The 57,487-nt window shown below is 69.6% G+C and carries 52 protein-coding genes (1 of these 52 cut by a window edge); 27 read left to right on the top strand and 25 right to left on the bottom strand.

The features are described from left to right. From NBRGI_RS21565 to NBRGI_RS46520, 9 genes are all read left to right on the top strand, one after another. Positions 1-215 carry the 3' end of a TetR/AcrR family transcriptional regulator gene (locus tag NBRGI_RS21565; protein ID WP_051727933.1) on the top strand. 451 nt of this gene lie to the left of the window's left edge, so the window shows 215 of its 666 coding nt (coding positions 452-666); its start codon lies beyond the left edge, outside the window; it ends in the stop codon at positions 213-215. Between the two features lie 490 nt (positions 216-705). Then, positions 706-1,755, top strand: a complete 1,050-nt coding sequence (locus NBRGI_RS21560) for a 3-oxoacyl-ACP synthase III family protein (protein WP_029899071.1) — start codon at positions 706-708, stop codon at positions 1,753-1,755. A gap of 8 nt (positions 1,756-1,763) precedes the next feature. Then, positions 1,764-2,678, top strand: a complete 915-nt coding sequence (locus NBRGI_RS21555) for a hypothetical protein (RefSeq protein WP_029899070.1) — start codon at positions 1,764-1,766, stop codon at positions 2,676-2,678. Further along, a complete protein-coding gene (locus tag NBRGI_RS21550) occupies positions 2,675-4,348 on the top strand; it encodes a fatty acid CoA ligase family protein (RefSeq protein WP_051727932.1) in 1,674 nt (557 codons plus the stop codon). Before NBRGI_RS21555 ends, NBRGI_RS21550 begins: the two co-directional genes overlap by 4 nt. After that, the gene (locus tag NBRGI_RS21545) at positions 4,345-4,611 is read left to right on the top strand and encodes a hypothetical protein (protein WP_014986245.1); all 267 of its coding nucleotides are present in this window, start codon (positions 4,345-4,347) and stop codon (positions 4,609-4,611) included. The genes NBRGI_RS21550 and NBRGI_RS21545 overlap by 4 nt, the downstream gene beginning before the upstream one ends. Then, complete coding sequence (locus NBRGI_RS21540) at positions 4,608-5,657, top strand: NAD-dependent epimerase/dehydratase family protein (protein ID WP_029899068.1); 1,050 nt, start codon at positions 4,608-4,610, stop codon at positions 5,655-5,657. Before NBRGI_RS21545 ends, NBRGI_RS21540 begins: the two co-directional genes overlap by 4 nt. 31 nt (positions 5,658-5,688) lie before the next feature. Beyond that, entirely contained in the window at positions 5,689-6,888 is a 1,200-nt protein-coding gene (locus NBRGI_RS21535) for a hypothetical protein (RefSeq protein ID WP_029899067.1), read from the top strand. Next, a complete protein-coding gene (locus NBRGI_RS21530; protein ID WP_029899066.1) occupies positions 6,885-8,999 on the top strand; it encodes an MMPL family transporter in 2,115 nt (704 codons plus the stop codon). Before NBRGI_RS21535 ends, NBRGI_RS21530 begins: the two co-directional genes overlap by 4 nt. An 83-nt stretch (positions 9,000-9,082) precedes the next feature. Continuing rightward, positions 9,083-9,283, top strand: a complete 201-nt coding sequence (locus tag NBRGI_RS46520; RefSeq protein WP_081878179.1) for a hypothetical protein — start codon at positions 9,083-9,085, stop codon at positions 9,281-9,283. Between the two features lie 16 nt (positions 9,284-9,299). On the opposite strand, the gene NBRGI_RS21525 is transcribed toward NBRGI_RS46520, so the two are convergent. After that, a complete protein-coding gene (locus NBRGI_RS21525; RefSeq protein ID WP_235211042.1) occupies positions 9,300-10,394 on the bottom strand; it encodes an NAD(P)/FAD-dependent oxidoreductase in 1,095 nt (364 codons plus the stop codon). Positions 10,395-10,566: 172 nt separating this feature from the next. Between NBRGI_RS21525 and NBRGI_RS21520 the strand changes: the two genes are divergently transcribed. From NBRGI_RS21520 to NBRGI_RS21500, 5 genes are all read left to right on the top strand, one after another. Next, the gene (locus tag NBRGI_RS21520) at positions 10,567-11,316 is read left to right on the top strand and encodes a nucleotidyltransferase domain-containing protein (RefSeq protein WP_029899064.1); all 750 of its coding nucleotides are present in this window, start codon (positions 10,567-10,569) and stop codon (positions 11,314-11,316) included. 207 nt (positions 11,317-11,523) lie between these two features. Then, positions 11,524-12,564 (top strand): fatty acid desaturase family protein, encoded by a 1,041-nt coding sequence (locus tag NBRGI_RS21515; RefSeq protein ID WP_029899063.1) that lies wholly within the window; start codon positions 11,524-11,526, stop codon positions 12,562-12,564. Positions 12,565-12,683: 119 nt separating this feature from the next. Further along, the gene (locus NBRGI_RS21510; protein ID WP_148310896.1) at positions 12,684-13,025 is read left to right on the top strand and encodes a hypothetical protein; all 342 of its coding nucleotides are present in this window, start codon (positions 12,684-12,686) and stop codon (positions 13,023-13,025) included. After that, entirely contained in the window at positions 12,992-13,219 is a 228-nt protein-coding gene (locus NBRGI_RS21505) for a hypothetical protein (protein ID WP_148310895.1), read from the top strand. The genes NBRGI_RS21510 and NBRGI_RS21505 overlap by 34 nt, the downstream gene beginning before the upstream one ends. A gap of 136 nt (positions 13,220-13,355) precedes the next feature. Continuing rightward, the gene (locus NBRGI_RS21500; protein ID WP_029899060.1) at positions 13,356-14,378 is read left to right on the top strand and encodes an NAD-dependent epimerase/dehydratase family protein; all 1,023 of its coding nucleotides are present in this window, start codon (positions 13,356-13,358) and stop codon (positions 14,376-14,378) included. A gap of 74 nt (positions 14,379-14,452) precedes the next feature. Here NBRGI_RS21500 and NBRGI_RS21495 read toward each other — a convergent pair whose 3' ends face one another. After that, positions 14,453-15,298, bottom strand: coding sequence for a S1/P1 nuclease (locus NBRGI_RS21495; protein ID WP_051727931.1), 846 nt, complete (start codon positions 15,296-15,298; stop codon positions 14,453-14,455). A gap of 377 nt (positions 15,299-15,675) precedes the next feature. Next, positions 15,676-17,193, bottom strand: a complete 1,518-nt coding sequence (locus NBRGI_RS21490; RefSeq protein WP_029899058.1) for an MFS transporter — start codon at positions 17,191-17,193, stop codon at positions 15,676-15,678. Between the two features lie 75 nt (positions 17,194-17,268). Here NBRGI_RS21490 and NBRGI_RS21485 point away from each other — a divergent pair, with 75 nt between their 5' ends. Continuing rightward, the gene (locus tag NBRGI_RS21485; RefSeq protein WP_029899057.1) at positions 17,269-18,177 is read left to right on the top strand and encodes a LysR family transcriptional regulator; all 909 of its coding nucleotides are present in this window, start codon (positions 17,269-17,271) and stop codon (positions 18,175-18,177) included. A gap of 257 nt (positions 18,178-18,434) precedes the next feature. On the opposite strand, the gene NBRGI_RS21480 is transcribed toward NBRGI_RS21485, so the two are convergent. Further along, complete coding sequence (locus NBRGI_RS21480; protein ID WP_029899056.1) at positions 18,435-19,772, bottom strand: aminotransferase-like domain-containing protein; 1,338 nt, start codon at positions 19,770-19,772, stop codon at positions 18,435-18,437. Between the two features lie 62 nt (positions 19,773-19,834). Between NBRGI_RS21480 and NBRGI_RS21475 the strand changes: the two genes are divergently transcribed. Next, on the top strand, positions 19,835-20,473 hold the full coding sequence (locus tag NBRGI_RS21475) for a DJ-1/PfpI family protein (RefSeq protein ID WP_029899055.1): 639 nt from the start codon (positions 19,835-19,837) through the stop codon (positions 20,471-20,473). Between the two features lie 10 nt (positions 20,474-20,483). Then, positions 20,484-21,923 carry a proline--tRNA ligase gene (gene proS / locus NBRGI_RS21470; RefSeq protein ID WP_029899054.1) on the top strand — a complete coding sequence of 480 codons (1,440 nt, stop codon included), beginning with the start codon at positions 20,484-20,486 and terminating at the stop codon, positions 21,921-21,923. A 10-nt stretch (positions 21,924-21,933) separates the two neighbouring features. Here the strand turns inward: proS and NBRGI_RS21465 are convergent, their stop codons facing one another. After that, entirely contained in the window at positions 21,934-22,560 is a 627-nt protein-coding gene (locus NBRGI_RS21465; RefSeq protein ID WP_235211041.1) for a LysE family translocator, read from the bottom strand. A 126-nt stretch (positions 22,561-22,686) separates the two neighbouring features. Here NBRGI_RS21465 and NBRGI_RS21460 point away from each other — a divergent pair, with 126 nt between their 5' ends. From NBRGI_RS21460 to NBRGI_RS21450, 3 genes are all read left to right on the top strand, one after another. Beyond that, on the top strand, positions 22,687-23,109 hold the full coding sequence (locus NBRGI_RS21460; RefSeq protein ID WP_029899052.1) for an SgcJ/EcaC family oxidoreductase: 423 nt from the start codon (positions 22,687-22,689) through the stop codon (positions 23,107-23,109). A 152-nt stretch (positions 23,110-23,261) separates the two neighbouring features. Beyond that, positions 23,262-24,095: a hypothetical protein gene (locus NBRGI_RS21455; protein WP_148310894.1), complete on the top strand. Its 834-nt coding sequence runs from the start codon at positions 23,262-23,264 to the stop codon at positions 24,093-24,095. A 179-nt stretch (positions 24,096-24,274) separates the two neighbouring features. Further along, on the top strand, positions 24,275-25,843 hold the full coding sequence (locus tag NBRGI_RS21450; RefSeq protein WP_029899050.1) for an alpha/beta hydrolase: 1,569 nt from the start codon (positions 24,275-24,277) through the stop codon (positions 25,841-25,843). Position 25,844: 1 nt separating this feature from the next. On the opposite strand, the gene NBRGI_RS21445 is transcribed toward NBRGI_RS21450, so the two are convergent. Both NBRGI_RS21445 and NBRGI_RS21440 read right to left on the bottom strand, forming a co-directional pair. Continuing rightward, a complete protein-coding gene (locus NBRGI_RS21445; RefSeq protein ID WP_029899049.1) occupies positions 25,845-26,498 on the bottom strand; it encodes a response regulator in 654 nt (217 codons plus the stop codon). Beyond that, on the bottom strand, positions 26,495-27,685 hold the full coding sequence (locus tag NBRGI_RS21440; protein WP_029899048.1) for a sensor histidine kinase: 1,191 nt from the start codon (positions 27,683-27,685) through the stop codon (positions 26,495-26,497). Before NBRGI_RS21440 ends, NBRGI_RS21445 begins: the two co-directional genes overlap by 4 nt. A gap of 303 nt (positions 27,686-27,988) precedes the next feature. Between NBRGI_RS21440 and NBRGI_RS21435 the strand changes: the two genes are divergently transcribed. Continuing rightward, positions 27,989-28,876: a helix-turn-helix domain-containing protein gene (locus NBRGI_RS21435; protein WP_029899046.1), complete on the top strand. Its 888-nt coding sequence runs from the start codon at positions 27,989-27,991 to the stop codon at positions 28,874-28,876. A 4-nt stretch (positions 28,877-28,880) separates the two neighbouring features. On the opposite strand, the gene NBRGI_RS21430 is transcribed toward NBRGI_RS21435, so the two are convergent. The 4 genes from NBRGI_RS21430 to NBRGI_RS45320 all read right to left on the bottom strand — a co-directional run bounded on the left by NBRGI_RS21430 (position 28,881) and on the right by NBRGI_RS45320 (position 32,977). After that, entirely contained in the window at positions 28,881-30,026 is a 1,146-nt protein-coding gene (locus tag NBRGI_RS21430) for an alpha/beta hydrolase family protein (protein WP_029899044.1), read from the bottom strand. Positions 30,027-30,133: 107 nt separating this feature from the next. Continuing rightward, the gene (locus NBRGI_RS21425) at positions 30,134-30,448 is read right to left on the bottom strand and encodes a hypothetical protein (RefSeq protein WP_029899042.1); all 315 of its coding nucleotides are present in this window, start codon (positions 30,446-30,448) and stop codon (positions 30,134-30,136) included. Between the two features lie 30 nt (positions 30,449-30,478). Further along, positions 30,479-31,333 (bottom strand): hypothetical protein, encoded by an 855-nt coding sequence (locus tag NBRGI_RS21420; protein WP_029899041.1) that lies wholly within the window; start codon positions 31,331-31,333, stop codon positions 30,479-30,481. Between the two features lie 114 nt (positions 31,334-31,447). Beyond that, a complete protein-coding gene (locus tag NBRGI_RS45320) occupies positions 31,448-32,977 on the bottom strand; it encodes a serine/threonine-protein kinase (RefSeq protein ID WP_051727930.1) in 1,530 nt (509 codons plus the stop codon). A gap of 172 nt (positions 32,978-33,149) precedes the next feature. On the opposite strand from NBRGI_RS45320, the gene NBRGI_RS21410 reads away from it, so the two are divergent. After that, a complete protein-coding gene (locus NBRGI_RS21410; protein WP_029899039.1) occupies positions 33,150-33,968 on the top strand; it encodes an SDR family oxidoreductase in 819 nt (272 codons plus the stop codon). 3 nt (positions 33,969-33,971) lie between these two features. Here the strand turns inward: NBRGI_RS21410 and NBRGI_RS44040 are convergent, their stop codons facing one another. The 4 genes from NBRGI_RS44040 to NBRGI_RS21390 all read right to left on the bottom strand — a co-directional run bounded on the left by NBRGI_RS44040 (position 33,972) and on the right by NBRGI_RS21390 (position 37,448). Beyond that, positions 33,972-35,171 carry a sensor domain-containing diguanylate cyclase gene (locus tag NBRGI_RS44040; protein WP_029899038.1) on the bottom strand — a complete coding sequence of 400 codons (1,200 nt, stop codon included), beginning with the start codon at positions 35,169-35,171 and terminating at the stop codon, positions 33,972-33,974. A gap of 139 nt (positions 35,172-35,310) precedes the next feature. Then, entirely contained in the window at positions 35,311-35,541 is a 231-nt protein-coding gene (locus NBRGI_RS21400) for a ferredoxin (protein ID WP_029899037.1), read from the bottom strand. A 5-nt stretch (positions 35,542-35,546) separates the two neighbouring features. Next, positions 35,547-36,749 carry a cytochrome P450 gene (locus tag NBRGI_RS21395; RefSeq protein ID WP_029899036.1) on the bottom strand — a complete coding sequence of 401 codons (1,203 nt, stop codon included), beginning with the start codon at positions 36,747-36,749 and terminating at the stop codon, positions 35,547-35,549. Between the two features lie 102 nt (positions 36,750-36,851). Then, on the bottom strand, positions 36,852-37,448 hold the full coding sequence (locus NBRGI_RS21390) for a TetR/AcrR family transcriptional regulator (RefSeq protein ID WP_029899035.1): 597 nt from the start codon (positions 37,446-37,448) through the stop codon (positions 36,852-36,854). 282 nt (positions 37,449-37,730) lie between these two features. Here NBRGI_RS21390 and NBRGI_RS21385 point away from each other — a divergent pair, with 282 nt between their 5' ends. Then, positions 37,731-38,672, top strand: coding sequence for an alpha/beta hydrolase (locus tag NBRGI_RS21385; RefSeq protein ID WP_029899034.1), 942 nt, complete (start codon positions 37,731-37,733; stop codon positions 38,670-38,672). Positions 38,673-38,727: 55 nt separating this feature from the next. On the opposite strand, the gene NBRGI_RS21380 is transcribed toward NBRGI_RS21385, so the two are convergent. From NBRGI_RS21380 to NBRGI_RS21340, 9 genes are all read right to left on the bottom strand, one after another. Further along, a complete protein-coding gene (locus NBRGI_RS21380) occupies positions 38,728-39,234 on the bottom strand; it encodes a methylated-DNA--[protein]-cysteine S-methyltransferase (protein ID WP_029899033.1) in 507 nt (168 codons plus the stop codon). A 61-nt stretch (positions 39,235-39,295) separates the two neighbouring features. Further along, complete coding sequence (locus NBRGI_RS21375; RefSeq protein ID WP_029899032.1) at positions 39,296-39,559, bottom strand: Ada metal-binding domain-containing protein; 264 nt, start codon at positions 39,557-39,559, stop codon at positions 39,296-39,298. 7 nt (positions 39,560-39,566) lie between these two features. Further along, on the bottom strand, positions 39,567-40,295 hold the full coding sequence (locus NBRGI_RS21370; RefSeq protein ID WP_029899031.1) for a 2OG-Fe(II) oxygenase: 729 nt from the start codon (positions 40,293-40,295) through the stop codon (positions 39,567-39,569). A 63-nt stretch (positions 40,296-40,358) separates the two neighbouring features. Beyond that, the gene (locus tag NBRGI_RS21365; RefSeq protein WP_029899030.1) at positions 40,359-40,976 is read right to left on the bottom strand and encodes a methylated-DNA--[protein]-cysteine S-methyltransferase; all 618 of its coding nucleotides are present in this window, start codon (positions 40,974-40,976) and stop codon (positions 40,359-40,361) included. Continuing rightward, entirely contained in the window at positions 40,976-41,449 is a 474-nt protein-coding gene (locus NBRGI_RS21360; RefSeq protein WP_029899029.1) for an RNA polymerase sigma factor, read from the bottom strand. Before NBRGI_RS21360 ends, NBRGI_RS21365 begins: the two co-directional genes overlap by 1 nt. A 49-nt stretch (positions 41,450-41,498) precedes the next feature. After that, positions 41,499-43,415: an exodeoxyribonuclease V subunit alpha gene (gene recD / locus NBRGI_RS21355; RefSeq protein ID WP_029899028.1), complete on the bottom strand. Its 1,917-nt coding sequence runs from the start codon at positions 43,413-43,415 to the stop codon at positions 41,499-41,501. A gap of 67 nt (positions 43,416-43,482) precedes the next feature. Continuing rightward, on the bottom strand, positions 43,483-46,920 hold the full coding sequence (locus tag NBRGI_RS21350) for a UvrD-helicase domain-containing protein (protein WP_051727928.1): 3,438 nt from the start codon (positions 46,918-46,920) through the stop codon (positions 43,483-43,485). Positions 46,921-47,020: 100 nt separating this feature from the next. Beyond that, entirely contained in the window at positions 47,021-50,419 is a 3,399-nt protein-coding gene (gene recC, locus NBRGI_RS21345) for an exodeoxyribonuclease V subunit gamma (protein WP_029899026.1), read from the bottom strand. Positions 50,420-50,737: 318 nt separating this feature from the next. Next, positions 50,738-51,817: a GGDEF domain-containing protein gene (locus tag NBRGI_RS21340; protein ID WP_051727927.1), complete on the bottom strand. Its 1,080-nt coding sequence runs from the start codon at positions 51,815-51,817 to the stop codon at positions 50,738-50,740. Between the two features lie 441 nt (positions 51,818-52,258). Here NBRGI_RS21340 and NBRGI_RS21335 point away from each other — a divergent pair, with 441 nt between their 5' ends. Beyond that, entirely contained in the window at positions 52,259-52,411 is a 153-nt protein-coding gene (locus NBRGI_RS21335; RefSeq protein ID WP_228832178.1) for a hypothetical protein, read from the top strand. 118 nt (positions 52,412-52,529) lie between these two features. Beyond that, positions 52,530-53,420 (top strand): hypothetical protein, encoded by an 891-nt coding sequence (locus NBRGI_RS21330; protein WP_029899023.1) that lies wholly within the window; start codon positions 52,530-52,532, stop codon positions 53,418-53,420. A gap of 43 nt (positions 53,421-53,463) precedes the next feature. On the opposite strand, the gene NBRGI_RS21325 is transcribed toward NBRGI_RS21330, so the two are convergent. After that, positions 53,464-54,930 carry a cytochrome P450 gene (locus NBRGI_RS21325; protein ID WP_029899022.1) on the bottom strand — a complete coding sequence of 489 codons (1,467 nt, stop codon included), beginning with the start codon at positions 54,928-54,930 and terminating at the stop codon, positions 53,464-53,466. A gap of 257 nt (positions 54,931-55,187) precedes the next feature. On the opposite strand from NBRGI_RS21325, the gene NBRGI_RS21320 reads away from it, so the two are divergent. Further along, a complete protein-coding gene (locus NBRGI_RS21320) occupies positions 55,188-56,669 on the top strand; it encodes an NAD(P)/FAD-dependent oxidoreductase (RefSeq protein WP_051727925.1) in 1,482 nt (493 codons plus the stop codon). Between the two features lie 271 nt (positions 56,670-56,940). After that, positions 56,941-57,487, top strand: a 547-nt coding sequence (locus NBRGI_RS21315) for a hypothetical protein (RefSeq protein ID WP_029899020.1), incomplete at its 3' end; no start/stop codon positions are given.

Genomic DNA, 57,487 nt, shown 5'->3' with positions numbered 1-57,487 from the left:
CCTTGACGATCGGCGCCGGCGACTACACCGACCCTGGACCCGACGAGCACGACAGCGCCCTCAACGCCAGCGCCATCTTCGGCGCCCTGGCCTATCTCTACCGGCCTTGGCTGGACGGCGAGATCCCGGTCTCCCGAGAACGATTCGACGAGCACGCCGCGACCGTGCTGGAAAACGTTGCCCGAGTGCGCTCTTCGGCAGGCTCGGAGACCTAGGCGAATTCATCCGACGTATCCACCCGGTCCACGATCCCCGCGGTGCGCGGGTTCCCTTCGGCCGCAACACAGTTGATGACACGGCAAGTAGCACCCCCGGGCGGCCGCCGACCGAGTATCCTGCATGATTCGCAGTGAAGTCACTCACATCCAGCGCCCGTTCGTACCGCGCGAAGCGCAGCGACAACTGAGTTAGCTACAAGTTCGCCATCCTGCCATAGCGGCATGCTCACAACGATCGATCCCACCCTGGCGTGTAGCGGTCAAACCCGTTGATGAGTACCGAAAGCGACTCCCGCGCAGCACTGTCATCGCACCATAGCCAGCCGGTCACCAGTTGGTGATACCTCACGGTACAGATACTTGAAAACGCATGCGCGCCTGGACATATGGACCGAGGCGATTGTTGTTACCGTCGGGTAGTGTCCGACGCACCGAAGATCAGAGACGATCGCGGAACCGTATTTTCTCCACGATTTCAGGAGCGCGCGTGTCGCATTCTCGATTTGAATCCATCGGTGCCTATCTGCCTTCGAATGTCGTCACCACCCAGGAGCTGCTCTCCCGGCTGCAGGAACCTCCCTCTTTCGATCTCGAGAAGATCACCGGCGTCAAGGAACGCCGCGTGCACGACACCAGACCGGAGTCGTACGAAGACTCGTTCGCAATCGCGATGAAGGCGGCGCAGGACTGTCTGTCCAGGTCACGATACGAAGCCGCAGAGCTCGACGTGATCATCTCCACCTCGATCACGCGGAGCAACCACGCCACCCGCATGTACATGGAGCCGTCGTTCGCCGGGTCGATAAGCCGCCTTATCGGAGCGAAGAAGGCCATTACTTTCGACGTTTCCAACGCGTGCGCCGGAATGCTCACCGGCACCTACATTCTCGATCGGATGATCCGCTCCGGGGCCGTGCGCAACGGCATGGTGGTCAGCGGCGAGGCCATTACTCCGATCGCCGACACCGCGGTCGCGGAGATTTCCGAGAAATACGATCTGCAGTTCGCCTCGCTCTCGGTGGGCGACTCGGGCGCGGCGATCGTGCTGGACCAGGCGGTGGACGACGACGACAAGATCCACTACATCGAGTTGATGACCGCCGCGGAGTACTCGCACCTGTGTCTCGGCATGCCGAGCGACAAGAGCCAGGGTGTTGCGCTGTACACCGACAACCGCAAAATGCACAACGAAGACCGCTTCCTTTTGGGCACCAACAGCCAGATCAACTATCTGGAAGCCCAGGGCCGTACCTTCGCCGACGAGAAGTTCGACTACGTCATCCACCACCAGTTCGGCGCGGCCGCGATCCCGTGGATGAACGCCATCTGCGAGCGCGAGTTCGGCACCCCGATGCCACCCGATCTGCGGGTCATCGAGAAGTACGGAAATACCTCCACCACTTCGCATTTCATCGTTCTGCACGATCAACTCAGCGAGCAGAACATTCCGGCGGGCTCGAAGCTGCTGATGATCCCGGCCGCCTCCGGCATCGTGACCGGCTTCCTGTCCACCACCATCTCGTCTCTGAAGGTCTGAGGTCAGCCATGGGCGTTCGCATCAAATCCACCGGCGTCAGCCGCGCCGAAGACACCAACAGCAGCGTGGAGAACAGCGGCCGCGCCGCGAAGCAGAGCCTGGAGCGGGCCGGTGTCCGGCCTGATCAGGTCGGCGTGCTGATCAACGTCGGGGTGTTCCGCGACTCCAACACGGTAGAACCGGCCGTGTCCGCGCTGATCCAGAAGGCGGCGGGCATCGGCCTCGAATACGCCAAGGACGATCCGCGGACCTTTTCGTTCGACCTGATGAACGGCGCGACCGGGGTGCTCAACGCGGTCGGCGTGGCCGGCTCGATCCTGGAGACCGGCAGCGCCGAGCACGTGCTGATCGTCTCCGGTGACGCGCATCCGTCGATGACCCGCAAGGCCGCCACCGACGACTTCCCCTATGCCGCTTCGGGTGCCGCGCTGCTGCTGGAGCGCACCGACGAGCCCGACGGCTTCGGCCGGGTGCACACGGTGAACGGCGAGGGCACGCCCGCGGTCGAGGCCTACGTCGACACCGCGACGATGGGCAGCGTCGGGCGCGGCCTGATGACGGTCGAGCGGGAGCAGGACTTCGCCGCGCGACTGCTGAACGTGGCGGTCGAGGCCGCGCTGGCCGCGCTCAACGAGGCCGGCCACGACGACCTGTCGGGCACCGCCCTGATCGCCTCGACGCCGACGGCCGAGTTCCCGCTACAGCTCGCGGATGCACTCGGCATCGACGAGGACGCGGTCCGCACCCCCGACCTCACCGACGGCGACCCGCACACCGCGGCGCTGCCGCAGGCCTACCACCGCGCCGTCGTGGACGAGACGCTTCGCGAGTTCGGCCACGTGCTGTTCGTCGCCGCGGGCGCCGGCCCGTCGGCCGCGGCGGTGCTGTACCGGTTGCCCGCACTCGCCGGGGCGACTGCGTGAGTTCGGCCACCTACTGGCAGGCCATCGACCGGTTCCGCGCGTTCGCCCGCGCGGAACCGGATCGAGAAGCCGTCATCTACCCGGTCGGCAAGGATGCAACGGGCCTGCCGACCTACCGCCACGTGAGTTATCGCGAACTCGACGACTGGTCCGAGGCCATCGCCGAACGGCTCACCGCGTCCGGCGTCGGGTCCGGCACCCGCACCATCGTGCTCGTGCTGCCCAGCCCGGAGTTGTACGCGATCCTGTTCGCGCTGTTGAAGATCGGCGCCGTGCCGGTGGTGATCGACCCGGGTATGGGCTTGCGCAAGATGGTGCACTGCCTGCGTGCAGTCGAGGCGGAGGCGTTCATCGGCATCCCGCCCGCACACGCCGTGCGCGTGCTGTTCCGCCGCAGCTTCGCCAAGGTGCGCACCACGGTGACGGTGGGCAGGCGGTGGTTCTGGCGGGGCGCGAAGCTCTCGGCGTGGGGCACCACGCCCAGCGGCACCGCGGTGGACCGGGTGCCCGCCGACCCCGGCGACGTGCTCGTCATCGGATTCACCACGGGCAGTACCGGACCCGCCAAAGCGGTGGAGCTGACCCACGGCAATCTGGCGTCGATGATCGACCAGGTGCACACCGCGCGCGGCGAGATCGCGCCGGAAACCTCGTTGATCACCCTGCCGCTGGTCGGCATTCTCGATCTGCTGCTCGGATCCCGCTGCGTGTTACCGCCGCTGATCCCGAGCAAGGTCGGCTCGACCGATCCCGCCCACGTCGCGCACGCCATCGAAACCTTCGGCGTGCGAACGATGTTCGCCTCGCCCGCGCTGCTGATTCCGCTGCTGCGCCATCTGGAGCAGCAGCCGAACGAGCTGAAGACGCTGGCCAGCATCTATTCCGGTGGCGCGCCGGTGCCGGACTGGTGTATCGCGGGCCTGCGCGCGGCGCTGACCGAGGACGTGCGGATCTTCGCCGGATACGGGTCGACCGAGGCACTGCCCATGTCGCTCATCGAATCTCGCGAGCTGTTCGACGGTCTGGTCGAGCGGACGCACCGTGGCGAGGGCACCTGCATCGGACGACCCGCCGACCGGATCGACGCCAGGATCGTCGCCATCACCGATGACGCGATCCCGACCTGGGCACGGGCCGAGGAGCTGGCCGGTGACCTCGCGCAGTCGCGCGGCATCGGCGAACTCGTCGTCGCGGGGCCCAATGTCAGCACGCACTACTACTGGCCGGAGGCGGCGAATCGGCAGGGCAAGATCGTGGACGGGGACCGGATCTGGCACCGCACCGGCGATCTCGCGTGGATCGACGACGCGGGCCGCATCTGGTTCTGCGGGCGCAAGAGTCAGCGGGTGGTCACCGCCGACGGGCCGATGTTCACGGTTCAGGTGGAACAGATCTTCAATACCGTTGCGGGCGTGGCGCGCACGGCGCTGGTCGGGGTAGGCACGCCCGGCGCGCAGCGGCCGGTGCTGTGCATCGAGCTGAAGCCCGATGCCGATGGCGCCGCGGTCGGGGCGGCGCTGCGGGCACGCGGAGCCGAGTTCGACCTCAGCCGTCCGATCGCCGATTTCCTGATCCATCCCGGCTTCCCGGTCGACATCCGGCACAACGCCAAGATCGGGCGCGAGCAGCTCGCGCAGTGGGCGGGCGAGCAGTTGGGAGCGCGCGCATGAGCGTGAAAACGACGGCACTGCGGGCGATTCCGGTGCTCGGCTGGGTCTACCTGGCGGGTGGGCTCGTCGCGGCCGCGACGGACCGGGTGCCCGCGAACCGGGTGCTGCGGGCCGCGTGGTGGATCGACGCGTTCCTGAGCATCGTGGTGCACGCGGCGCAGATCCGGCCCGCGCTGCGCGCGGCCGAGGGGTCCGGCCGCTCCCCGCTCGAAACGGCCGTGCTGACGCAGATCTTCGGAATGACTTGGTGGCGAACGCAATGAGCAAAGTACTGGTCACCGGCGCGTCCGGTTTCCTCGGCGGCGCGCTGGTGCGCAGGCTGGTCCGCGACGGCGCGCACGATGTGTCGATTCTGGTGCGGCGCACCAGCAATCTGGCCGATCTCGGCCCGGATGTGGACAAGGTCCAGCTGGTCTACGGCGATCTGACCGATGCCGCGTCGCTGGTGCAGGCCACCAGCGGGGTCGACATCGTCTTCCACAGCGCGGCCAGGGTCGACGAGCGGGGCACCCGCGAGCAGTTCTGGCAGGAGAACGTCCGGGCCACCGAGTTGCTGCTGGATGCCGCGCGCCGCGGTGGCGCGTCGCGCTTCGTGTTCATCTCCAGCCCCAGCGCGCTGATGGACTACGACGGCGGCGACCAGCTCGACATCGACGAGTCGGTGCCGTACCCGCGGCGCTACCTGAACCTGTACTCCGAGACCAAGGCCGCGGCCGAGCGTGCCGTACTGGCGGCGGACACAACGGGTTTCCGGACCTGTGCACTGCGACCGCGGGCGATCTGGGGCGCGGGCGACCGATCCGGCCCGATCGTGCGGCTGCTCGGTCGCACCGGCACCGGCAAGCTGCCCGATATCTCGTTCGGGCGCAACGTGTACGCCTCGCTGTGCCACGTCGACAACATCGTCGACGCGTGCGTCAAAGCGGCGGCGAGCCCGGCGACGGTGGGCGGCAAGGCCTACTTCATCGCCGACGCCGAAAAGACCAACGTGTGGGAGTTTCTCGGTGCGGTGGCCACTCGGCTGGGGTATGAACCGCCGAGCCGCAAGCCCAACCCCAAGGTGATCAACGCGGTGGTCGGCGTCATCGAGACCATCTGGCGGATCCCGGCCGTGGCGACCCGCTGGTCTCCCCCGCTGTCGCGCTACGCCGTCGCGCTGATGACGCGCAGCGCGACCTACGACACCGGCGCCGCCGCACGCGATTTCGGCTATCAACCGGTCGTGGACCGTGAGACCGGACTCGTCAGCTTCTTGGCCTGGCTCGAAAAACAGGGTGGGGCAGTAGAACTCACCCGTACGCTGCGCTGACCCTCGGCGCAGGCCGCGATCGGAGGCATTCATGACCAACGACACCGTCTTCCGCCGGAAGATCTCGCCCACCGAGCGGCTGTACTTCTTCACCCGCGAGGTGACGCCGCCGTTCCTGATGCATCTCGCGGTGCACGGCGAGGGGATGATCGATCCCGCTGCCCTGCAGCGCGCCGTCGACGTGGCCTCGGCGGCGAACCCCGGCGCCCGGCTGGTACGGGACGGAAAGTATTGGGTGGACAGCGGGGTCGCGGCCGCGGTCCGGGTGGTGCCGGACTGGACGCTCGACTACGCCGCGCTGGAGAACGACGCGGTGCTCAACAGTCCGATCGGACCGTCCCCCGAGCGGACCACCGAGGTGCTGTTGCTGACCGGGGCCGAGACGACCATCGTCTTCCGGGTCTTCCACGGCGTGATGGACGGCATGGGCATGCGCATGTGGGCCGACGACGTGCTGCGCGCGCTGCGCGGCGTCGAGCCGATCGGCGCCCCCGACGCGATCGCGGATACCGAACTCGTCGCGCAGGTCGGCGCGCCGGGCAGGCAGACGCTGGTGCTGCCGACCTACCGGGCCGCCATCGGCACCGGTCGCCAGGATCCGGACGCGGTGCGCTGGTTGCTGCGGCACCGCACGATCGACGGCACCGGCAAGGGCATCGTCGCGCGGGTCGCGGCGATCCTCGCCGCGGAGGCAGGGGGGAAGTCCCGCTTCATGATTCCGGTCGACCTGCGCCGTCACGATCCCGCGCTGCGCTCCACCGGCAATCTGGCGCTGCCGCTGTTCCTCGACGTTCGTCCCGGCGAGGGCTGGGAGTCGGTGAGCGCTCAGATGCGCACCGGCCTGCAGGAGAAGCGCGAGCTGAACCAGCTCGACAACGGTGGCCTGTCGAAGTTCCCGCCCGCCGTCATCCGCGCGGTGCTGCGGGCGAGCAATTGGCTCGGCGCCCGGCACAACCGGAACATGGTCTCGGCCACGGTGTCCCATATGGGCAAGGTCGATCTGGACGAGCTGGCCGTGCCCGGCTGGACACCGACCACGATGCGGGTGCTGCCCCAGCACACCGGTTCGATGCCGCTGCTGTTCGGCATGGTGGAGGTGCGGGGGCGGATCGAGCTGATGGTGTCGGCGCGCAACGGCGCGGGTATCGAAGCGCGGCTGGAGGCGCTGCTCGACAAGATCGCGCTCACCCTGGAAGCCGAACTCGCACCGCAAGATTCGCCGGCCCGATGACCGCCTGGGCACGGTTCGTCAGCGCCCGGCCGCGCACGGTGCTCGCCGTCGTGGTCGGGGCGATGCTGCTGTTCGGGCTGCTCGGCATGAACACCGCCGACAAGGTGAGCGCCGCCGGATTCACCGATCCGCACAGCGAATCCGCCGCGGTCGACCGGCTGGTGCGCGCGCACTTCGGCCCGCAGACCCCGGACGCGGTCGCGCTCTACACCGCACCGGCCGGGCAGACGCTCGACGATATCGGCCCCGCGGTGCAGCGGTCGCTCGCCCGGATCGACCCTGCGCTGCTGCAAAGACCGATCGAAACCTATTGGAACAGTGTGCCGCCGCGCAAACAGTTCCTGCGCTCGGCCGACAACCGGCAGGCCCTGGCCGCGGTGTATCTGGCCGGTGACGACAACCGCCGGGTCGCCGCCTACCCGGATATCGAAGCGGCGCTGCAGGTCCCAGGCATCGACACGAAGCTGTCCGGCTACAGCGCACTGGCCACGCAGATCAACAAGCAGTCCCAGCACGACCTGGTGCGGGCCGAATCCCTTTCGCTGCCACTGACGCTGCTGATCCTGGTGCTGGTGTTCGGCGGAGTGGTCGCGGCCTCGTTCCCGGTGGCGGTCGGCGTACTCGCCGTGCTCGGCGCGATGGGCACCATCCGGGTGCTCACCGAGTTCACCGAGGTCAGCACCTTCGCGGTGAATATCGCCTCGCTGCTCGGCCTGGGCATGGCGATCGACTACGGGCTGTTCCTGGTGACCAGATTCCGTGAGGAACGGGCGAACGGGCGCGAACTCACGGCGGCGATCGAACGCACCTGCGCCACCGCCGGTCGCACCGTCGCGTTCTCTGCCCTGCTGCTGATCTGTGCGTTCGCGGGCACTTTCGTCTTTCCCCAGGCCGTGCTGCGCTCGCTCGGTTTCGGCGCGATCGCGGCGGTCGCACTGGCCGCGGGACTTTCGCTGACCGTGCTGCCCGCCATGCTCGCGCTGTTCGGCCACCGCATCGGCAAGGCCGCCGAAAAGGATCGGACCGAACGCTTCTGGGGTCGCGTGGTGGACGCCGTGCTGCGCAGGCCGGGTCTGGTCACGGTGGTGGTGGGCGTCGTGCTGGTACTGCTTGCCCTGCCGCTGACGGGTGCGAAACTCGGCGATATCGACCACCGCGCGCTGCCCGTCGGCAACGAGATGCGTAGCACCGTCGAAGAACTCACCGCCGAGTTCCCCGCCGCGAGCAGCGGTGTCACCGCCGTCCTGCAGGGGTACGACGGTCCACCGCAGTCGGCGGCGGTGGACGCGGCGCACACTGCGCTCGGCCGGGTCGAGGGCGTCGGTCAGGTGCTCCAGGTCGGCCGCGCCGACGACTTCGTGGTCTTCCACCTCTTCCTCGACGCCACCGACCGCAGCGAAAGGGCAACGGCCACGGTCGAAGACCTGCGCGCGCTGACCCCGCCGGACGGCACGGCGCTGCGCCTCGGCGGCGACACCGCCGCCACCCTGGACAGCGTGCACTCCATCGTGCGCGCCATGCCGTGGATGATCCTGGTGATGGTGGCCGCCACGGTCCTGCTGCTCGCGGCCGCGTTCGGCTCGATCGTGTTGCCGCTCAAGGCCGTCGCGATGGCTTTCCTCAGCCTCGCCGCCACCTTCGGCGTGCTCACCTGGATCTTCGGCGAGGGACACCTCGCGGGCGTGCTCGGCGTCAGCCCCGGTCCGCTGGCCGCCGGCATGCTCGTGCTGATCATCGCCGTCGTGTTCGGACTGTCCACCGACTACGAGGTATTCCTGCTGTCCCGCATGGTCGAAGCGCACGCCGCGGGCGCCGACACCGCCACCGCGGTACGCGTCGGCACGCTCAAGACGGCCCGCGTCATCACCGCCGCGGCCACCCTGCTGGTCATCGTCACCGGCGCGTTCACGCTCTCGCCGTTGACGCCCATGCGCTTTCTCGGCCTGGGCATGATCGTCGCACTGCTGATCGACGCCACGCTGGTGCGCATGCTGCTGGTGCCCGCGCTGGTGAAACTGATGGGCCCGGCCAACTGGTGGCACCCGTCGCGCCGGCCGCGCCGGGTGTCCGCCACGGTCGAACGGGTGCAGGAGTCCACTTCGATCGGCTGAATCGCGGGTATTTCCAGAAAGATCGCGCGCCACGCCGCGGCGAAGATTGCAATACATCCGATCACTCCGCAGGCTTGGCACCCATGTCCGCCGCCTGCCCCGCCTGCTCATGGCCGTCGCCGATGCTCGTCTCCCGGCATGGGGCGGTGCGCTATCTGCGCTGCGTATGCGGGAGATTCCTGGTCGCGCACGGGGGCGGGGTGAACCTGCTGAGCGGCCGAAGTGCCTGCGCCACACCGAAGGTCGCCGAGCATCTGGAGCTTATTCCGCTGCCCGAGGCCTGACGGACCTCCGAGGGGTTCACAGTCCGTGCCGGCGCTCGGCGGTCACCAGCTCTGCGACGCGCGCTTCGTTACGCGCCGAGAACGGATCCTCGACCGATCGCCGGTAGGCCGCCACCGCGGCGCGGGTGTCCGCGCCGACCAGATCGGCATTGAGCTGCGCCGCGGCGAATGCTCCTGCCGCTGCGGCAGTGCCGACCTGCGCCGCCGGATCCGTGACATTGCCCGCGGCCCAGACCCCGGCCACCTCGGTCCGTCCGGCGGCGTCGACCGGTAGATGCGCGCCGAGGCCGGACGGATGCGCCACCGCCCGCAGCCCGATCCCGTCCAGGAAACCGGCGCGCGCGACCATCGTCGGCTGCACGGCCAGCACGGCGCGCTCGACCACCGTGCCGTCGCTCAGGCGTACACCGGTGAGTCGGTCGTCGGTGACGACCAGTCCCGCCACTTCGCCTGGCACCACGTTGATTCCGCGTGCCGCGAGCTGTTCGGCGGCCTCGCCGACCGGCGGCGCCGTGGTGTGCGCGAAGAACACGACATCGCTGCTCAACTGCCGGAACAGCAACGCCTGGTGCACCGCCATCGGCCCGCTCGCCAGCACGCCGATAGCCTGGTCCCGAACCTCCCAGCCGTGGCAGTACGGACAGTGCACGAGGTCGCGGCCCCACCGCGCGGACAGGCCGGGAATCTCGGGCAGCTCGTCGACCAGCCCGGTCGTCACGAGCAGTCGGCGGGCCCGGAACGTGCGGCCATCGGTCGACGTCACCATGAATCCGTCGGCGGCGCCGGTCACCGCATCGACCTCGCCCGCCAGCACCGCGCCGCCGTAGCCGCGCACCTCCGCCCGGCCCAGCTCGAGCAGTTCGCCGGGCGGCATCCCGTCGCGCGCGAGCAACCCGTGCACGCCTTCGGCCGGCGCGTTGCGCGGGTCACCCGCGTCGATCACCAGCACCGACCGCCTGGCCCGCGCCAGCATCAGCGCGCCGTTCAACCCGGCGGCACCGCCGCCGATCACCACCACGTCGTAGCCGTCTTGCAGCTGTTCGGTCACCGTGACCACCTCCGCCGACCACCATGCGAGCAAACGCCCGGAACGCGCAACCTTTGTTGCCATATTGGCAAACTCGGACCGGCGCGAAATACGGTCGACCGCGAGCCTGCCGCTCGGTACCCTCCGATGCCATGGAGTGATGCCGAGTGCGACCGCCCGGACAGCGCTGCCGCCGTGTCGGATTCAGCGCGCGGACGGCGCTGCCCGCAGCCGGCACTCCGATCGAGGGACATCCATGACCGATCAAGAATTCCTTTCCCGCGTCGCCGCGCGCCTGGCCGCCCTGCCCGGCACCCGAGCGGTGACGCTCGGCGGCTCCCGCGCACAGGGCACCCACACGCCCGAGAGCGACTGGGATCTGGCCATCTATTACCGAGGCACGTTCGACCCTGCCGCACTCCGTGAAATCGGTTGGGACGGTGAAGTATCCGAGCTGGGCGGCTGGGGCGGCGGCGTCTTCAACGGCGGCGGCTGGTTCACCATCGAGGGTCGTGAGGTCGACGTGCACTATCGCGACCTGGACGTGGTCGAACACGAACTCGCCGAGGCCGAGCAGGGCCGATTCCATTGGGAGCCACTGATGTTCCATCTGGCGGGCATCCCGAGCTATCTGCTGGTCGCCGAACTCGCCGTCAACGAGGTGCTGCACGGCACCCTCCCCCGGCCCGGCTACCCACCGGCATTGCGTACCGCTGCCCCGCCGATCTGGCGCAACCGGGCCGAGCTGACCCTTCGATACGCCACGGACGCCTACGTTCACCGGGGCCAGGCCACCGAGGTCGCCGGCTCCATCGCCATCGCCGCGATGGCCACGGCGCACGCGATCCTCGCGGCGCGCGGGGAATGGGTCGTCAACGAGAAGCGACTGCTGGCGCGTGCGGGCCTGCGCGACATCGATGCGATCGTGGGGCAGTCGAGGGCGAACCCGGAATCGCTGGCACGGCAGATCGCAGCGGTGCGGCACGTGCTGGCCGCCGCGAGCTGACCCGTCACCTGCGACGACGCGGTTTCGTCGCCGTCGCGTCACGGAGATGTTGCGCCGCGCGGCCTACCCGTTTGCCTGATCGTGGTTCGGCACGTGCATCCTGTACCCGAACGGATTCGATTCCTTTGGCTTGCCCGACTGCCGACGAGACCAGTGTCACCGGATGCGGTTCGGCGGACCGTCCCGACGACAGTGAGAGCAGGACCGATGCGGCCTGTGGTGATGGAAGGCGTCGCGGCACGGCGCGGCAGCGAATACGCGGTGCTGCTGCGCCGCGTGCGACAGGCCGGGTTGCTCGACCGGCGGCCGCGGTACTACGCGTGGAAGAGCGCGGTGACCGCCGCGCTCTTCGTGGGCGGCTGGCTGGTGTTCGTGCTGCTCGGCGATTCGTGGTGGCAGCTGGGCGTCGCGGCGTTCCTCGGAATGGTGTTCGCCCAGTTCGCTTTTCTCGGTCACGACGCCGGGCACAAGCAGATCTTCGCGAGTAGGCGCGCCAACTATCTGTACGGGTTGCTCTTCGGCAATCTCGGGATCGGGGTGAGCATCGGCTGGTGGACCAGCAACCACAACCGCCACCACGCGCACCCGAACACCGAGGACGCCGACCCCGACATCATGGGCGTGCTGGCACACTCCGGTGCGCGCGCCCGGGCCGAACGGGGTTGGCGGCGGCTGATCTTCCGGTATCAGGCCTGGTTGTTCTTTCCGATGCTGCTGCTCGAGGGCGGCAGTCTGCATTTCGCCAGCACCCGCGCGGCATTGCGCTGGCCGATCCCGAACCGCCGTGCCGAAGGGGCATTGCTGGTGTTGCACGCGGTGGCCTATCTGGGCACGGTGTTCGTGATCCTGTCGCCGGTCAAGGCGCTGGTGTTCATCGCCGTGCAACAGGGTCTGTTCGGGCTCTACATGGGCTGTACCTTCGCGCCGAATCACAAAGGCATGGCGGTACTTTCGGCAGGCGACCGCACCGACTTCCTGCGCAAACAAGTGCTCACCTCTCGGAACGTCCGCGGCGGCGTCTTCATCGATGCGGCGCTGGGCGGCTTGAACTATCAGATCGAACACCACCTGTTCCCCTCGATGCCGCGGGCCAACCTGCGCCGGGCCCAGCCCATGGTCGCCGAGTTCTGCGCCGAGATCGGTGTGCCGTATTGCGAGACGAGCCTGCTGCGCTCCTACGCCGAGGCGCTGCGCCATCTCGACGCCGTCGGCAAGCACACCAGGGCGCCCGCGGAATCCGCTGCCTGACACCGGCTGTCGGGCGATCGACGGACATACACGGCGCCCCTGGCGCTGCGAAACTCATCGAAGAGCTGTGGCGGCGCGTGTCCCGCCGCCACGGCAACGCTGCGGTAGGTGAGGTTCCGATGGGATTCTTCGGTCGAAAGTCCGGTCTCGAGCACTTCCGTCAGCCGGATGAAAACGGTTCGGGCGCAGATTCTCTCGCCGACGAACCGACCATCACGCTGCCGCAACCCCCGCCCGAGCTGCCGATCCAGATCGGCTATCGGTTGTTGTCGACCGCGCCGCAGAGCGTCCTGGTGTACTCCGCGGCCGCGCTGACCGAGACCTTCGCCGGGGTGTACTCGGCCGCACCGGTTTTCGGCGCGACGTCGCTCGCGTTCGAGGACGGCTGGGTCGGCGCGTTGCCCGCGCCGTCGTGCAGTGGTTCGGCGTGGACGGACCCGCCGGGTCCGCTGTTGTGGTAACCGCCGCCACCAGTGCCGATTTCGCCTTCCTGAGCACCGAGGTCATGCCCCAGGTCGGCAGCCTGCCGTCGGCGTTCACCCGCGGTATCGCCGATCGGAGCGTCGTGCCGCAGTCCTTCGCCCGGCTGTTCACCAGGTCGGACCAGCGCCCGATCTGGGAGCTGCCGGGCATGCGGCATCTGCGTCAGCCCTGAACGGATCTCCTTGGCCCGGTGCGTTTCCAGTGCCCGTCTCGGGCGACTTCGGCGAACCACCGGCGTAGCGCGACCGGCGGCCGACGCGCGTCCAGTAGGGTCTGCGCGGTCAACGTACCGGACAGTGGAGGACGACATGAGTGAGCTCGTTCTGGTTACCGGCGGAACCGGCTATATCGCGGGGTGGTGCATCGTGTCACTGCTCGAACGCGGCTACGACGTACGCACCACCGTGCGCAGCCCCGACCGGGAGCCGGCGGTGAGCCGAGCCGTCGCCACGGTCATCGACCCCGCGGGCCGCTTGAGCTTCGCCACCGCCGACCTGATGTCCGACGACGGCTGGGCAGACGCGGTCCGCGACGTCGACTACGTGCTGCATGTCGCCTCACCGCTGCGCGTCGACGCCGCCGAGAACCCCGAAGCGCTGATCGCCGCCGCCCGCGACGGCGCACTGCGCGTCCTGCGCGCCGCGACCGCGGCCGGGGTCCGGCGCGTGGTCATGACCTCGGCGGCGAACGCGGCGAGCCCGTCGTCCTATGCCGGCGAAGGCATCACCGACGAGACGCTGTGGACCGATCCCGACGATCCGACGCTCATCCCCTACCGGCGCTCGAAAACCCTTGCCGAGCGGGCAGCCTGGGATTTCATGGCGGCCTACGACGGCCCCACCGAACTCACCACGGTGCTGCCCGGCGCGGTCTTCGGCCCGATCCTGAGCACCGGCACCACCGGTTCGGTCGATATCGTCGAGCGCATGGTGTCGGGCAAGATGCCCGGCGTGCCGCGCATCGGACTCGAGATCGTCGACGTGCGCGATCTCGCCGACATCCACATCAGGGCGATGACCGCGCCCGCCGCCGCGGGCGAACGTTTCCTCGCCACCGGCGAATTCACCTGGATGCGCGATATGGCCCGCACCCTGCACGACGGTCTCGGCGCGCGCGGCAAACAGGTATCCACTCGTCAGCTCCCGGATTTCGCGGTCAAGCTCGCCGCCCGCTTCAGCGACGCACCGCTCGGCGAGATCACCCCGGCCCTGGGCCGGCGCAACCGGCACAGCACCGACAAGGCCAAGCGCCTGCTCGACTGGCAACCCCGGCCCGCCGAGCAGACCGTCCTCGACTGCGCCAACAGCCTGATCGCGCACAGCGTCGCGTGAGTGCCGTTGGCCCACACCGGCGCGGCGGTGTGGGCCGAATCCGGTTCGGACTCGCTATCCCAGTGGTCCGGAACTCAGGACTGTGCGGACCCCGACCCGAGCAGGTTCGGTGCGCCGATCACCGTGTTCAGCAACTGGCCGAGCCGCTCCCCCGCCAGCCGCAACCGATTCTCGGCGATCGGCAGGAACTGCTGGGTGTACTCGTCACCGATGGTGGCCGAGGCCGGATAGAAACCGGGCGTGTTCACCACCCGGCAGCTGTCCTCGGCCCACTGCACCGGATCGCTGTCCGGCTGCGCGGGCGGCAAGGCGGGCGCGGGCAGCGCGAGCAGCCGCTGGAGTTCTTCGGCGTCGCTCGCGTGCCGGGTGTCGAGCAACCGGCTGTCCCACACCGAATGCAGGTTGGTGGCCTTGCCGAGGTAGGTGACCCGGAACTCGTTGCCGCCGCGGTCGCGGGCATACCCGGCGTGCAGCGGCTGGTGGATGTCGCCGACGAAATGCACGACGAACTTCAGCGCCTGCGCGCGCTCGGCGTCGGCGCGCGAGCGGTCGGCCAGGATCTTCGTCTGCGCGCGCAACGCGTCGACCACGTTGTCGCCGTTGTTCCCGTTCACCGCCGCGTCGTAGACGCAGCCGTTCTCGCCGATGTTCACGTAATGCCACGGCGCGGAACGTTTCCCGAGGTCCGGGTCGTCCCGGCGGACCTCGTCGGCCCAGTTCGCCACCCCGGCCAGCGTCGGATTCGCCTCCCCGGCCAGCAGCCGCGAGACCTGATCCCGGGCCGCCGGGTCGAGCCGGAGGTCGGCGATCGCGCCGACCGTGTTGTGCCCCTGCACGCCCCACGCATTCGCGGGCGGCGCAACGGCGAACAGGATGGCACCGAGCGCGCACACGCCCGCTAGAGCAGCTCTACCTCGCATCGAGAAGAATCCTTTCGACCAGCGTCCGATGGCCCCGACCGTGCACGATCCCTACCGCTCAGAGTCTCCGCGACAATTTCCATCCAGAACTGAACATCGGATAAACAGTGTGCGACAAGATCGCCGCCCGCTGTGCCCGAATTGTCGGTCCCCACTGGCACACTCGGCGTTGATGGGCGAAACGATTCGTCTGGTCGAGGTCGCCCACGCCGTCCTCGACCTGTTCTTTGGAAAACCACGGCTTCCGCCGCACCGGATCGGGCTGGGACGGCCCAGACGAATACGCCGTCCCGGTCCTCCGGGTAGTGGGCACGGCGAATCATGGTGGAGTCCAGGTCCGAAGCGGTTGCGGATGAGGCGGCGCCGGAGTGGTCGGATCACAATTCGGGGTGTGTTCGCCCACGTCGCGACACTAACGACTCCAGGACGACGAGTGCGCCGAGGACGAGTACGGCGACGCCGATCACCCGCAACCCGAGGTCGGCGCTCGAGACGAACGCGGCCACGACGTCGCCGGAGTGCTCCGGAGTGGTCACGGCCAGCGCCTGGGCCACGGTGTGCGGGTCGTGCCGGGCGCGGAGGTCCTGCGGCAGTGCGGCGACGAAGCGGGCGGTGAGCACCGTGCCGATCACGGCGACACCGAGCGCACTGCCGAATTCCCTTGTGGTGGCCTGTAGTCCGGCCCCCACCCCGGCTTGCGCATGCGGTAGCGAACCCGCGATCGCACCGGACAGCGTCGGCAGGGCCAGCGTCAGCCCGACACCCGTCACGACCAGCCATGCGGCGTAGCCGACGTACGGTGTCTGCGCGCTGCTGGTGGACAACCCGAGAAGTCCGCCTCCGACGAGCGCGAACGCGAGCGCGACGGTGGCGTCGAGGCCGATGCGCGGAACGAGGCGGCCGACATAGCGCGCCCCGAAGAGCATCGGGATGGTCAGCGGCAGGATGCCCAGTCCGGTGAGCAGCACGCTGAATCCCTTGCCGTACTGCAGGAACGAGGCGTTGACGTAGAACAGCGCGAACATGCCGAAGAAGACCGTGGCCATGCCGAGGCAGGCGCTGCGCAGGCGCGGCAGGCGGAACAGCCGCGGATCGAGCAGGGGGTGTTCGACTTTCAGCTCGACCACCGTCCACACCACGAAAAGCACTGCCGCGCACACGAATCCCGTGATGACGAGACCGCTTCCCCAGCCCGCCTCGGGTCCTTCGACGATGCCGAGCAGCAGCGCGACCGACGCGCCGACCAACAAGAGCGTGCCGAGCGGGTCGATCCGGCGTTCGTGCCGCGGCGAAACGGGTGCCACCCGGGCGGCCAGCCCGAGCAGCAGCAGGGTGACGGGCACGGCCGCGAGGAACAACCAGCGCCACGATCCACCCGAGAGAATCGCTCCGCCACCGACATTGCCGATGACACCGCCCAGGCCCGACATCGACGCCCAAGTCGCGATTGTCGCGGCTTTACGGTCGGCGGGGACGGCGTGCAACAGCACGGCGAGCGTGTTGGGCAGCACGGCGGCGGCGCCGACGCCGGTGATCGCCCGCCCGACGAGCAGGACCACCACACTGGGCGCGACGGCCGAGAGCAGCGCGCCCACCGCGAACAACCCGAGACCGGCGAGCAGTACACCCTTGCGCCCGAACCGGTCTCCGGCGGCACCACCGGGAATCACCAAGCAGGCGAAGAAGATCACGTACATGTCGACGATCCAGATGAGCGCCGAGGCGGACGGGTGCAGCTCGCTTGCGGCGAGCATGGGGACGGCGAGATTGGTCGCGGCGATCATTCCGACGACGAGCGCAACACAGGCGCACATGACGGCGAGCAAGCCGCGACGCCCGCTGGGCCGGGTTCGGGCAGCCTGGCCGCGATCGCGGAGCAGAACATTCGATGACATAGCCAGAACGCTAGATACGCAGGCAATATGCGTGCCACGCAATATCAACAACAACTACTTGCATATGATGCAACCATGCCTCAGCAGCTCGACCTCAACCTCCTGCGCGTGTTCGACGCCCTATTGCAAGACGGCAGCGTCACCGCCGCCGCCGAGCGCCTGCACCTGTCCATTCCGGCGACGAGCCGGGCGCTGGGCCGGTTGCGCCGGGCGATGCAGGACCCGATCCTGGTGCGGGCCGGGCGTGGACTGGCGCCGACCCCGTTCGCGCTGCGCACCGCGCCGCGGGTGCGTTCGCTGCTCGACGAAGCGGCCGCGCTGATCAGCGCCGACCGCGAGATCACGATCGCGGAACTGGAGCGCACCTTCACGATTCGGATCAACGACGGCGTGGCCGCGACGCTGGCGACGGCGGCGGTCGAGGCCACCTCGGCGGTGGCGCCCGGTGTGGTGCTGCGTTTCGTCGCGGAGGGTAGCGAGAGCGCCGAGGCGCTGCGCGACGGCTCGGTCGATCTGGACATCGGCGCGAGCGAAGTCGCGGCGCCCGATATCCGCTCGGCTCTGCTGTATCGCGAACGGGTGGTGGGCATCGTCCGCGCCGACAGCCCGCTCGGCCTGGACGGCGCGCCGACCTTGTCACAGCTGTGCGACTATCCGCACGTCTCCGCGTCGCGCCGGGGCCGTCAGCGCGGCCCGCTCGACGACGCGCTCGCCGCGGCCGGCCTGCAACGCCATGTCGCCGCCGTCGTGCCGACCTCCGCGGTGGCCGCGTTGCTGGTCTCGACGAGTCACTATGTCGGACTGGTCCCCCAGCGCCTCGCCGAGGAGCACGGATCCGCCCTCGGCCTGCGCTGGTTCCCGATCCCCGCCGACCTGCCGGACGTCGAGGTCCGCCTGCTGTGGCACGCCCGCCTCGACGCCGACCCGGCCCAGCGCTGGTTACGCGATACGATCCGCGCCGCCCTCCGCGACGACGCGGAGTAATCGCCTTGCGCGGCTTCGCTTCCCGGTGCAGAGATGCGGCACGGATCAACGACGACGCAGAGTAACCACCTTGCGCGCCTTCGCTTCCCGTGCGGAGATCCGGCGCGGATCATCGCCGCCCGATCGCACCACTGAGACCCGAAACAGCCCGGCCCCACACTGTGCAGGCCCCCGCACCTGGTCACCACCGAGTTCGGCGATCGCCGCGGTATCGGTCCTGCGCCCAGCTTGCTGAAACCGACTGAGCAGCAGCACTTTCACAGATATGTGTGGTCATCGACGACCTGTTTCACCGTGGTGAGCGCGGCGCGCAGGGTCGCCGGGTCGGTCGAGCCGAGGGCGAGGCGCAGGGCGTGCGGCACGTGCCGGGTGGTGGCGAACGGCTCGGCGGCCGACACCGAGATGCGTTCGCGGGCAAGGGCCGTCACGATCCGATCGGCTCGGACCTGCTCCGGCAGCGGCAGCCACAGGAAATAGGCGGACGGGTGGCCGAGCAGCGGCAGTCCCGCGAGCACATCGCGCGCGATCGCCTGCCGGGCGCGCGCGTCGGCGCGCTTGCGCGTCTCCAGCCGGGTCACGGTGCCGTCGTCGAGCCAGCGGCACGCGATCGCCGTCATGACCGCGGGCGCGTTCCAGGTGGTCGCGCGGATCGTGCGTTCGAGCGCGGACATCGCTGCGGCCGGGGCCGCGACGAAGCCGACACGCAGCCCCGTCGCGACACTCTTGGAGAATCCGGAAACGTACACGGTGCACTCCGGCGCGAGCGCCGCCACCGGAGACGGCGGCCGCACCGCGGAGAACGCATACGCCGCGTCCTCGATGACGAGAAGCCCGTGTCGACGGGCTATTTCGGCGAGCCGCTCGCGCTGCTCCAGCGGCAGCACCCAGCCCAGCGGATTGTGCACCGTCGGCATCGTGTAGACGGCGCGCACCCGTCGTGCCGCGCACAGCCGCGCCAGCGCGTCCAGATCGGTGCCGTCTTCGGTCGCCGGGATCGGCACCGATTCCAGATGCAGCGTCCGGGCAAGGACTTTGAAGCCCGGATAGGTCAGGGCGTCGACCGCGACCACGTCGCCGGGGCGCAGCAGCGCCATCGCCGTGGCGGCCAAACCCTGCTGTGCGCCATTGACGATCAGCACTTGGTCGGCGGTCACTGACACACCACGCCGCTTCAGGTGCCGCGCCACCGCGGCCCGCTCGTGCGGGCGCCCGGCGTGCGGCTGGTAGCGCAGCAGGGCTTCGATATCGCCGGATGACGCCAACTGCCGCAACGCGTTTCGCAGCAGATCCGCCTGACCGGGCAGTGCCGGATAGTTGAAGTTGAGGTCCACCACGTCGGTCGCGACGGCGCGCTGGTCGATGCCGTGGCCGGGCGGCAGCGCGAGTTCGCGGACGAACGTGCCGCGCCCCCGCTCACCGCTCACCAAGCCCATCGCTTCCAGCTCGGCATAAACCCTCGTCGCCGTCACCAGGGCCAGACTTTCCCGCGCCGCGAGTTCCCGGTGCGCCGGCAACCGGGTACCCGGCGATATCCGGCCCGCGCGGATATCGGCCGCCAACCGGTCCACCAGAGCCTTGTACCGCGAGACCGCCACGCTCGAATTGTATGCAGGACAATTCTTTGATTGTCCTGCGGCCGTCGATCTACGGTGCTGAGATGCACATCGCCATTCTCACTTTCGAGGGTTACAACGAACTCGATTCGCTCATCGCGCTCGGGGTCTTGAACCGAATCAAGAAGCCCGGTCGGCGCATATCGATCGCCTGCCCTACCGAGCGGGTCCGTTCGATGAACGGCGTGGTGATCGAATCCATGGCCACGCTCGAAGAGGCGGCTGCGGCGGACGCGGTGATCGTCGGCAGCGGGTCCCGCACCCGCGAGGTCGTCGAGGACGGGGCGCTCATGGCACGGCTACGGCTCGATCCGACCCGGCAGCTGTTGGCCGGACAGTGTTCGGGGACATTGATTCTGGCGAAACTCGGGCTACTCGACGATATTCCCGCCTGCACCGACCTGACCACCAGACCGTGGGTGCAGGCGGCCGGAGTGGACGTGCTCGAACAACCGCTCTTCGCGAAAGGCGATATCGCGACGGCCGGCGGCTGTCTCGCCTCCCACTATCTCGCAGCATGGCTGATCGCCCGGCTGGACGGCATCGAGGCGGCCGAAAGCGCCTTGCACTACGTGGCTCCTGTCGGCGAAAAGGACGAATACGTGCGACGTGCGATGGGAAATATCGCCCCCTATCTACCGGCGGAACCGGCCACCCTCGGTGCGGGTGTACGCGCCCACTAATCTCTGAGGCATGGCACGGGACGAGCGCGGGGTAACCGCCCAGAGTGAGGATTTCGCTTCCTGGTACAACGAGGTCGTTTTCAAGGCCGGCCTCGTCGATCGGGGTCCGGCCAAAGGCACCATGGTCATTCGACCGTATGGGTACCGGGTATGGGAGCAACTGCAGGCGGAACTGGACCGCCGCATCAAAGCCACCGGGCACGAGAACGCCTATTTCCCGCTCCTGATCCCGGAAAGCTACCTCAGCCGCGAAGCCGAACACGTCGAGGGTTTTTCCCCGGAGCTGGCCGTGGTCACCCACGCCGGCGGTAAAGAACTCGAAGAACCGCTGGTGGTACGGCCGACCTCGGAAACCATCATCGGCGAGATGATGTCGAAGTGGATCAGCTCGCACCGCGATCTGCCCCTGCTGCTCAACCAGTGGGCCAATGTGGTGCGCTGGGAGCTGCGGCCGCGAATGTTCCTGCGCACGACCGAATTCCTGTGGCAGGAGGGGCACACCGCGCACGCCGACGCCGAAGACGCCCGGCGCGAAACCATGCTCGCCCTCGACATCTACCACGAGGTGGCACGGGATCTGGCCGCGATACCGGTGATTCCGGGCGAGAAGACCCCCGGCGAACGTTTCGCGGGCGCGGTCACCACGTACACCATCGAGGGCATGATGCGCGACGGCCGTGCGCTCCAGTGCGGCACGTCGCATTACATGGGCACCAACTTCGCGACCGCCTTCGACATCCGCTACACCGGCGAATCGGGCCGGGAGGAGTTGTGCCACACCACTTCCTGGGGTATGACCACGCGCATGCTCGGCGCCGTCGTGATGACGCACGGCGACGACAAGGGACTGGTCTTTCCGCCGCGGCTCGCACCGCACCAGGTGGTGATCGTCCCGATCACCCGCGGCGGCAACACCGCCGTCGAGGCGGCCGCCGAGGAACTGGCGGGCCGGCTGCGGGCGGCGGGCGTGCGCACCCACGTCGACGCGCGGGCGCAGCTCACCCCGGGGTTCAAGTACAACGAGTGGGAACTGCGCGGCGTGCCGATCCGGCTCGAACTCGGGCCGCGCGACCTCGAGGCGGGCACCGCCATGATGGTGAAACGCCTCGGCGACGCGGGCAAGCAAGCGGTTCCGCTGGACTCGCTGCCCGAGACCATGCCGCGGATATTGGACGAGTTCCAAGCGTTGCTGCTCGCCAGGGCCACCGAGTTCCGGGAAAGCCACACCCGCACCGTCGACACCTGGGCGGATTTCGCCGACGCAGTCGCGAGCGGCTGGGCGCTGGCCCTGCACTGCGGCAGCACCGCCTGCGAGGAGGACATCAAGGCCGGCACCGCAGCCACGCCGAGATGTATTCCCTTGCAGGCGGACTCGGCATCCGGGAACTGTGTACGCTGCGACGCCCCCGCGACGTACGGCAAGCGGGTGATCTTCGGTCGCGCCTACTGATCGGAGCGAATCAGCTGGTCTGCAAAGCGATTCGGAGGCCGAACGCGACCAGCAGGGTGCCCATCACGGTGTCGATGGCGCGGCGCACACACTGCCGCGCCAATACCCCGCGTAGCGCGTCGACCACGTTCGCCAGCACGGTGAACCAGGTCAGCGACACCAGCGCGGCGATGACACCGAGCGAAATGCTGTCGGCGGCAGTCGGTTCGGCGGGCAGGAACTGGGGCAGCAGCGCGATGAAGAACACCGCGACCTTCGGATTGAGCAGGTTGGTCAGCAACCCCTGCCGGAACGCCGCGGCCGTGCCCGGCCGGTTCGCCAGCGCATCGGCGGCCACGTCGTAGCCGCCGCGCCGGGCGGCCAGCAGGGCGCGCACGCCGAGCACCATCAGGTACGCCGCCCCGATGAGCTTGACCACGGTGAACGCCACCGCCGACGCGGCGAGCAGCCCGGCCACACCGAGCGCGCTCACCACCGACCAGCCGAACACGCCGGCGGCGATCCCGGCCGCACAGGCCATCCCGGCCCGGCGCCCTGACAGCACCGAACTCCGGGTGACGATCACGAAATCCGGCCCCGGCGACATCGCCGCCACCAAAACCACGCCCCCCAGAGCGAGCGCCTGCGCTGTAGACATCACCTCGTCACCCTAACGATCACGCAAGCCACCACGTAGCGGGTTTCCAGAAGACCCCGCGCATATCGCCGCGCGTTCCGCGCCGACGATTGACCTCAACCATAGTTGAGATCGAACAATGGGTGCATGACCGAGATCGATGAGGTAAGGCAGCTGCTCGACCACGCCACCGAACTCTGGATTCGGCACGAGATGCGCGAGTGGGGACGGCTTTTCACCGAGGACTGTGACTTCATCACGCACCGCGGCGTGTGGTGGCGCTCGCGCGCGGACAACGTACTCGGGCACGAGGATGTACCGGAATCCGTTCTGGCACAGAAGAAGAACTATGCGCAGACGGTGCTCGACGTTCAGCTCATCGCGCCGGGCGTGGCGCTGGCGCACACCGAGTGGTCGTGGCCCGATCACATTCTGCCGGGTGCGGCCGCGGGCGAGGACCGGCGCGGCCTGGTCACCATGGTGCTGGTCCGGCGGGACGGGCGCTGGCTGATCCGGGCCGCGCACAACACGCGGCTGAACGGACTCGACGACTTCACCCCGGCCGGATAGGCCGCGCCGGATCGGGATACCCGCGACGCGCGGCGGGAGGTTTCGCCGGTGGTGGGCGGGTTCATGCCGGACAATGTGCTGAACCAGCCGGGTGTCGGGCCTCGATGCCCCAGCGAGGAGGTTCTGTGGTGCGGTCGGCGAAAAGGTACGCGATGGCGTTGGGTGCGACGCTGATCGTGGCGCTCGGCGCGTGCGGGACCGACGACGCGAGCGACCGCGCTTCGAGCAGTTCGCCGCAGGCTCCGCAGCAACAGGCGGCGAGCTCGTCCGCACCGCCGACCACCGGAACCGCACCGCCGACGCGACCTGCCGATCCGGCCGAGATCACCTCCGGCGGGTCGACCTACACGGTCCGGCGGGTCGAGGTGCCCAACGGCGTCGGCACTACCGATCAGGCAGCCTCGCTGGAGCTGTCCGGCGGCGATGCGCGGGTGAGCGAGGTGTTCAACCGCGGCGTGCGCACCTATGTCAAGGAACAGGTCGACCTGGTGAACGGCGGGGACGATGAACGCCAGCGCGCCGTCTCGACCAACGGCGAGATCTTCAGCACCGAGAGCACGGTCAGCGAAGTGGTGTCGGGTCTGCTCATCTTCAAAGACGCGGCGCATCCCACCAAGATCCTGGGCACCATCACCACCGACAGCCGCACCGCACGGCCGATCCTGATCGGCGACCTGTTCACCGACGCTGCCACCGGCCTCGCCGAATTGGCCAGGGCCACCACGGAAGCGACCCGCGCAGTGCATCCGCAGCTGGCCGACAGCAGGACCATCACCGACGCGCTGCAACCGACGGAACGGAACTACGCGAACTGGGTGCCCACCCCCACGGGCGTGCAGATCCATATCGACACCGGCGTCTACGTGTACGGCTATCCGTGCGTGCAGGTGCCCTGGTCCCGCTTGCGCCCGGTCCTCGGCCCGGTGCTGCGATCGGTGGCCGACAAAGCGCCCGACACCGCACCGGCGACCTGCCGCGCGGACTGAACCGTCACCCGGACGAGCACGGGACGTATGCCGAACGGGTGAGACCGCGCAGGCCGAATTCGGCCGTCCGGTAGACGCCGACCGTGGGCACGAAAATCTAGCGTTCAGCAGAGCGCCTGCCACTCCGGCGGGTCACGTCGCCTATGTGCGATGGAAGCTCTACTGACAGCGAGGTTTTGATGCGCGCACACGGCCGTGCCGACACGGCGGCACTGGCGTTCTCCGTGGTGATCGCCTCGATGATACCGACGGCTTGCGGCGGGGCAGACAACCCCCGTCCGACCGCGCACGCAGTGCCGAATACGTTGCGGGAACAGGTGATCCACTGGCACGACTGCCGCACCGGACCGGACGACGAGGTGGGCCTGCGCTTGGCGGCTGTCGGCGCGGAATGCGGAGAGTTCCGGGCGCCGTTGGACTATGCCGATCCGAGCGGTCCCGCACTGTCCATCGCCGTCGCACGACGTACCGCCACCGATACCGCGCACCGCTTGGGCACCCTGCTGGTACAGACGGGCGGCCCCGGACCGTCCCGGGACGGCGTCGCGATCCTGGTGGACGGACCCGAAGGCGGCCATCCGGCCACGTCGGCGCTCGCCGAACGCTACGACCTGGTCGGCATGGACCCCCGGTTCTTCGGTGCCAGCTCGCCGCTGGACTGCGGCTGGCCCACCGGCGCCTACCTGGGCATCGCCCAGGCCGCGCCGCGTGACCGGGCAGATTTCGACCGCACCGTACAGACGGCTCGCGACCTGGCCGCCCGCTGCGCACCACAGCGGGCCCTGCTCCCCCACGCGTCGACGCGAGCCGTCGCCCGCGACACCGATCTGTTGCGCACGCTGCTGGGTGAGCCGAAGATCTCCTATCTCGGCTGGTCCTGGGGAACGTATCTGGGCGCGGTGTACCTGCAGCTGTTCGGCGAGCGCGTCGATCGGGTGGTGCTCGACAGCGCTCTGGACCCGGCCGCACCGGGCCCGGACCTGACCAGGTCCGCGGCCCCCGCCACCGCGGCCGCCCTCGCGGACTGGGCGCGCTGGGTGTCCACGCACGACGGCGAATTCGATTGGGGCACAACCGAACAAGCCGTTCTGCGGTCGGTCGCGGAGCTGGTCCGCGCGATCGCCGCGCAGCCGATCTCGCTCGGCGGGCTGACGATCACCGCCGATATGGTGCCGGGCCTGCTGTTGACCGTCGACGACTCCGACGAGTACTACGCCGAGTTCAGCAGGCAGGTGGGCACGTTGCGCGACGCCGTCCGCGGTCGCGCCGCCGACCTCGCGCCGGGCCTGGCGCAGAAGCTCGCGCTGTACGCCGAGACCTCCTCGATACCCGAATTCGGTTTCAGCGCAACGGTGGCCAACCAGTGCGCCGACCGCCCCGCCCGCGACACCGAAGCCTACTTCACCGATATCCAGCGGCATCGCGACGCGGAACCGATGTTCGGGGCGCTGGCCCGGCACCTCACACCGTGTGCGATGTGGCCGACGGCGCCCGCCGAACCCGCTGTCGAGATCGGTAACCCGCATGCGGCGCTGCTCATCGGCGCGGCCGGCGATCCGGTGGCGCCGATGGCCGGACAGCAGGCGATGCGCCGCGCCCTGCCCGGTGCCCGGTCGCTCACGCTGGCGAACGCGTTCCGCCACGGCGTGTACCTGTTCGACCCCGCTGCGTGCCTGGACGCCGCGGTCGACGACTATCTGCTCAACGGCACGCTCCCCGCCGCCGACGCGGTGTGCGAACGCGATTGAGTCAGCGCGAGCCGGGCTGTCGCAGCCCGGCTTCGTGGGCGACGATCACCGCCTGCACCCGGTCGCGTACCCCGAGTTTGGTAAGGATATGCCGCACATGGGTTTTCACGGTTCCCTCGCCGACCGCGAGCACCGTCGCGATCTCGGCGTTGGACAGCCCCCGCGCCAGCACCCGCAATACCGCGGTCTCCCGCTCGGTCAGCGTCGCCACCAGCCGGCGGGCGGCGGGATCGATCGGCGGTGCGAGCCGGTCGAGCAGGCGCCTGGTCGTCGAGGCGGCCAGCACGGCGTCTCCGGCGTGCACCGATCGGACGGCGGACAGGAACTGCTCCGGCGGCGCGTCTTTGAGCAGGAACCCGCTGGCGCCCGCGCGCACCGCGGCCACCGCGTAGTCGTCGAGATCGTAGGTGGTCAGCACCAGCACTTTCGGCGGGTGCGCACGCGCCAGCAGTTGCCGGGTGGCCGCGATGCCGTCCAGCCGCGGCATGCGCACATCCATCACCACGACGTCGGGACCGAGCCGCGCGGCCTCGGCGACACCGTGCACCCCGTCGCCCGCCTCGCCGATCACGCACAGGTCCGGCTGGGAGTCCACCACCATCCGGAACCCGGCCCGCACCAGCGCCTGGTCCTCGACCAGCAATACGGTGATCATTCGAACCGCCCGGCCCGCAACGGGATTCGCGCGGACAGCAGATGCCCGTCCGTCCCCGTACGTGGCCGGAGTTCGAGCTCGCCGCCGTAGGCTTCGACTCGTTCGCGCATGCCGATCAAGCCGTAACCCGCACTGCCCGAACTCCGCCCGGCCGAACCGTCGTCCCCGACGCTGACCTGCAGCCAATTCCGTTCCTGCCGCACCGAAACCTCGGCGCGCGCACCGGGTCCGGCGTGCTTGACGACATTCGTCAACCCCTCCTGGACGATCCGATAGACCACCAGCCCCACCCCTGAATCGGTCAGCCCGCACGGCAGCTCTAGTTCCAGGGCCACCGGCACACCCGCAGCACGGACCTCTTCGACCAGTCTGCCGATATCCGAAACACCCACGCGTGGAGCCGGATCCGGATCCGGATCCGTCCCGGTGTCCTCGCGCAGCACGCCGATGGCACGGCGGGTCTCGGCCAGTGCCCGCCTGCCCTGGTCGCCGATGGCCTGCAAGGCGTCGATCGCGGACTGCGGGGTCGCCCGCGCGGCATAGCGGCCGCCGTCGGCTTGCGCGACGATCACCGCCAGCGAGTGCGCGAGGATGTCGTGCATATCGCGCGCGATCCTGGTGCGCTCGGACAGCACCGCGAGCCGGGCACGCTCGTCCCGGGTGCGCTCGAGCAGGGCGGCGTGTTCGGCCAGCGCGCGGAATTCGCCGCGCCGGGCGCGCTGCCACGCGCCGCCCAGCCAAGCCGCCAGCACCGTGCTGGCCAGAAAACCGCCGACGAGCACGTGTGCCAGGGCCGACATCGGCAGCTGCGGCCAGCTCCAGCCGCCGAGCACCGATCCGGCCAGCCCGACGACCAATCCCGTTCGGCTCCACAGTCGCCGGCTGTGCGCGGCGAGGGTGTACACCACGATCGGCACGGCGATATCGGCGGGCAGCGCGCCCGTGGTGTCGCGCACCGCGCACCACTGCGCGAAGGCCACGGCCGCCACGGTGAGCGCCGCCGCTTCGGGCCACCGCCGCCGCACCACCAACGGGGCGAGCACCAGCATCGACAGCGTGAAGTAGGCGGCATCGGCATCGATCAACAACCCGAACAGCACGCTGACGAGGACGAGGAGCCCGGCCGTCCCGGCGTCCACCAGCGCCGTGCGCCGGCGCAGCCATCCCACCACCCGCTCGTCGACCACCCGACCACCCTAGATCTCGCGGTGTCGCGCCACCTCTGTCCGCAGGATGACCTAGACGCCACAGTCCGTACGCCGCAGGGCATATCCGCCCCACCGGCCGATCCGGTACGCACCGATAGCCGATCGATCGCGCGCCACGCGGGGCGACGCACCGGACAACCGAATTCGCCGGGGAAGTCCAGCGAAAGTTACGGTAAAACTGGAACCTAGGGGTCTACGATCGAAAATGGCCACGGTTTGCGTAGCGGTGCTCAGACGCGTGCATCATACTGTCGGCTTTTTCGAGCAGCGGAGTAGGAGTTCATGATCACGGAACCGGGACGGTTCGGCGGTGTCGACCCACGGGTCGCCGACCGCGGACCGACGGCGCTGCGGATCGCGGTCGGCGCTCAGTTGCGCGCACTGCGCGAGCAGTGCGGCATCACGCGTGAAGCCGCGGGCGACTATATCCGCGGATCGCACGCCAAGATCAGCCGCCTCGAACTCGGCCGCACCGGTTTCAAGGAACGCGACATCCTCGATCTGCTGACCCTGTACGGCGTCATGGATCCGGACCAGCGCGCGATACTGGTCGACCTGGCGCGCGGGGCCAATCAGCCCGGCTGGTGGCACAGCTACAACGATCTGCTCCCGTCCTGGTTCGAGACGTACCTCGGGCTCGAAGGCGCCGCGCAGACGATCAGAACCTTCGAAGGCCAGCTCGTTCCCGGTCTGCTGCAGACCGACGAGTACACCCATGCGGTGATCGCGGTCAGCCATCACAACGCCGAGGCGACCCGGCGGGTGGAGTTACGCCGCAGGCGCCGGGAGATCCTGGACATCGAGAACGGACCGGCGCTCTGGGCGGTGCTGGACGAGGCCGTGCTGCATCGTCCGATCGGCGGCCGCAGCGTGCTGCGCAACCAGATCCGGCATCTGGTGACGATGTCGGACAAGCGCAACGTGACCATCCAGGTGCTGCCCTATCAGGCCGGCGGGCACCCGGCCGCGGGCAGCTCGTTCACCATGCTCCGCTTCACCGAACGCGAACTGCCCGACATCGTCTACCTGGAACAGCTGACCAGCGCGCTCTACCTGGACCGCCGGGAAGACCTGCAGCTCTACCGCGAGGTGATGGACCGCCTCGCGGTACAGGCCGAGCAGCCGGATCGGTCCCGTGAGCTGCTGATCGCCGCCGCCGAGGCGCTGTAGTCCGTCACGGGGTGTACGAGCGGATCTCCGGGAACGCGGGGTCCGCGCCGTCGAGCAATGGCTGCGGCAGCGCGCGCAGTTGCTGATCGAAGAACGCGGCGACGTAGGCGCGGGTGATCTCGACGGCACGGTGGCCCGGCAGCGCGGGTGCGTCCTCGGCGCCGAGCAGTGCCGGGGTGTCGAGGAAGGAATTGTGATCGGCGCCGACGACGGTCAGCCAGCGCTTCCAGCCGCGCAGCGCGGACCAGGCGCGGTCCCAGCTCGAATCCTGGCCGCCGGGGCGGGTTTCGGCGTCGGTGCCGAACAGCAGGAAGGGCCGATCGCCCACTCCCGGTGCGGAGGTGTCGTCGAAGAAACTCCCGTCCATGTTCACCCCGGCGCGCACCCGCGGATCGGCGGCCATGGCAGCGGCCGCGGCGGCACCGCCGAGGGAGTGCCCGGCCATCCCGATCCGGTCGGTGTCGATCATCCGTGCATGCGTCCAGCTCGGCTGCGCGCCGGTGAGCCGATCCAGCAGGAACGTCACGTCGCGGGCCCTGGTCTCGACCACCGCCGACAGCGGTAGACCTGCCTCGATGCGTTGGCACACCACGCAAGTCGACAAGCGGCCGTCCGGGAACTCGGTGCCGAACGATTCGCCCGCGTGGTCGACCGCTGCGACGATATAGCCACGACTGGTCAGTTCCTCGGCCAACGCGGTGAGTGTGTAGCGCGGCGCGGTGAGACCCGGCGACAGCACGACGAGCGGGTACGTGCCGTCCACGGGCTGCGCGCCCGCGATGCTGTGCGTGCGTACAGCAGACAGGGTTTCGGCGGGGATCTGCTGATCGAGCGCCGAATTCGTGAGCAGTGCCGGGATCTCGGCGGCGCTGGCGTACGGCTCGAACGCCCCTGCGCCGGCTCGCGCCGGGTAGTACACGCTGACCATGAGTTCACGCGGTGTGCCGGGTGTCCACGGATCGTCCCGGGCGGGATCGACCAGCTGCAGCACGTCCCGCCCGATCGCGAATTGCCCTGTGGGCGTGGGCAACCGACCGAGCTGCGCGGCGGTGACCGACGCAGTGGCCGGTTGGTCCGCAGCACCGGGCGAACAGGCCGCGACCGCGAGGGTAGCGGTCAAGGCGAGTACGAGGGCAACGGCTCTGCGCATGGTGAACTCCGCATCGATCGGCCCGGCGCGAATCGCCGGTGCTACGTTCGATATTCACCGCCGCCGCGCAAACCTGGGGCAGGGCGACGGCAAAATCGGGTAAGAACTCACGCGCCGTCCGCGGGCTTGCGCAACTGCGCGTAGAGCTCGTCGAAGCGATTGCCGAGCACCGTATAGAGGTCGAGCCACCCGCTGCTCGCGGCGATCTCGCAGAGCGCACCGGTGGGCGCGAACACGAATCGGAGCTCGTCCAGCCGGCTCAGGTCGTGCTGCCGGAGCCGCCGGGCGCAGTCGCTCAGGTCATCGATGAGTTCTTGTTCGTCCGAGTAGCGGCGCTGCCAGCTCAGGTCCTGCGGCGCCGCACGCACGACGGCGAGCACGCGGTCGAGGATGCGCGGTATCTCGGCCTCGGGCGACTCCATGCCGCCAGCATGGCATGCCGGTGCGCGGGTTCAGTACCGGTGCAGGATCAGATCGGTCTTCAGCACGTCGGTCGGGGCCAGCCAGCCTTTGGACCGCAGCGAACTGATCGCCTGGTCACGCAACGCGCTCGCCTGCGCCGAAGTGTCTGCCTTGAAGGACAATTCGATGATCGTCTCGCTGCCGTCGCCCGCCGCGTTGCGCACCGGCACCACCTCGACGTCGAGGTCGGCGCCCTGCCAGCTGCCGGACCAGCTCTTCGCCTGGACCGGACCGTGCTGCCGCGAGTCCGCGAGCTTGTTCTTACCCCAGTTCGAGCCGGACCAGTTCTGTAACTTCCCGGGAATCTGATCGACCAGGAGCTTGCGCGCCTCGGCCTCGGCAGGCAACGCGGTGCCCTGGTAGCCCTTCGCCGACGCGGACTTCTTGTTCGCGAAACTCAACGTCATCTTGTCGTAGGTCCAGTCGACCTGCGCGTCGTAGTTGGTGTCGGAGGAATCGAAACCCTGCTGGTTTGCCTGGGTGAGCGCGGCGTCGAGATCGCCGTCGACGACCGGGAAGCGCTTCTTGTAGTTGAGGTCGAACGAGCTGCCGTCCTTGTGCCGCAACCGCACACTCCAGCCCGCGCTGTTCAAGTCCAGCGGAGCGGTGTCGAAGTATTCGTAGGCGAGCGCCTTGGCACTGCCGCCGAGCCCGAAGGTGGTGCGCACGTCCGCGTTCGGCGCGCCGGAGGCGTCCAGCGCCCCGGCGACCAGATTGAGTTTCACCTCGAAACTCGGCTCCGCGTTCGAGGCCGCCGCCGCTACCGGAACTGGTCCCGTCGCGGTGCTGCCGATGGTCACGGCGAGCGCCGCGACAGCGATGAGGAGACCGCGCCTGATCGTCATTCTCGACATCATCGAAGCGTGCGAGCGCAAAGTGGCCGACAGGCAAGGGGCAGGCTGCCGCCACGTGAAGTCTCCCAGGCAAACACACCGCTACCCTAGCGAGCCGGGCAGCCGTCAGCGGCGAGCGGGGCGTCGATAGGCGAGCCATCGACCGGTCGGGGGAGCGAGCGCGCACCACAGCGGAATCAGGAACAGGACCAGCCCGCCGCCGCAGAACGTCCGGCCGATCGGGTAGTGGTTCGCCGCGCTGACCGCCAAGCCGAGCAACGCCGCCAGCACGGCCAGGCCGCACCCGCCGACCACCACCGTGCGGCCGATGCGCTTACGCGCCAGCAAAGCCACAGCACCGAAGATCAGCACGACCGACAGCAAGGCGCCCATAAAACCGACCGCGAGGTATTCGAGGGTGAAGTCGAAGCCCGGCCCCCGCTGTCTGCCCGACCGCAGTTCGGTCGCCGCGGCGAACGTGGGAAGCAGCGAGATCAAGCCGTACATCCCGGCGAGCACGGCGGCGGTCCGCGCGGTCGCGCCCGACGGTGGCGGCGGATCGCCCACCGGCGACATGTTCCAGGGGTAGACCGACGCGCCCGCGGGCCCGGCCGCACTCGGCGACTGAGCGACCAGGGTCGGGACGACCCGGCGCTGCGGATCGCCGTCCACGACGGTCGCTCGGCGGGTCTCGGGCCGTTGCGCCTCGGCCCGCAGCGGTGTCGGGCGATGCGGATCCCGACGATGGGGTTCTGCCCGCACCGGTTCCGATCGCGCGGACTCGGGCCGCGCATTGTGCACCGTCGGCGACAGTCGGGCGGCGGGTACCGCGGGCCGATGCAGCGCGGCCGCCGCCGCGTGCGCGAATTCGCTACAGGTGGCGAATCTTTCGTGCCGCTGCTTGGCCATGGCGCGGCCGATCACCTCGTCCAACGCCGCGGGTAGATCGCGGCGGCCCTCGCTCAGCCGCGGCACCGGTTTGGCCAGGTGGCCCGCGATGATCTGGCCCGGATTGGTCGCGGGGAACGGCGTCTGCCCGGCCAGCAGCGTGAAAAGCGTGCAGGCGAGCGAGTATTGGTCGGCGCGATGATCGATCGTCTCCCCGGAGAGCTGCTCGGGCGAGGCGTAGGCGAGGGTGGCGGTGAACGTGCCGGTGGCGGTCAGCTTGGTGTCGGAGTCGAGCTGGCGGGCGATGCCGAAATCGGTGAGGATCGCCCGCGGCCCGCGGCCGGAGTCCGGTTCGGCCAGCAGGATATTCGCGGGTTTGATGTCACGGTGCAGCACGCCGCGACTGTGCGCGTAGTCGAGCGCGTCGGCGGTCTCGGCGACGAGCCGCACGATCTGCGCGGGCGTCAAGGCACGCGGATTCATCCGCGCCGCATCGGTACCCGCGACGTACTGCATGGAGATCCACAGGTGCCCGTCTTGGGTACCGCGATCGTAGATGCCGACGATGCCCGGATGTTCCAGGCGGGCAACGACATTGGCTTCCTGCTCGAACCGGCGACGCAGTTCCGGGTCCTCCGAGATCGCCCGGTGCAGCAGTTTGAGCGCGACCAGCCGGGGCAGCCGCGGATGCCGGGCCCGGTACACGGTGCCCATCCCACCCTGGCCGAGCACGCCGTCGACGAGGTAGTCGGCGAATGTGTCACCCACCCCTAACACTACGATCCTTCCCGTCGAACGCATGCTGATCGACGGCGAGCATAACGCGCGTAGGCCGTGCCCCACCCGCCGACGGCGACCGACCGGACGCTGCCGAGTTCTTCGCCGCCGTGACGCATTCCCTCCTTGCTTGGAGCGCACTCCAGGTGACTACCGTCGATTCATGAGCAAAATCTGGTTCATCACCGGCGTCTCCCGGGGTTTCGGCCGGGAATGGGCGCTTGCCGCACTGGGCCGCGGTGACCGTGTCGCCGGCACCGCCCGCGACCTGAGCACGCTCGACGATCTCACCGCCCGGTACCCCGAGACGTTCCTGCCGATCCGGCTGGACGTCACCGATCGGGCGGGCGATTTCGCCGCCGTACAGCAGGCCGCACAGCACTTCGGCCGGCTCGACGTGGTCGTCAACAACGCGGGCTACGGGCAGTTCGGCATGATCGAGGAGCTGACCGAGGAGCAGTTCCGCGCCCAGTTCGAGACCAACGTGTTCGGCGCGCTGTGGGTCACCCAGGCGGCGCTGCCGATCCTGCGGGCCCAGGGCAGCGGTCACATCCTGCAGGTTTCCAGCATCGGCGGCATCGCGGCGTTCATGAACCTCGGCGCGTACCACGCGTCCAAGTGGGCGCTGGAGGCGTTCTCGCAGTCGCTGGCTCAGGAGGTCGCGGAGTTCGGCATCCACGTGACGCTGATCGAACCCGGCGGGTTCGGTACCGACTGGGCCGGTCCGTCGTCCAAACACGCCACCCCCAACCCCGCCTACGACGGAGCACGCGAGCGCCGGGCGGCACAGCGGGCCGTGCAGCGCTCCGGTGATCCCGAGGCGACCGGCGCCGCGATCCTGGCGGTGGTCGACGCGGACCAGCCGCCGCTGCGCATGTTCCTCGGCGAGATCCCGCTGTCCATCGCGACCGCGGAATACGAGTCCCGGCTCGCGCTCTGGCAGCAGTGGCAGCCGGTTTCCGCTGCCGCCCAAGGCAACTGAGCCTCAACCCCGGTACAGCATCTCCGGATGCCACCGCAGGTCCGCCATGGCGCGCCGGTCCGGGACGCGCCATGGCCGGGCCGAGTTCGGTTCGTTCTGCTCGGCGAGTACCACCGCATTGCCACCGAGCCGCTTGGCCCGGTACATCGCCGAGTCGGAGCCGCGCAGCAGTTCGCGATAGAGCGCCGAGGTGTAGACGGCCTTGGGATGACAGGGATCGAGCACCGCGACGCCGACGCTGGCCGTGATCCGCACCGGCAGGTCCGGCATGGTCGCGAGCGCGTCGCGCAACCGCTCGCCGACCGCCGCCGGATCCTCGCGGAGATATCCGACGACCACGAACTCCTCCCCACCGGTGCGCGCGATCAGCGCGTCCGCGTCGGCGGCCGCGCGCAACCGCTCACCCGTACGCACCAGGACCTCGTCACCGAACGGATGCCCGAAGGTGTCGTTGACGACCTTGAAGCGGTCCAGGTCCAGCGTGGCGACGTAGGCGGCGCCGCGGCGGCCGTGGCCCAGATACGACGGCAGCCGGTTGTCGAGCCCGCGCCGGTTCAGCAGCCCCGTCAGCGGATCCGAGAGCGCGTCCTTGCGCAGCAGCCAGTGACTGAACTGGATGAACGGAAGCATCACGCCGACCACGACCATCATCACCAGCACCACCGCGAGGCCGAGGGCGAGATCGGCCGTGCGGGTGGTCGGCTTGTTGTCCGCCAGCGCGCCCTGGACCATCAACGTCGCGAGCACCACGCTCGTCAGCAGCGTCCAGCCGATGTGCAGCGCGAGCACCCGCGGACCGTGGAAGACGGTCACATACGCGCCGATCGCGGTCAGCAGCACCACCCCGAGCACGCCGACGACCCGGTCGTGCACCAGCACGTCGTTGGCGGCGGTATCGAGATCGAAGAAGACGATCCAGAGCAGCGATTCCTTCTCCCGCGGCCACGGCAAGAACCACCAGCGCACCGTCCAGGCGCCCGCTACGAGCGCTTCCACGATGCCCTGCACCTCGCCGACCGGGCCGGCCACATCCCCCTGCGCGATCGATGCGAGCACCGCGATGGTCAGCATGACGATCCCACCGGCGCCGAGCATGAACTTGAATCGGCCCAGCGCCGAATGGGACCCGAAGGTCTCGACCAGTCGGCGATAGTCGACCGGGTCTTGCCACCACGTTCGAAACATCGATCGCCCGTCGGCCATCGGGTCACCGCCTCAGGTCGGACTTCTCCTGATCATCCAACTCGGCTCGCGGATCGACAGTAGGACGGGACCGGCCGTCGGCGCAACGTGAGATTCACCCTATCGCCGCAGGTAATCGTTATTCGGACGGCTTTGTTCGCTAGGGACCGGGTGCGATGACCTCGCCGGTGCCGGCGGCCAGCACCCGGATCGCCTCGATCGGGCACGATTCGGCGGCGTCGACGACGAATTCGTCCGGAGCGACGGTGTCGGCGATCGGGCTGGAGCGTCCGTCGACCAGGGTGAAGTGTTCGGGTGCCATCCCGACGCACATGCCGGAACCGAGGCACTGCTCTCGGTCGACTGTGATCTGCCATTTCTGCTCGGTCATGAGTCTCACCAGCTCACCGGTAGCGCCTTCGGCCCCCGCACCAGGAGGCCGGTTTTCCACGGCACGTCCTCGATCGGCACCGCGAGGCGCAGGGTCGGGAACCGCCGCAGCAACGAGCCTAGCGCCACCTGGAGCTCGACCCGGGCCAGTTGCGCGCCGAGGCAGTGGTGCACGCCGTGCCCGAAAGCCAAGTGCGGGTTGTGCTGCCGGGCCAGATCGAGGGTCTCCGGGTCGGTGAACACGGCCTCGTCGCGATTGGCGGCCTGGGTGTTCACGAAAACCGCTTCGCCCGCCCGCACGGTGACGCCGCAGAGTTCGATGTCTTCGGTGGCGATCCTGGGAGACGAACCGCCGGAACCCAATTGGACGTAGCGCAGCAGTTCCTCGATCGCCGCGGGGACCGAATCCGGTCGGGCACAGAGCATTTCCCACTGCCCAGGGTTGGTGAGCAGGACGTAGGTGAAGTTCGCGAGCTGGTTGGCCGTGGTCTCGTGGCCCGCGATCAACAGGCCGATACCGAGATTGACCAATTCGTCTTCGGTCAGCCGGTCCTCGTCGTCCCGGGCGGCGACCAGCGCGCCGAGCAGGTCGTCGGTCGGCTCCGCCCGGCGTTGCGCGACCAACTCCGCGAGGTAGGCCTCCAGATTCACCCGCGCCGCGGCGATCTGCTCGCGGGTGTAAGCGGTGGTGGACAGCACGGTGTCGGAGAAGTCGCGGAATCGATGCTGGTCTCGCGGTGGGACACCGAGCATTTCGCAGATCACCGTGACCGGCAGCGGCAGTGCCAGCTGTTCGACCAGATCGGCGGGCGGGCCGAGCCGTTCGATCGCGGCCAGGCGCTCGTCCACGATCTCCTGCGCACGCGGGCGCAGCAGCTCGACGCGGCGGCCGGTGAACGCCTTGGCCACCAGCTTGCGCAGCCTGCTGTGCTCGGGCGGGTCCATGCTGAGCAACGAATTGCGGCGCGCGGGTTCGGGAGTGGCCCGCGGGATGTCCTCGCGCTCCACCGCCGCGCTGCGGCTGAAGCGTTGGTCGGCGAGCACGAGTTTGACGTCCTCGTAGCGGGTGACCAGCCAGCCCGCACCGCCGTAGGGCAGCTGGACGCGCGTGATCGGCTCCTCGCGGCGCAGTTGCGCATAGAGCGGGTCGATATCGAGACGGAACGGCTCACCGAAGGGGTATCGGCGAACCTCGGCACTCGCGGTCATGAGCTCTCCCTTTCCCGACGCCGGCACTGGGCGATGTAAGCGCGCGCTTACATTCATCCCATGTTAGGCAGCTCACAACGCCCCGTCAACGGACGGATTTCGTTACGGCGGAGGGAAATTCACGTCGACTCCAGCGAGCAGCACCTGCGCCGCGCGCAGCACATGCCGGGCAACCACCGCGGGATCGGCGCTCGCCAGCGGTTCGCGCCGATGCACCGAGCGCATCAGGCCGACGCCGAGCACCCAGGCGAGCACCAGATCGGCCAGCAACTCCGCGTCCGGGTCGTCGCTCAGCGAAGACAGCGCGCGCACGTAGTCGTCGCCCAGTTCCCGCCGGATCGCCGAGGCGCCCTCGTCGTGGCCGCTCGAGCGCAAGGCGGCTTGCAGCCAGTTGCCGCGGGCCGGTTCGCCCTCGGACTGCAACGCCCACGCGAGCACCCGGCCGAGCAGAGTTTCGGCCGGACCCTGCTCGAGCACTCGGCGCTCACGATCGGCGAGCGCCGCCCGGAACAGCTCGTCCTTGTTGCCGAAGTACCGGAACAGCAACGCCTGATTCACCTCGGCGCGCGCCGCGATATCGCGCACCGTGGCACGCTCGTAGCCGCGCTCGGCGAAAAGCTCCTGGGCCGCCGCCAGAATCGCGGCCCTGGTGCTCGCCGCGTCCTTCTTGCGGCTGGCCGGCTGCTGGTCACTGGTCATAGGTCCTCCGGTCGCGCGATCACGGAAGAGCAGCGTATTGCAGGGCCGCACAGACCGGCGGGCGCCGAGCCCGACCCGGATTGTGGTGCCCCACTTTCTCAGGGCCACCGCGTCGCCGCCGCGGCTCGTAGCCTGGAAGCCGGACGGTAACTGCGGTGCGGCGGTACGGCACGGTGCGCGTGGGCGAATCGGCCCGTCGCCGGGCAGCAGCGGCCGACCAGCTCTGGATCGGGTCGCGGCACAGGGGGTTTCATCATGATCATCCGGCGGTATAGCGAAACCATGCCGGTTTCAAAGTCTTTGATCTCCGCGGCCGGGGTGCTGGCCGCCTGCCTGGTGCTGACCGTGCTGGCCGTGCGGCCCGCCGCGGCGCAGGCGCGCCTGGTGGAGGAGGTGCCGCTGGCCGACACCATCTCGCGCATCGACGTGTACTCGCCCGCGATGGATCGCGTGGTGAGCAACCGCGTGATCCGCGCCGCCGGCGGGCCCGCGCCGACGCTGTACCTGCTCACCGGCATCGGCGGCGGCGAGGACGGCATCTCCTGGTGGGACGACACCGATGTGCGGGAGTTCTTCGCGGACAAGCACGTCAACGTGGTGATGCCGGTGGGCGGCAAGTTCAGTCTGTACACGGACTGGGTAGCCGACGATCCGGTGATCGGCCGCAACAAGTGGCAGACCTACCTCACCCAGGAATTGCCCGGCGTGCTCGACGCCCGGCTCGGCAGCACCGGGCGCAACGCGATCGCGGGGGTGTCGATGAGCGCGGGCTCGGCGGTGGATCTCGCGATCCAGTCCGGCCCCCTGTACAGCGCGGTCGCGGCGTACAGCGGCTGCCCGTGGACCGCCGACGCGCTCGGCACCGCGATGATCAACGCGCAGGTGGGACGCGGCGGCGCGAACACGGCCAATATGTGGGGCGCGCCCGGCGACGCGATCTGGCGGGTGCACGACGCCTTCGCCAACGCGGCCGCGCTCGCCGGCAAGACGATCTACCTGTCCGCCGCGACCGGCACGCCGGGCGCGATCGACGAAGGCGGGTTGCCGTTCCCGCCGGTCGAGGCGATCGCGAGCTCGTGCACGGCGGCCTTCGCGGCCCGGCTGACCCAGCTCGGACTGCCGGTGATCCACGTCAACCGGCCCGAGGGCGCGCACACCTGGGGACAGTTCGAGACCGATCTGCACGACTCGTGGCCGCACCTGGCTCGCGCCATCGGGGCATAGGGGCCCGACCCCAACCGTCTCCGTCCGGAAGTAGCTCGGCGCTCGCGCGCCCGGGTCAGACCGCCAAGGGCAAACGGAGATCGGGTGATTCGAGGTCGAGCAGCGCGCGTTTCGCGGGCAACCCACCCGCGTAACCGGTGAGCGCGCCGCCCGCGCCGAGCACGCGATGGCACGGGATGAGCAGCAGCAGCGGGTTCCTGGCGAGTGCACCGCCGACCTTGCGGGCGTCGGCGCGACCACGTCCGAGAGCACGGGCCAGTGCGCCGTAGGTGGTGGTGTGGCCGTAGGGCGTGCCGGTCTCGAGCGCGGACAGCACGTCCCGATCGAAGGCACTCCAACCGGAACGGTCCAGCGGCACGGTGAATTCGCGGCGGGTGCCCGCCAGGTAGGCGTCGATCTGCCGGACCGCGGCGAGCAGATACTGCAGCGCACAGGAGTTCTCGGCGGTCGGCGCAGCGGCGGGTGCGTTCGTGAACTCGACGCGGGTGAGACCCGCGGGCCCTGCTGTCAGATGCAGATTCCCGAGGACCGAGGTGTGCACGGTACGTGCGGCTGTATTCATATCCGACTCCTTCGTTCGATCTCCACTCCAGGTAGACGCGTGCCCGAGCCGGAACGTGAGATCATTCGGAGCCGTTCTGCCGCAACGCTTTCCATGCCGCGTACCGCTCGGGCAGGCAGACCGCACACGGGCGATACCCCGCGCTGAGCGCGGTGGCCTCGTCGGCGAAGAACACCCGGTGCGCGCGGTAGGCGCCACGCGAGAGCGCGCGCAGGGCGGACGGGCAGTCGAGCCGCCCGTAGAGTTTGCCGCGCCGATGGCCGCCGTACCGGCCCGGGGTCGAGCTCTCGTACGGGCGGCCCGTGCCGTCCAGCAGCATGTACATCCGCGCGCTATTGCGCGTCGTGCAGGACCAGGCCCAGCGTGTGCCGGATCCCGCCGCGAATGCGGCTGACGCCGTGCCGGACCGGCGCCCGGGACCAGCCCCGACTCGACGGCGTCGGGCGGTCGCGGGTGGTGAAGATCAGGCCGTGCCCCTGTCCGAGCACTGTGACGGTGGCCTTCGACTGGGCGCGCGGACGCTGCTCGACGAGCAGGAACTCGCCGCCGGTGTGGTCGAGGCCCGGCCGGTCCAGGCCGAGCACGATCTGCAACGGGAAGACCAGGTCACCGTAGAGGTCGCGGTGCAGCGCGTTCCAATCACCCGCGGTGTAGCGCAACAGGATCGGCGTCGGCTTGGTCTGCCCCGCGGCATGACAGGTGGCGAGCCACTCCGCGAAATCGTCGGGCCACGGCGCGGGATCGCCGAGCCGTTCGGCCCAGGAACGCGCGACGGGCAACAGCTTTCGATAGAAGGCCGCGCGCAGTGCCATGATCGGTTCGGGTACCGGGTCGGCGAAATAGCGATAGGTGCCCTGGCCGAAGCGGTAGCGGGCCATATCGATGGTGGAGCGGAATCGCCCCGGATCTTCCCACATGCCGGTGAATTCGGCGCATTCGGCCGGGGTCAGCAGTGGGCCGGTCTGGGCGCAGCCGTACGCGTCCAACTCCTCGACGAGGGCGGGCCAGGATTGCGCGGCCACGCGATCAGCCGGTGCAGCAGTGATTTTCGTGTCGGTCATGCCGCCTCCATAGTTCAGCGGGTAGTCGGTGCGCGTGCCCCTCGACCTGCGCGGCAAGGGCATTCATGCGGCTTCGAGGGTGAGCAGCGTGGACTTGGCGACGCTGCCACCCACGTACTGGCCGATCGAGCCGTCGCTGCGGACCACCCGGTGGCACGGGATCACCACGGGCAGCGGGTTGTGCGCGCAGGCCGAACCGACGGCGCGCACCGCGCGCGGATTGCCGACCGCGGCCGCGACCGCGGCATAGCTTTCCCGGCGGCCGTAGCCGATCGCGCTCAGCTGCTCGATCACCTGCCGCCGGAAGCCGGCCGTCAACCGCAAATCCAGCGGCAGCTCGAAATGTGTTCGCGCACCGGCGAAATACTCGTCGAGCTGGCGGGCCGCGGCAGCGAGCCGACCAGGTGCCGCCAGCACCCGGGGGCTGACCCGCTCGGCGAGCGTGTGCAGTACCGCGTCGTGGTTCTCGTTGGGGTAGGCGACCCGCACCAACCCGGCGGGGGTGGCCGCGAGCAGCAGCGTGCCGACCGGGGTGTCCACGGTCCGGTAGGCGACGTCGAGCAGCCCGGCGTCCTGCGCCTGCTCGGCCAGCCGGCGCCGCAGCACCGCCAGCAGCTCGGCGTCGCCGGACGCGAGGCCGTCGAACAGACCGTCCGGGTCGCCACAGTCGATGGTGGCCATCATGTCTCATCCTTCGGGTAGAGCTTGCGCAGCGTTTTCAGGCCGTCGGCGGCGGCGCGGCGGGCGGCGTCGGTGGAATTGCCGAGCAGCCGGGCGATCTCGGCATGCGGCAGGCCTGCCAGATAGTGGTAGGCGACGGCCTGACGTTGCTTGGGCGGCAACGCTTTCAAGGCAGCCCAGAGGTCGGGGTCGTAATCCGCCGGGTCGGGGCTCGCGGCGGGACGCTCGGGCAGCGTCTCGGCGGGGACGGGCGCGCGGGTCAGTGCGCGCCCGACGTCGATCGCGCGCCGATGCGCGATGGTGACCAGCCAGGCCTCGATGTTCGCGTCGGCGTCCAGGTCGGGGTAGGCGCGCAGTGCGGAGAGGAACGTCTCCGACCACGCGTCGGCCGCGTCCGTCGGGCCGAGCACCGCCCGGCAGACGCGCAGCACCATCGGGCCGTACTCGGCCACCACTTCCTCGAACGGAGGCAATCTCACACCGGGTAGACGCGCGGGTCGCCGGAAACGTGAGACCCGCCGGTCACCGCCCGTCCGCCCCGGCGGGCCGGGACAGCCCGCTGGCGCGCAGCACACGGCGCGCGATACCGGCCCGGATCGACTCGTCGGTGCCGATGATGCGGACGTGGCGGCGGGCGCGGGTGATCGCGGTGTAGAGCAATTCCCTGGTCAGCAGGGTCGACTCCGGTTCGGGCAGCACCACCGAGACGGTGTCGTACTGACTGCCCTGGCTGCGGTGGATGGTCATGGCGAACACGGTGACCACCGCCGGAAACTGGGTGGGGTGCACCAGATACGGCTCGCTGCCGCGTTGCAGCGCGGCGCGCAGCGACCCGTCGGGCATGCGGACCACCACGCCGGTGTCGCCGTTGTAGATGCGCGCCTCGTGATCGTTCGCGGTGACGAGCAGCGGCTGCCCCGGATACCAAGGCGCATGGTAGGATTCGGGCCCCGCTCCCCCGGCTGCTGCCCATTCGGCCGCCATCCGGTCCCAGCGCTCGACGCCGAACGGACCCTGCCGATGCGCGCAGAGCAGCCGGTGCGATTCCAGCGCGGTCAACGCGCCCGCCGCGTCCCCGTCGAGCGCCGTGGCCGTCACCGCGCGCGCCGCGTGCACGACATCGGCACGCACGGCGGCCATTTCGTCGGGTGCGCAGAGCGACAGCTCGTCCCCACCCGCGCGCAGCAGCTCGAGCGCGGTGTCGGCGTCGCCCGCGCGGACCGCCACCGCGAGGTCCGCGATCCGGCCGCCGAAGCGGCGACCCCGGGTCAGCCGGACGATGCCGCCGCGCAGCCGGGTGCGCTCCAGCACGCTCAAAGCCGCCGGATGTTGTTCCGGCGCGGCCGATTCCGGCGAATCCGCGCCGAGTATCTGATCGAGCACCGGATTCGGCGTGCCCGCGACCGGTCCCGCGACCAGGTCGGCGAGCACCGCGCCCGCGTCCACCGAGGCGAGCTGGTCGGGGTCGCCGACGAGCACCAGCCTGGTGTCCGGGCGCAGCGCGGCGAACAGCCTGCTCATCATGGTCAGCGACACCATCGACGTCTCGTCGACGACGATCACGTCGTAGGGCAGGCGGTTGAATTCGTGATACTTGAACCGGGTGGTGCGGCCGCGCTGCCAACCCAGCAGCCGGTGCAGCGTGGCGGCGGTCAGATCGGGCAGTCCCAGTGCCGCCGCCTGTTCGCGCACTGCCTCCTGTAACCGGGCCGCCGCCTTACCCGTCGGCGCGGCCAGCGCGATCCGCAGCGCGGGCAGTTTGGGGTTGGCTTTGCGGTGCGCGTCGAGCAGGCCGATGATGCGCGCGATGGTGTGTGTCTTGCCGGTGCCCGGGCCGCCCGCGACCACGGTGGTCCAGTGCGTCGCGGCGAGCGCGGCGGCCAGCCGCTGCCGGTCCGGCGTCCCGTCCACTGGCGCGTCGAACAGCCGATCCAGTTCGCGCCGAACGATATCCGGGTCCACCACCGGATGATCGCCGGAGCGCTCGGTGAGCACCCGGCGCACGGTCTGCTCCTGCTGGTAGTACCGATCGAGGTAGAGCAGCGGGCCGGAATCGTCGCGGCCCTGCGATTCGACCAGCCGCAACGGCCGCAACGGGCCCGCGGGGCCGCCGGTCACCAGCGGGCTCGCCCGCAGCGCGGCCACCACCGCCTCGATATCGGGCCACGGCAAGGTGGCCGGGTCGATCCGCTCGCCGGTGTCCCAGGTCTCGTCGGCGTCGATGCCGATCTCGCGCATCCGGTGCAGCTCGAGGCAGACCGAGCCGGAACGCACCGCGCGCACGGCCAGGGCCGCCGCGAACAGCACCGCGCCGGTCTCCTCCCGCCCCAATCGGCCGAGCCGCACCGCGACGTGCACGTCGGCGGCCGAGAGCACGCCCGCCTCGTTGAAGGTGCGCAGCAGCCCGGTCCCGCGCTGCGCCAACTGGATCGAGGTCACCGCGTCCTCCGCTCCCCGGAAACGCACCGCTGCCGCGCCGGCGCGGCCCGGACGATGCTGTCTGCGCTCACTGCACGTCCCCGGCCAGCAGCGCGGACAACGCGACGATCAGCGACGCGGGCGGATGCCAGTCGAATACCCCGTGACCCGGCGGGGTTCCGGCGCCGACCATGCCGCGGACGAACAGGTAGCGGGCACCACCGAGATGCCGCGACGGGTCGTAGCCGGGCCACCGCCACCGCAGATAGCGGTGCAGGGCAACGGAATACAGCAGAGCCTGCAACGGGTAGTGCGAGCGGAGCATCTCGGCGGCCATCCGCTCGCGGGTGTAATGCTCGACGGTGAGATCGCCGGTGCCCAGCCGGTTGGTCTTGTAGTCGACGATCACGTAGCGGGTGTCGGCGCCGTCGGCGACCCGCAGCACGGCATCGATGCTGCCGGTGAGATAGCCGCGCAGCGGAAGGTCGTCGAGCGCGGCCAAATGATCGGCGTACACGAAGAGGTCGTCGTCGGCAGGCAGATGCGCGCGCAGCAGATCGGCGATCCGGCGCAGCGTCGCCGAGGTGGCGCGCGGCGTGTCACCGCCGGCCAGCGGCAGCTCGAATTCCAGTTCGTTCAAGCGGTCCCGGCTGGAGATGTCGGCGAGCGCGCCGATATCCATCGGCGTGCGCAGCACGGCGAGCAACGCCGCGGCGAGCAGGTCGGGGTCCACCTCGGCCATGAGTTCGCCGATCACGGCGCGGCACTGTCCGCTCACCTCGGCGGCCAGATCCGGCGCGTCCGTATCGATCAGCTCCAGCACGCCGTGCACCAGGGTGCCGAACTCCGCGCCGTAGGGCAGGGCGTTCATCAGCGAGGGCGCGCCACCGAACACCTCCTCGAGCGCGGCGACGGGCGCGTCTTGCGGCTCGTCCCCGGGCTCCCGCCCGTTCTCGGGTTCGAGTTCCGGCGCGATCGCGGCGGGGCCGTGCGCGGCGGCGGTCAACGCCGAATACGAAGTCCGGCGCCAGTTCTGGTCGAGGGTGCGCTCGAAGCGCGCGACGGCGAGTTCGCCGGTTTCCCGCTCGCCGCGCACCCGCTGGATCGTCACGTCCTCGGTACCCGCCACCGCGGTCACCGAGATGGCCGCCCCCGCTCCCCCGGCCCAGGCCGAAAGCAGCCCTGGCGCAGCGGCATCCGCGGGAACGGACGCGCGGGGCGGCACGGTGTCGCCGCCGTCGGGCCTGCCGAGCACCATCCGGTGCAGTGGCGAGGCGGCCGTGGTGATCGCGGGCGCCCACCAGGCGACGACCTGGCACATGGCGCGGGTCAGCGCGACATAGAGCAGGCGCAGTTCCTCGCCCGCTTCCTCGGCTTCGCTGCGCAGCTTGCGTTCCGCGTAGCCGGACGCGTCCGGACCGCCGACGTCGAGCACCCGCGCACCGTTGTCGTCGTGGAAGAGCAGCGTCGCCGGATACGGGTTCTTCGCGTTGTCCCAGGCGAAAGGCAAGTAGACGATCGGGAATTCGAGGCCCTTGCTGGCGTGCACGGTGGCGATCTGCACGGCCGCGGCGTCGCGGTCGAGCCGGCGACTGCGATCGGCGACCGTGCCCGAGGCCGGATCACGCACCCGATCGGCCAGCCAGCGGGTCAGCGCGGTGAGCCCGAGCGATTCGGTGAGCGCCACCTGATCGAGCAGCTGCGCGACGTGACGCAGGTCGGTGAGCTGTCGCTCGCCGTTCTCGACCGCGAGCAGCCGATGCGCGAGATCGGCTTCGGCCGAGATCTTCTCGAAGACGGCGGCGAAACCAGCGCGCGCGAACAACCGGGCCGCGTCGCGCAATTGCGCGCTCACCCGCCCGACCAGATCCGCTCCGCCGCTGTCGATCTCGGCGGCGGTGATCCCGAACAACGGGGTGCAGGCGGCGAGGCGCACCCGGTCGGCGCGATGCGGCTGTTCGAGGGCGCGCAGCACCCAGAGCCAATCGGTGGCGCTGCCGGTCGCGAACACGCTGGTGCCACCGGCGAGCACCGAGGCCACGCCCACCCGGTCCAGTGCCGCTCGCACGACGTCGATCTGCGAGCGCGTCCGGACCAGCACGGCGATATCGCCGGGGCCGATCGGCCGATTCTGCGGCGGCAGCGCGTCTCCGTCTGTTCCCGCCGCGCCTTCTGTCGAATTCCGCTGTTGCTCAGTGCCGTTCACCGCGTCCCGGGGGCGGTGCGGGGTGGTGTCCAGCGTCATGCCGGACTCGAGCAGCCGGACGATATCGGCGGCCAGGTCGTCGGCGACCTTCGCGCGCATCCGGCCGACGGCCGGAAAGCCGGACTTGTTCAGCGGACCCGCACCGGTGCGGGTGAGACACCGCACGCGCAGCGGAGTGCGCAGTTCCTCGGGTCCGCCCAGCCGCGACCACGGGCGGGTGGCGGCGACCGGATAGACGCTGATCTCCTTGTGCCCCAACGCCGCACCGCCTTGCAGGTGGTCCAGCGCGGCGATCAGCCCCGCGTCGCTGCGCCAGTTGGTGGTGAGCTCCTTGCGGGTGTCGGCGTGCGCGACCGCGTCCAGGTAGCTGAGCACCTCCGCGCCGCGGAAGGCATAGATCGCCTGCTTCGGATCGCCGACGAGCACCATGGTGGTGTGGCCGTGGAAGGCGCGGCGCAGGATGTCCCACTGCAGCGGGTCGGTGTCCTGGAACTCGTCGACCAGCGCGACCCGGTAGCGCGCGCGGATACGCCGGCAGGCCCGGGGCCCGTGGTCGGGATCGGCGAGCACCTCGTGCAGCAGCACCAGCAGGTCGTCGAAGTCGCGCAGCCCCGCCAGCCGCTTGCGGCGTTCGGTCTCGGCCCGGACGGCGGTCGCGAACGCCACCCGCTCCCCCGCCGCGGAGTCCCCGGCGGGCACCAGCACGGCGTGCCGATCCTGCACCGCGGCCAGTGCCAGGGTGTGTGATTCCTTCACCGTGAACGGCGGTTCGGTACGGGCGTACCGATTCAGATAGCGGTCGTCGGCGACCGTGCCGATCAGTTCGTCGACCGATTCCACCAGCCGCGCGCCCGGGTCGTGTTCGCCGGCGAGACCGAGTTCGTCGAGCATCCGCTGGCAGAAGCTGTGCGTGGTCGCGATGGTGCCCGCATCGAAATCCGACAGCGCGGCGAGCAGGCGGGCGCGCCGGCGCCGCACCTGCTCCTGATCGGCCTGCGCCAGATAGCGGACCAGGTCGTCGGCGTGCGCGCGTGCCAGCTCGGGATCCGCCAGACCCGCCGCGACCAGCACGAACCGCTCCCGGGTTCGCTCACGCAACTCCTGCGTCGCGGCCCGGCTGAACGTCACGAGCAGCAGTTCGGCGACGTCGATCCCCGCCTCGGCGACATAGCGCACCGCGAGCCCCACGATCGCGTGCGTCTTGCCCGTTCCGGCGCTCGCCTCCAGCACGGTCGTCCCCGTCGGCAGCGGGCCGTAGGGTTCGAAGGCGTCGGGCCCGTCGACCTCGGGCACCACGAACGAGGTGTCTTGTACGGTCACGCGAACACCCGCCTCTCGACCCGCCGAAAGGGCCATTCTGCCCGGTCGGTGCGCACATCCGGCCCACCGACACGCATGACGCGTCGCACTGGCGCACCCCTCACGGCTGCCCCTGGCTCTCCGCGGTCAGCAGGGGTGCCCACAGGCGCCGGGCGAGCGCACCGAACCGGGTGGTCTCGCCGGGCTCCCCGGCCTGGGCGGGAATCTCCATCAGGTGTTCTAGTCGAGGAGCGGGACCCCAGACGTAGCGCAGATGACGGTCGGTGTGGTCGCCGAACGGGCCGGGCCCGTTCGGGCCGCCGTTGAACTCGCGCTCCGCCGCGACGACGGCCTCCTCGACAGTGGCACCCCGGAAACGACGTTCGGCGTACGCGGCGGTGGCGCCCGGCGCGATCGGCAACGGCTCGGTGAGGCCGGCGTCGCGCAGCGCGACGAGCTCACGCAGGATCGTGCGCGCGGCAGGCATTTCGGGTGCGGTGATCTCCGAACGCCATGCGGGACGGCCGAATTGGCCGCGTCCGGTGGTCACTGCCCGCCAGGACCGATCCTCGGTGACCGCGAGGGCGAGCAGCGAAACCCACGCCGCGATCCGGTGTTTCGGGGCGAGCCGGGAGAAGGTGGTGCGCACCAGGGTTTCCCCGCGCACCTCGGGCACGGTCCCGGTGAGCCTGCGGCCGTTACCGAGGTCCACCGCGACGTCGACGGCCCGCACCGGGCCTTCGTAGTCGGCCTGCGACGCGCGGACCAGCTTGTCGACCGTGTGCTCGACCTCGTCCAGCACCGCGGCGCCGAAACCGAAGGGCGGCAAGGTGCCCCGGCGCCATTCGGCGGCCCGCAGGGCCGCCGGGTCGGCGCCGGTCAGGCGGGCGGCGAGCAGCCGTTCACCGAGTTCCCATTTGGCCAGCCCGTCGAGTTCGATGGGCAACCGATCGGCGATGTCCTCGTCGTGCTCCGGCACGCGCAGACCGAGCCGCTGCCACAGGAACGCGCGCACCGGATGCTCGACGAACGAGATCAGGTCGGCCAATGCGACATCGGCGAGTTCCGGGGTGGACAGCGGCTCGGGCAGGAACGCGGGACGCGGTTGCGCGGGCTGCCCCGCGGACACCGCGCCGGCCAGCGCCACCGTGTCGAAACTGAACGGCGCGTCGGCGCGGAAATTGCGACGGTCGAAGCCCTGCAACGGATGCCGCGTCACCACTGTGTCCATACCCGGCCCGCCGACGTGCGCCCGCAGCACGTCGAGCAGCTCGGCGACCGGGATGGCTGGCGGGCGATGCGCGCCGCTCACCGGGTCGGCCCCGGTGTGGAACACCAGTAGCTTCTCCTGCGCCGCGAGGACGGCGTCGAGCAGCAGCTGACGATCCTCGCTCCGCGGATCCCGTTCGCCGAGCAGTGGATCGCGCGCCAGCACGTCGTCGCCGTCCACGCCGCCGGCCCGCGGGAACACGTCGTCGTCCAGGCCGAGCAGCACCACCACCCGGTGCGGCACCGAACGCATCGGCACGAGTGCGCACACGGTCAGCTCGCCGGTGCGGAAGTTGGCCCGGGTGGGGCGGGCGGCCAGCCGCGCGTGCAGCAGCACCTCGACGTCGGCGAGGCGCAGGTCGACCTCGCCCGCGCGCTCGAGCGCGGCGGCGAGTTCGGTGCGCGCCTCGGTGCGCACCCAGGACTGCGAATTCGGCACGTCCGTCAGCAGATCCAGCGCACGGCCCAGAACCGCCGCCCACTCGTGCGCGGGCCGGGGGCCGCGCAGATCGCGCAGGCACACCGCGAGCCGATCGATGAATTCCGCGAACCGGCCGGCCAGGTCGACATCATTGCTGTCCACATCGTCGAGCGGCAACGCGAGATCGAGCCAGTCCTCGGAGGTTTCGCCCGCGGTTACCCCGAGCAGGATGCGATCCACCGCGCTGTTCAAGGTGTTCTGCGCGAAGTCGGCGAGGCCGAAGGCCTGCCGCTGCCGCTGGCCGATCCCCCAGCGCGCACCCGATTCGGCGGCCCACTCACGCAGGCGCTCGATATCGTCGTCGTCGAATCCACAACGCCGCCGGACGGTTTCGGCCGCCGCCAGATCCAGCACCTGGGTGACGGTGACCCGCCCGTCGGCCAGCTCGAGCAGCACGCCGATCACCGCCAGCAGCGGATTGGTGATGCCGCGGCCGCGGTCGGCGAGCCGCACCCGCAGCCCGTGCGCCGGATGGGCCGAATCCGACACGGGCCCGGCCGATCCCGCGCTCTGCTGCCCGAAGGCGGCCCGTACCAGCGGGGCATAGGTCTCCACCTCGGGGCACATGACGAGCACGTCCCGCGGCTCCAGCGTGTCGTCCGCGGCGAAGAGGCCGAGCAGGCATTCGCGCAGCACCTCGACCTGACGCGCGGGGCCGTGACAGGCGTGCACCTGCACCGTCCCGTCACCCGCGCGGACCGCGGCGGGCGGCCATCGATCGTCGCGCAGGCCCGCCTGTACCGCGCGGAGCAACGTCGTATCCGCTGAATCAGGAAGTGACTCAGCGGCATCGGCGACCGGATGGTGCGTGTCGGTGTCGGCCGCACCGGCCAGGCGCTGCTGCAACTCCCGCACGTCCCGGGCGAGCCCTGCGAGCAACGGGTGCCGCACCGCCGCGGCGCTGCGATCGGCCGCGCGGGTGCTCGCCGCGGGCGCGGCGCGCAACGCGCGCCACATCACCGGGCTCGGATGCGGGAGCCACACATGGATGTCCCGGGTCTGCGCGAGGGCGCTGAGCACGGCAAGCTGATCGGTCGCCAGCCGGGTCGCGCCGAACAGCGAGAAGCGCTCGGGAAGCGGTACGAGTCCGGGTTCGGCGCGCAGCCGTGCGCACGCGGCGTCGAGCCGCTCCGCCGGGCTCGGCGTACCGACCTCGGCCCGCAGGCGCCGCCACAGTTCCGGCTGCCACCGCAGGTCCTCCGGCACCGGATTGCCCGCGCCGTCGGTGTCCGACGCGGCGGCCCACGCCACGATCAAGGCGGGCCGCTGGCTCGCGTAGCTGTCGAAGAGCGCGGCCAGGTGCGCGGCGGTGGCGTAGCGGCGGCCGATCCGATGATCGCGTCCGGTGCCGTCCTGCGCGCCCAGATGCCGGGTCAGCACCGCGCACCACGGCTGTCCGAGCGAGGCGTCGATCACCCGCAGCAAGGTCCACACCAGATTGTCCGGCGCCCACGGATCGTCTTCGGGCCGAACCCCGCTCGCCGCGGCCAGCGCCGCGGTGACCAGCGCGGCCGGCGACGGGAACTGGATGTTCGCGGCCACGCCGTCGGTCGACGCGGTACCGGTGGACGGAGCGAACGCCATCGCCCCCGCCGCACCGGAGACGCCGAGCACCCCGGACAGGCGCTGGGTCAGCCACCGTTCCACGCCTTTCGCGGGCACCGCCACCACCTCCGCCGCGAACGGATCCGGCAGCGGCGTGGCCAGCAACCCGGCCAGCTCGTCCGCCAGCACGTCGGCGCGCTCGGCACGGTGGATGTGCAACGGCATCTGCGCCCTCTCGATCGGTGCGGTGACGGACTGCGGGTGGAATTCGCGCGGCTCCTCGGTCGCGCCGGGACCACGCGACATCCCGCACGTTTATACGCCCAACCCGCGCGCGGCAAGCGCACTACCCGCCGAAGCGTCTTGCGGCACCGGTCGAACGGCCCGATGCCGGAGCCCAGGCACAGCACGGCAGTCCACCCGCCGGAACACCGACGCGGCACAGCGATCCGCTATCGGCGCACCGGCGCAGCACGGCGGTCCTCCGCCGCAGCACCAGCCCAGCGGTCCACCAGCGCGACGCGCGCGGGCGCCGGTTCCTGCTCAATCCAGCACCGTCTGCGCGGCGCCGTCGCAACGACCGGCGATGACGGTGTTGCCGCCCAGCTGTTTCGCGCGGTACATGGCGGAATCGGCGCGCCGGAACAGGTCTCGCATACTCGATCCCGCGCTCTGATCCGAGACAGCGGTACCGATGCTCGCGGTGATCGAAATCGGCAGCGTGTCCGTCGCGGCGATCGCGCTCCGTATCCGTTCGGCCAGCACCTCGAGCGTTTCCGCGCGCAGCGTGCCGACCACCACGAACTCGTCGCCGCCGGTGCGCGCGATCACGGCCTCCGACGGCACCGCGGCGCGCAGGCAGTCCGCGGTACGGACCAGTACCTCGTCGCCGAGCGAGTGCCCGGCGGTGTCGTTGACGGACTTGAAGCGATCCAGATCGATGATCACAACGTAAACCGGACCACCCCGCCCGCGGTGCGCGTACTGCGCGAGGCGGGAATCGAGGCCGCGCCGGTTCAGCAGGCGGGTCAGCGGATCGGACAGCGCGTCCAGGCGCAGCAGCCAGTGGCAGAACTGCACGACCGGCAAAACCACACCGGTCACCGCGATATTGGCCAGCACCACGCCGACGGCCAGCGCCGGATCGCCGGTGGCGTGCGCGTTGTCACCCGGTTCGCCGAGCACCAGCAGCACGGCCAGCAGCACGATCGACAGCAGCGACCAGCCCAGATGCCAGGCCAGGATCCGCGGCCCGTGGAAGATCGTCACGTAACCGCCGGTGGTGGCTAGCAGGACGATGCCCAATGCGCCGAGCAGCCGGTCCTGGACCAGGATGTTGTTCGCGGTGATGCCGATATCGATGGCCGCGACCCACACCAGGGATTCGCGCTCGGACGGCCACGGCAGCAGCCACCAGCGCAACGTCCACAGCCCGGCCAGCACGCTCACCGCGATCGCCTGGGTGACGCCGACCGGACCGGCCTGACCGGCGTGCGAGACCAGCGCCAGCAGGGTGATCGCCATCATCACCAAGCCCGCCGTGCCGACCATCAGCTTGAGCGCCGCGAGCGCGGAGTGCGAGGCGAAGGTCTCGACCAGCCAGCGGTAGTCGACCCGCGTCACGCCACCAGGCCCGGAAGATCCGTCGGATATCGGTCATGGTCACCGCCTCGCGTCGATATCGAGCGTTCGGCCGGTTGTGCATGCTGCCCACAACGGCGCCGCGTGATTGCGGCATGTTAACTGTAACGGTACGTCACAGCATGAACCGCCGCCCACCTGCTTCGAACACGTTCACTCACCGCGCGCCACGCCCGGCCACCTGCACCGATCGCACGCCGCTCGCCCCCCGGGCGGCAAAGCGACCAAATGGTCTACCCAGCAAGGGGAGTGAGTTGAACCACACCAGAACACGTTCCTTCGCCGTGTCCGCTCGGATCCGCGCCGCCGATGTGCGACAGTGCTCATCCGGGGAGGAACGAGAGAGCACCGAAAGGCTGGTTCGCGTTCATGGATGCGATGGTGATTCCCCTGGTCCCGAGGGGCGGGTTCACAGTCCGCCGCGTGGGAGACCGCTGGGAGCTCGTCAACTCGCGAGGCTACGGCCGCACCGTCGTCCTACATTCCTGGCCGCGCGATCAGCACTCCGAGGCGTTCGAGCACTGCTACCGGCTGAACGGCCGCACAGTAGAGGAACTGCAGGCCGCGTTCCGCTAAACGGCCCGCGGGTGGCTGAAACCCGCTGGGGCACAAGCGCGCAACGAATGCGATAGCACAAGCCGGACTTCAGCTCAAGACGTGCGTCTCGGGCTCCGATGTGCGATCGTGTTCCACCGTGCGTTACCCGTCGCCCGCCACCCGCGCCGTTCCCCGTGTGGCCGCCTCCGCCTGTGTCCTCGCCGCCGCGGCGATCCTCATCCCGAGCGCGCCCGCCCTGCTCCCGCACGCGGCCGCCGTGCCGGTGCCGCTGGCGCATACCGATGCCTGCCTGTCCGGGTTCGACTGCGATATGAGCAATCGGATCAGCAAGGTCGACAACTACCTGAAGGGTCGCCCCGGCGTCACCGGTTACGTTGTGCGCGACCGGGTTTCCGGTGGCGTGTACGCGAATGCGAACGCGGAGAACGCGGTCTGGACCGCCTCCACCATCAAACTCGCCATCGCCGAGGATCTGCTGAACCGGGCCCGGGTCGGCGCGATCAACCTCACCCCGGAAGATCGCGGCCTGATGGAATCCATGCTGGCCACCTCCAACGACCGCGCCACCGACGTGCTCTGGGCCAAGTACGCGGGCCTGGATCGGATGGCGTTCAACAACGCCTTCCGCGCCAACGGCATGGCCACCCTGGTCCCGCAGCCGACCAACACCGCGCTGTTCCCGGATTGGTCGTTCCAGAAGTGCACCGCCGCCGACCTGGACCGGCTGATGGACAACATCCTCAACCAGATGCACCCCGACGACCGCGCCTACCTGCTGGACCGGATGCGCTCGGTGGACAGCAACCAGCACTGGGGTGTGTGGGGCGCGGGCGCGCCGATGCGGCCCGGTCTGAAGAACGGCTGGTCCGAGGAACAGGGCGGCTGGGTCGTGAACTCGGTCGGCTTCGCAGGTCCCGGCGAGCGATACACCCTGGCCGTCATGACCGCACTGGGTAACGCGGGCGGCTACGAAGACGGCGCGGCCACCGACACCAAGGTCGCCGAGATGCTGTTCGCGGGACGCTGATACCTGTTGTCCCGCACCGGTTCCTGGTGCGGGACGCGGAAGTTCAGCGGCGCCGCAGGGTAATCGGCGCCCCGTCCCTGGGGAACGGAATGGTGGTGAAACCCCAGGGCATCCGATAGTCCTCGGGGATCTGCCAGGTGTACGCACGCACCAGCGCGGCGATCACCGTCTTCACCTCGAACGTGCCGAAGTGCATGCCGATGCACTTGTGCGCGCCCGCACCGAACGGCAGGAACGCCAGCCGATGCGATTTGTCCTCGCGCCGTTGCTCGTTAAACCGTTCGGGGTCGAACAGCTCTGGCTCGGTCCACAATTCGTCGAGCAGATGGTTGACCTGATAGGCGAGATCGACCTGGGTGCCCGCCGGAATGTAGTGGCCCGAGATCTCGGTATCGCGCACCGCACGCCGGCACAGACCGGGCACCGGCGGCATCAGGCGCAGGCTCTCCTTGAGCACCAGATCCAGGTCGCGCAAGCTCTCGAGGTCCGCGATAGTCGGTGCGGCGCCGTCGGTTTCGGCGTCGAGCGCGAGCACTTCGCTACGCACCCGCTGCTGCCACTGCGGATGCTTGCCCAGATAGTAGGTGACCGCGGTGGCCGCGGTCGTGGTGGTGTCGTGCGCGGCCATGATCAGAAAGATCATGTGGTTCACCACATCCGCGTCGCCGAACACGCCACCGTCCTCGCTGCGCGCGTGACAGAGGCCGGAGAACAGGTCCGACGTCTCGGTCCGCCGCTTGTCCGGCAGCATCGCCCGGAAGTAGTCCTCCAGCACCCGGCGGCCGCGCAGACCCGCCCGCCAGTTGCCGCCGGGCACCGGATGCCGGATCAGCGCGAGCGCGGCGTGCGTGCAGTCGAGGAAAGCGTCCACCAACTCACGGCGCTGCGGTCCGACATCGGCGGCCATGAACATCTCCCCCGCGATATCGAGGGTCAGTTCCTTGAACGTCGGATACAGGCGCACGGTGCGTTCGGCGTTGCCGCCCTGCGGAACCCAGCGCTCGATGCTGGTGCGTACCACCGGGGTCAGCGCCGCCAGATGCGCCGCCAGCCGGTCCCTGGTGAAAGCCTGCTGCATGATCCGGCGATGGAATTTGTGCTCGTCGAACTCGAGCAACAGCAGACCGCGCCGGAAGAACGGTCCGATGAAATAGTCCCAGCCCTGGCCGAAATCGCGGCGCCGCCGGCCGAGCACTTCGTCGAGCGCTTCGGGCCCCGCGACGAGCACCCGATCGACCCCGAGCGAAGTATTCATCGAGACCGGACCGTATTTCCGATACCGGCCCATCATTTCGGCGGGGCCCCACCGCATGTACTGCAGCATCCGGCCCAGATACGGCAGGCCTGCGTCGCCGTGCACCGCGGTGGCCGCGCTGCCGCTGGGCGGCCGGGCGAGAATATGGTGCCGTTCCGGAATCAGATCGAGTGCGCGATCGAGGAGATGGTCGTGCGGTATTTCGATCAATCCGATGTTCTCGGAATCGGGCGGTCTACCGGATTTCCTGCGCACGCTGGTTTTTCTGCCAACGACCCGGTCCCCGGCGACCATGGCAAACCTCCCTGAACGACCGTATTCATCCTATTCTTTTTCGCTGGTGCCCAAGGGCGGTTCGCCGCAACGCACTCCGGCGCGGGCGCGCCGCGACACACCCGGAACAGGGACGTCGCCGCGACGGCCACGATCCACCCCGCTACGGTTGACACCTGTCAGCAACCGTTCGCGGGGGAAGAGTATCCCCGGTCTGTCGAGGAGCAGGACGATGAACAATGACCACAGCATCGCGTAGCGATTCGGCGGGGCGCGGTGGCCGGGCGACGGGTGCGCACGAGAATCGGCGCCACCAGGTCGTGGTGATCGGTTCGGGCTTCGGCGGCCTGTTCGGCACCAAGCACCTCAAGCGCGCCGACGTCGACGTCACACTGATCTCCAAAACCACCTCCCACCTGTTCCAGCCGCTGCTCTACCAGGTCGCGACCGGCATCCTCTCGGTCGGCGAGATCGCGCCCGCGACCCGGCTGGTCCTGCGCAAGCAGAAGAACGCGCAGGTACTGCTCGGGGACGTCATCGACATCGACCTGGAAGCCAAGACCGTCACCTCCCGGCTGCTCAACTCGAACACGGTCACCCCGTTCGACAGCCTGATCGTGGCCACCGGCGCGCAGCAGTCCTACTTCGGCAACAACCAGTTCGCGACCTTCGCGCCGGGCATGAAGACCATCGATGACGCGCTCGAGTTGCGCGGCCGGATTCTCGGCTCGTTCGAGGGTGCGGAGCTGGCCACCAGCCAGGAGATGCGCGACCGGCTGCTCACCTTCGTGGTGGTCGGCGCCGGGCCGACCGGCGTCGAATTGGCCGGGCAGATCGCCGAACTCGCCGACCGCACGCTCGAGGGCACGTTCCACAACATCGATCCGCGCGACGCGCGGGTGGTGCTGCTGGAGGGCGCGGGCGCGGTGCTCGGCCCGATGGGCCCGAAGCTCGGCGGCAAGGCCAAGAAGCGGCTGGAGAAGATGGGCGTCGAGATCCAGCTCAACGCCATGGTCACCGATATCGACGCGCTGGGCGTCACGGTGAAGGACGCCGACGGCACGATCCGCCGGATCGAATCCTCGTGCAAGGTGTGGTCGGCGGGCGTGCAGGCCAGCCCGCTGGGCAAGATGCTGGCCGAACGATCCGACGGCACCGAGGTGGATCGGGCCGGGCGCGTCATCGTCGAACCGGACCTCACGATCAAGGGCCACCCGAACGTCTTCGTGGTCGGCGACCTGATGTCGGTGCCGAACGTGCCGGGGCAGGCGCAGGGCGCCATTCAGGGTGCGACCTACGCCGCCAAGCAGATCAAGGCGGGCCTGCACGGTCAGGCTCCGCAGGACCGCAAGCCGTTCAAGTACTTCAACAAGGGCAGCATGGCGACGGTGTCGCGGTTCAACGCCGTGTGCCAGGTCGGCAAGCTGGAGTTCAGCGGGTTCTTCGCCTGGCTGGCCTGGCTCGCGCTGCACCTGTACTACCTGATCGGGTACCGCAGCCGGATCGTCACCGTGATCCAGTGGTTCGTCACGTTCCTCGGCCGCAGCCGTGGTCAGATGGCCGCCACCGAGCAGTGGGTGGTCGCCCGGCTCGCGCTCGAACAGGTCAACGCCGACGAGGAGGACGCGGACGAGCTCGCCGCCGCGCTCGGCGCGCCGCCCGCGGACAACGGCAAGCTGCTGGAGAAGGCCAAGGCCGCGGCGGAGGGCCGCGTCAGCTGACGTACCCGCACCTGCTCCTTTCGGCGAGGCCCGGTCCACCAGACCGGCCTCGCCGAAGTCGTTCGAGGGGCAGCCGCGGACCCGCGAGTAGCTATTTCCAGGCAACGTCAAAGCCGTTGTGTCGCCCGAATTTCGACCCATCCAGGTGCCCGGTGGATCCGAATGTGGGGCGTCGAACCTGACAGCTATTCCCGACCTGACGAAAGGCGATCTACCTATGGGCACAGGCAAGCACAGAGCCCCCAACCCGCAGCGGCAGAAGGTGGGCTCGATGGTCGCGGCAGGTGCGGTTCCGCTGGTCCTCGCACTGGTCGGCACCGGCACCGCCAACGCCGAGCCTGCACACCCCACTCCCGCGACGCAGCCCGACCAGCCGGCCCAGTGGCCGGCCGCCGAGCCGCCGAACGCGATGCCCTACGAGGGACTGAACATCCCGGACAGCACCTACAGCTCGCTGCAGTGGTCGCGCCCGCTGCCGGAGAAGAAGTACCTGGCCCCGGTCGGCGTGCTGCACGCGCCCGTCCCGGTCGCACCGGTGCCGCCGATCGCGCCGCCCTCGGGCAAGTTCCGTTTCGGTGACGTGCAGGTGGACGCGCCGACCTGGATGGACCAGGAACAGGCGATCCAGATCAACGACAATGCCGCCATGGCGGAGGCCAACCTGGCGACGTTCCTCGACTCGATCGGCATGGAACGCAGCCGGTCCGACCGGATCGCGGGCCAGACCGTCGGCACCGCCGCCATGGGCGCCGTCGCCGGCGCCGCGGCGGCCGTGCCGGTCGCCGCGACCTCCGCGCTCGTCGGTGGCGTGGTGGGCC

This window comes from Nocardia brasiliensis IFM 10847 (assembly GCF_000710915.1).
Lineage (GTDB): Bacteria > Actinomycetota > Actinomycetes > Mycobacteriales > Mycobacteriaceae > Nocardia > Nocardia brasiliensis_A.
This window is presented reverse-complemented; position numbering and strand designations above follow the sequence as displayed.

What these genes read in the sequence shown, in the direction of transcription:
- NBRGI_RS21555 (WP_029899070.1), top strand. Translation starts at nt 1,764, where the DNA reads ATGGGCGTTCGCATCAAATCCACCGGCGTCAGCCGCGCCGAAGACACC.
- NBRGI_RS21545 (WP_014986245.1), top strand. Translation starts at nt 4,345, where the DNA reads ATGAGCGTGAAAACGACGGCACTGCGGGCGATTCCGGTGCTCGGCTGG.
- NBRGI_RS21540 (WP_029899068.1), top strand. Translation starts at nt 4,608, where the DNA reads ATGAGCAAAGTACTGGTCACCGGCGCGTCCGGTTTCCTCGGCGGCGCG.
- NBRGI_RS21535 (WP_029899067.1), top strand. Translation starts at nt 5,689, where the DNA reads ATGACCAACGACACCGTCTTCCGCCGGAAGATCTCGCCCACCGAGCGG.
- NBRGI_RS21530 (WP_029899066.1), top strand. Translation starts at nt 6,885, where the DNA reads ATGACCGCCTGGGCACGGTTCGTCAGCGCCCGGCCGCGCACGGTGCTC.
- NBRGI_RS46520 (WP_081878179.1), top strand. Translation starts at nt 9,083, where the DNA reads ATGTCCGCCGCCTGCCCCGCCTGCTCATGGCCGTCGCCGATGCTCGTC.
- NBRGI_RS21525 (WP_235211042.1), bottom strand. Translation starts at nt 10,394, where the DNA reads ATGGCAACAAAGGTTGCGCGTTCCGGGCGTTTGCTCGCATGGTGGTCG.
- NBRGI_RS21520 (WP_029899064.1), top strand. Translation starts at nt 10,567, where the DNA reads ATGACCGATCAAGAATTCCTTTCCCGCGTCGCCGCGCGCCTGGCCGCC.
- NBRGI_RS21515 (WP_029899063.1), top strand. Translation starts at nt 11,524, where the DNA reads ATGCGGCCTGTGGTGATGGAAGGCGTCGCGGCACGGCGCGGCAGCGAA.
- NBRGI_RS21510 (WP_148310896.1), top strand. Translation starts at nt 12,684, where the DNA reads ATGGGATTCTTCGGTCGAAAGTCCGGTCTCGAGCACTTCCGTCAGCCG.
- NBRGI_RS21500 (WP_029899060.1), top strand. Translation starts at nt 13,356, where the DNA reads ATGAGTGAGCTCGTTCTGGTTACCGGCGGAACCGGCTATATCGCGGGG.
- NBRGI_RS21495 (WP_051727931.1), bottom strand. Translation starts at nt 15,298, where the DNA reads ATGCGAGGTAGAGCTGCTCTAGCGGGCGTGTGCGCGCTCGGTGCCATC.
- NBRGI_RS21490 (WP_029899058.1), bottom strand. Translation starts at nt 17,193, where the DNA reads ATGTCATCGAATGTTCTGCTCCGCGATCGCGGCCAGGCTGCCCGAACC.
- NBRGI_RS21485 (WP_029899057.1), top strand. Translation starts at nt 17,269, where the DNA reads ATGCCTCAGCAGCTCGACCTCAACCTCCTGCGCGTGTTCGACGCCCTA.
- NBRGI_RS21475 (WP_029899055.1), top strand. Translation starts at nt 19,835, where the DNA reads ATGCACATCGCCATTCTCACTTTCGAGGGTTACAACGAACTCGATTCG.
- proS (WP_029899054.1), top strand. Translation starts at nt 20,484, where the DNA reads ATGGCACGGGACGAGCGCGGGGTAACCGCCCAGAGTGAGGATTTCGCT.
- NBRGI_RS21465 (WP_235211041.1), bottom strand. Translation starts at nt 22,560, where the DNA reads ATGTCTACAGCGCAGGCGCTCGCTCTGGGGGGCGTGGTTTTGGTGGCG.
- NBRGI_RS21460 (WP_029899052.1), top strand. Translation starts at nt 22,687, where the DNA reads ATGACCGAGATCGATGAGGTAAGGCAGCTGCTCGACCACGCCACCGAA.
- NBRGI_RS21455 (WP_148310894.1), top strand. Translation starts at nt 23,262, where the DNA reads ATGGCGTTGGGTGCGACGCTGATCGTGGCGCTCGGCGCGTGCGGGACC.
- NBRGI_RS21450 (WP_029899050.1), top strand. Translation starts at nt 24,275, where the DNA reads ATGCGCGCACACGGCCGTGCCGACACGGCGGCACTGGCGTTCTCCGTG.
- NBRGI_RS21445 (WP_029899049.1), bottom strand. Translation starts at nt 26,498, where the DNA reads ATGATCACCGTATTGCTGGTCGAGGACCAGGCGCTGGTGCGGGCCGGG.
- NBRGI_RS21435 (WP_029899046.1), top strand. Translation starts at nt 27,989, where the DNA reads ATGATCACGGAACCGGGACGGTTCGGCGGTGTCGACCCACGGGTCGCC.
- NBRGI_RS21430 (WP_029899044.1), bottom strand. Translation starts at nt 30,026, where the DNA reads ATGCGCAGAGCCGTTGCCCTCGTACTCGCCTTGACCGCTACCCTCGCG.
- NBRGI_RS21425 (WP_029899042.1), bottom strand. Translation starts at nt 30,448, where the DNA reads ATGGAGTCGCCCGAGGCCGAGATACCGCGCATCCTCGACCGCGTGCTC.
- NBRGI_RS21420 (WP_029899041.1), bottom strand. Translation starts at nt 31,333, where the DNA reads ATGACGATCAGGCGCGGTCTCCTCATCGCTGTCGCGGCGCTCGCCGTG.
- NBRGI_RS21410 (WP_029899039.1), top strand. Translation starts at nt 33,150, where the DNA reads ATGAGCAAAATCTGGTTCATCACCGGCGTCTCCCGGGGTTTCGGCCGG.
- NBRGI_RS44040 (WP_029899038.1), bottom strand. Translation starts at nt 35,171, where the DNA reads ATGGCCGACGGGCGATCGATGTTTCGAACGTGGTGGCAAGACCCGGTC.
- NBRGI_RS21400 (WP_029899037.1), bottom strand. Translation starts at nt 35,541, where the DNA reads ATGACCGAGCAGAAATGGCAGATCACAGTCGACCGAGAGCAGTGCCTC.
- NBRGI_RS21395 (WP_029899036.1), bottom strand. Translation starts at nt 36,749, where the DNA reads ATGACCGCGAGTGCCGAGGTTCGCCGATACCCCTTCGGTGAGCCGTTC.
- NBRGI_RS21390 (WP_029899035.1), bottom strand. Translation starts at nt 37,448, where the DNA reads ATGACCAGTGACCAGCAGCCGGCCAGCCGCAAGAAGGACGCGGCGAGC.
- NBRGI_RS21385 (WP_029899034.1), top strand. Translation starts at nt 37,731, where the DNA reads ATGCCGGTTTCAAAGTCTTTGATCTCCGCGGCCGGGGTGCTGGCCGCC.
- NBRGI_RS21380 (WP_029899033.1), bottom strand. Translation starts at nt 39,234, where the DNA reads ATGAATACAGCCGCACGTACCGTGCACACCTCGGTCCTCGGGAATCTG.
- NBRGI_RS21375 (WP_029899032.1), bottom strand. Translation starts at nt 39,559, where the DNA reads ATGTACATGCTGCTGGACGGCACGGGCCGCCCGTACGAGAGCTCGACC.
- NBRGI_RS21370 (WP_029899031.1), bottom strand. Translation starts at nt 40,295, where the DNA reads ATGACCGACACGAAAATCACTGCTGCACCGGCTGATCGCGTGGCCGCG.
- NBRGI_RS21365 (WP_029899030.1), bottom strand. Translation starts at nt 40,976, where the DNA reads ATGGCCACCATCGACTGTGGCGACCCGGACGGTCTGTTCGACGGCCTC.
- recC (WP_029899026.1), bottom strand. Translation starts at nt 50,419, where the DNA reads ATGCCGTTGCACATCCACCGTGCCGAGCGCGCCGACGTGCTGGCGGAC.
- NBRGI_RS21320 (WP_051727925.1), top strand. Translation starts at nt 55,188, where the DNA reads ATGACCACAGCATCGCGTAGCGATTCGGCGGGGCGCGGTGGCCGGGCG.